This is a genomic window from Paenibacillus roseus (genome assembly GCF_016424485.1).
GTDB classification, from domain to species: domain Bacteria; phylum Bacillota; class Bacilli; order Paenibacillales; family Paenibacillaceae; genus Paenibacillus_D; species Paenibacillus_D roseus.
In genome coordinates, this window is record NZ_JAELUP010000012.1 from 1 (window position 1) to 57,671 (window position 57,671).

Consider the following 57,671-nt stretch of genomic DNA (forward strand, 5'->3'; position numbering starts at 1 on the left):
AGGTTGATAGGCTGGGGGTGGACGCACAGCAATGTGTGGAGCTGACCAGTACTAATCGGTCGAGGGCTTATCCTATAGACTTAGCTAAAGCAAATGATTCACAGACTTTCGCATCCAGTTTTCAGTGTGCAACACTGACGTTTGGTGGCAATGGCGGAAGGGAACCACGCGTACCCATCCCGAACACGACCGTTAAGCCTTCTAGCGCCGATGGTACTTGGACCGCAGGGTCCTGGGAGAGTAGGACGTCGCCAAGCACGAATGGCCCGTTGAACTTTAGGTTCAACGGGTTTTTTGTATAAGTTTGCCCGCAAATGACAGCAGAGCCGTTTACACTTGTAATGACTGGGAATACTATATCTTTCTATACTATGATCGGTAACGGCTTATCATGGATTGTTCAACAGTTGTTTTGTTAGATTAAGAACTTAAATTCTTGCAAGAAAGGGTAACGGTTATGGCGCATACTGAAACTGTAGGGAATACGGTCTGCGAACAGCCAAGGCTGGTTATTGATCTGGATGGTCTGAATACGATGGATGGATGGCTGCGCGAAGCGAAAATACACGATGTCGTGCTTGTTCAGAATGGAGAGTATCTCTGGGAGTGGTACGACCAAGGAACGGATCGTATTGCCGCCGTTTTCTCCTGTACAAAGAGCATTCTGTCGGCACTGATCGGCATGGCAATAGATGATGGACTTCTGTCTCTGGAGCAGACAGTCTCGGAATTTTTTGATGATGTACCTGAACACAAATCGGACATCACAATACAGCACTTGCTTACGATGACTGCCGGAATGGAGTGGCAGAATTTTGACAAGCCGTATTTTCAAATGCGTAAAACCGATCATTGGCTGCATTATATTTTAGACCAGCCTCAGTTGCATAAGCCAGGAAATATTTTTGCCTATAACTCAGGCTGCTCGCATTTGCTCTCGGGTATATTGACGAAGGTAACAGGGGGATCGGCTTTGCATATGGCGCAAGAGCGCTTGTTCGAACCGCTCGGCATGGAGGGGGGCATTACATGGAGCCACTCTGCGGGCATTAGCGAAGGGGGAACCGGTCTTCATATAACGGCAAGGGATCTGGCGAGATTCGGGCAATTGTACCTGCAAGAGGGGAATTGGGAAGGTAAGCAGTTGGTTTCCCGGGAGTGGGTGAAGGAATCCACCCGCATTCATCACAAAGGGCTGACCAATTACAAACCGTCCATATACGGCTGCTACGGTTGGCATTGGTGGTGTTCTTCGCAAGAGCACAACGGCAAAGCGGAATGCTATTTTGCTTTGGGCTATGGAGGTCAGTATCTTTTTGTGATACCGTCCTGCAGGCTCGTCGCTGTCATTCGCAAACAGGTGGACGGCAGGAAAAATGCGATGCGCTGCAAGGAGCTTTTGTTCGAGCATATCCTGAAAATTCAGTCATAAACATGTCAGTATGTCTGCAGTATAAGGAACACAGCTATGTCTGAATGCGCTTAAATAGCAAGTACGGGGATGAATCTGGCTCCGCATTGTGGTATGCTTGATAGATACCCTGGCGGAGAGGAGTGAGCAATCATGAACCGTGACTTTATTCAGGTAAAGACACTTGATGGGGAATTAAAGCTGTCACAGAAAAAAACCGACTATGGGATTACCGTATCAACGAAAGAGCTGGTGTTTCATAAGCCGCATCTTAATTACTACATGAAGTTCGAAGACATCGTCAGCATTGTGCCCTTTGAATTCAAAGGCAAGCGGAAGATCTCATTTGAAACCCGCAGCGATGAGCTGACGGAGTTTGCTAGCTCCTCTGTCAATTCCAATTCATACAAGCTTTACGTGCGGAACGCGACCGTACACAACCGGAGCGGACAATTTCAGACGGGGCGGATGCAGTTTATCCTTCCATTGTCGGACAGCTTGATGAAGGTTGTAGCCGAGTATAGCGGTATGAATCGTATTTAAATACAAGAGACCCTGTGCAGGAGGCGTGGCGCCCGCTCAGGGTCTTGCTTTTTCCATGAAACCTCATTTAACTGTTCGGATAAGGCCCCAATAAGCCGAGTCGATGAGCAAAACCTCGACTAAAGCAAATACGTTAGGAATATTGATGCAATGCCGAAATAAATAAACAGCGACAGAACATCATTGAGTGTTGTGATTAAAGGGCCTGAGGCTACTGCGGGGTCGACCTTGAATTTATTCAGCAGCAGCGGAATAATTGTCCCGGCCATTGTCCCGATAATCAGGGTCAGAATCAGCGATAGGCCTACGACAAGTCCGAGCATCAGACTGCCTTGCCAAATAAAAGCGATAAGGGTTACGAGAATGCCGCAGGTCAGCCCGATAATCAATCCGACAAGCAGCTCGCGCCGGATAAGATGAAGCACTTCCCTGGCTGTCAGCTCGTTATTGATCAGTCCCCGTACAACGACAGCGAGTGATTGGGTACCGGTGTTTCCTGTCATACCAGCAATCATGGGCATGAAATAGGCCAGCGCTACGACTTTTCCCAGCACCTCCTCAAACTGGCTGATAATCGAGCCGGATACGAGTCCAATTAGCAGCAACAGGACAAGCCAGGGCAGGCGACGAAAGGCGGCAACTGAGGCTCTGGTATTAAAATCGATATCGCGTCCGCTTCCCGAGAGCTTCTGAATATCTTCATTGGCTTCGAGAATCACGACATCGATAATATCATCGACGGTAACAATTCCGACTAGCCTGTCCTGATGGTCGACGACAGGGACGGCGAGAAAGTCATAGTTGCGGATAACATCGGCAACCTTCTCCTGGTCCGTGTCCACAGCAACGGAAATAACCCGCGTGTACATAATCTCGTTAATTTTATGTTCAGGCATCGCGAGAATCAAGTCTCGATAGGATACAACGCCGAGCAGTTTTTTATTGCTGTCGATCACATACAAATAACTGATTGCCTCGGAAATCTCGGCAAAGTCACGAATCTTGGCAATCGCTTCCGATACGGTGTAATGCTGTGGAATCCAGACGTATCGGTTGTTCATGATCCGCCCGGCAGTTTCCGGCGGGTAATTCATCAGCTGCCTCACAGCGGCTGATTCGCTTTGTTTCATCGAGGAGAGGAATCTGAACGAATCCTCCTCGCTCAAGGAGCCCAGAAACTGGGCGAGATCATCATTATCCATCCGGTCCATGATCTCGACTGTTCTGGCCGGACCAAGGCGTTGAAACACTTCATATTGTTGTTCATTGTCAAGCTCTTCCACGAGGTCGGTCAGCATAATCGGATCAAGCGCGGCTATCAACTTTTCCTTCAACGGGTCCGTTAATTCTGTGAAGAGGGATGCAACGTCATAAGGCTGCAGTTCCTGCAGCAATATTTCGAGTTCTTCTGAGTGAGCGCCTTCAAGCAGCCGGCGCATCTCCTTCTGAAGCTGTTCTTCTGTCATATTGTGATGGATCATACTCAACTCCAATCTTGCATCATGGCGTAGCCGCTGGTTGTTCCCGGCGGATGCATAAGTTGCTGTAAATTTGGGTGGCATGAAGCTGCTGCAATGGGGATGCAGCAGTTACTGTCACTACTGGCTCTTGCCAGCTACAGCTGCCTGCTTTGCTCGAACAACAGGCGGGATGAAAGCATCCATTCCTCTGCATGAGTTCGGATGGAAGGGGTGCCGTATGCGAGCATCAGCTTGGCGAGCGCGGCCTCAACCGTAATGCCCCGGAGCGGAATTGCACCAGCATCGAGTATCTGCATAGAGGTCGAGTACAAATCATCGGTTTCCTCTTTGAACGGGCTTATGTACAAAGGAATCTGATTTTGCTTGCATTGTTTGATAAAAGCCAGAATCGAATAGCGTCCGTCCCGACCCTCCATTCGCGTGCTGGCTGTAGCCGAGTGGTACAGATCATGGAGTATGGCTTTCGGCTTGGCTCCCTCAGGGAAGGAGAAGTAGCTGTAATCCAGGCCCGGGTAAGGGCGAATATGCAGCACTTCCGAGGAAAAAGCCATGTCGTCAGGCAAAAGGGAAATACGCGGATTGCGGACCAGATCAAGCCCTGGGTTGACCGGGTGTTCTGCAGCGACGAAATGTCCGTCCTGCATATAGCCAAACGGAACCCCGTAAGAGCTCTCATATTCGTGTGTGAACGGAGCGGACTGGCGAATCCGCGTCCCCAGGTGTATCGGCACTTCGCCTTTGGCATTTTCAAAGCAGACATATACGCCCGGCAGCCGGACATCAGTCATAAAACGGATAGCATTGTCCAGGTTTTGAACGCCTTTGCTGCGCGGATCGGAAATCGGATAGTTGCTCGCAATCAGCACAATAGGTATCGGACTATCATGGAATAAATAGCTTAGCGCAGCCGCCGTATAAGCAAGGGTGTCCGTTCCGTGCGTAATTACCACCCCTGAATAGCTGCCGGGAGGATGAGCCTTCATCAATGTATTTAAAGCATTCCAGTCCTCTGGAAGCAGGTTTTCGCTAAGAATATTTATAGGCTGATTAGTTTCCAACTGCGGAGCGCTGCTGCCTGCCAGCTCCATGTAACGTTCAATCAGCTCGTATGAGGCAGATGACTGGACATCGATTTTACGGTCTGTTTTCATGCTGCCGATCGTTCCACCTGTGAACACGACCAAAATTTTATCCACGGATAACTCCCCCAAATCGGATTATTGCTCCTGACTGGAATATTTTACACCAATCTACTGCATTCTATGATGCTGAAGCGAAGCCTTCAAATTTTGATTATGACACAAAAACTGGGGATAGTAAAAGGATAGGTTATGAACGAAGGGGAGGTCGTTAAATTGCTTTACGATTGTATCATTGTCGGTGGAGGAATTGCAGGGCTCCAGGCAGCCATTCAGCTCGGGAGATATGAGCATAAAGTGCTGGTGCTGGACGCAGCGGAAGGGCGCTCTGTCATGTGCAGGTCTTATCGCAATGTACTGGGATGGCCGGAAGGCACAGACGGGCAAGTATTAAGAAGAACTGGAAAACTGCAAGCAGAGCGTCTCGGTATTGCGTTCATGGAGAAGGAAGTCGAGCACGCTTTTCACACGGAAGAGGGCTTCAAGCTGTCAATCAAGAATGAGCAGGGAAATCACTATTATAGCAAGCGGCTGCTGCTGGCTACGGGGGTAAAAGATCGGATCCCAGGTTTTGCCAAGCTGCGGCCTTGCATGGGCAAGAGTGTATTTATTTGCCCGGATTGTGACGGTTATGAGGTAAGAGGCGAACTAGCGGTCGTGATTGGTTCAGGCAAGGCGGGCGCCAACATGGCCATGACATTGCTCTATTGGACGAAGGAATTGATCTATATTGAGCATGAGCCGGGGGAAATCGAGGATTCGGATTTACGCAAGTTAAGGGGAAATGGGATACGCTATATACGCCAGCAAGTAAGTCAGACATTTGTAACCGGGGTCAACTTCACCGGGGTCGAGCTTGCGGACGGACAGCGGATTGACAGCGATAAGGCATTTCTGGCATTCGGCGGCAATCATGTTCGTTCAGAGCTTGCCGTTCAGCTTGGCGCCGAAGTGGCGGAAAACGGGCATATTATCGTTGAACCCCGCTCCCAAAAAACTAGTGTTCCGAATTTGTGGGCCGCGGGAGATGTAACCGTCCATTCCGAACAGCTCGCCATTGCAATGGGGGATGGCTCCAAGGCCGCGATTTGGATACATAAAAGCTTGCTTTAAGCTATTCAATACTGTTATTTTAAAATATACAGAAGCTATATAGCCCGCCCCTATTGCGGATGAGGGCGGGAGTTTCCTTCAATATCATGAATGCTTTTGCTTCCAGGTTACGATTGCTGTCATCAAGCCAATCCCCGAAATGGTGATGAGAGACAGCATGATTTGGGTTTTGCTGAGGACGAACATACTGCCGACGATAACCAACATATCCAGCAGAAATATCAGTATGCCCACATTGATCTTGGTTTTGAGGCTGAACAGATGGGCGAGCAAATCAAGGCCGTCTGTTGTAATATTGGAGAGAAGCAGAATTCCGATCCCTGTCCCGATCATCAGACCGCCGAGCCACGCGCTGAGCAATGGAGAAATGACAACGGGCAGTTCAGGATCCGGTATTAACTCAAGCAGGAGTGAAATGAAGACAACGCCAATCATGTTGAACCAAAACAGTGATCTTTTATAAAACCAAGTAAAGGCATAGATCGGCACACTGAGGGTAAGTATGGCCATCCCGGAGGGAATGGGTGTCATATAGCTTGTCAGCAGACCGATTCCAAGCATCCCTCCCTCAATAATATGATGGGGCAAAATAAACAAATGGATGCCGCTCACAATAATCAGGCTTCCCAAAACGACAGAGCTGAGTCTTTTTAAACGATTTTTTAAGCGATCATAATGGATAAGCTTCACTCCCGACGATACATGGCTTTAGGGGTCATGTCCATTCTATGCTTGGCTATGGGAAGAAATTACGAAAATTCAAAGAAGGGAGATCGGCAGCATGGAATTATGCTTTTTAGGAACGGGCGCAGGAAGACCTGCAAAAAACCGTAATGTAACCTCAATCATCCTTCAATTTGCGCAATCCCCGCATGGCTTATGGTTGTTTGACTGCGGAGAGGGCTCTCAGCATCAGCTGATGCATACGCCATACAAAATCAACCGCATCTCTCATATTTTTATTACGCATTTGCATGGCGATCATATTTTTGGGTTGCCGGGATTGCTAAGCAGCCGCGCTTTTCAGGGGGGGACCCAGCCGGTAGTGCTATTTGGCCCAAAGGGGCTGAAGCAATGGCTGGATACGACACTTTCTATTTCCCAGACGCATCTTGGGCATGAGTTGGAGATTCGAGAGATAGAGGAGGGGGTTATTTTTGAGGATGAGCGTTACAGGGTTGAGGCAAGAATTCTGGAGCATCGTATCGCCTGCTTTGGTTACAGAGTCGTGGAGAAGGCCCAGCCTGGCCGTTTAAAGGTTGAATTGCTAAAAGAGATGGGACTAACCGCCGGGCCGCTGTACGGGCGCCTCAAACGCGGAGAGGACGTCGTTATTGGTGATGGGGCAGTCATTTATGCCAAATATGTCACGGAGCCGCCAGTTCCAGGCCGAATCATTACGATTTTGGGTGATACGAAGCCTTGTGCGGGCGCAGTCGAGCTGGCGCGGAATGCCGATTTGGTCGTCCATGAAGCCACCTTTGAAGCTGCGCTGAAGGAAAAGGCGAAGGAATTTGGCCATTCCACGACAAAGCATGCGGCACTGACCGCCAAGGAAGCCGGGGCAAAACAGCTGTTCCTGACGCACTTCAGCTCGCGGTACAATGATGAAGATACAGAGAAACTTGTGGAAGAAGCTAGGGAAATATTCCCAAACACTGAGGCTGCAAGGGACTTGCATGCGGTTAAGATCAAGGCCGTCAAAACTCAAATATGAAGCTTGATCTTTCAATTTTGTGTATTTTTCTTTATAATAAAATAATTTCATCATAATTTTGTTACAGCACTGGAGGAATACATATGCGGCGAGCGCATAAAAAACAAAGCATAGGCCAGCTCATAAAAAAAATGATTTTTATTACTATCGGAGCTGTCATGATGGGCGTCGCTCTTGAATATTTTCTTGTTCCGAACACGATTCTGGACGGCGGTATCACCGGTATTTCCATCGTGTTGTCGAAGATTACGCCAATCCCGCTGGGGGTGTTCATCTTTATCATCAACGTGCCGTTTCTGCTAATCGGCTACAAGCAAATTGGACAGACGTTTGCATTGTCGACGCTCTACGGCGTAGCTATCATGTCGCTGACAACCGCCTTTTTGCATAACGTTGAGCCGTTTACCCATGAGAAAATACTTGCCGTCCTGTACGGCGGGGTCATGCTCGGGGCTGGCGTAGGGCTTGTCATCCGGTTTGGGGGCGCGCTGGACGGAACCGAGATTGTCGCTATTCTTATTTCCAAAAAGACGCGGATTCCGGTCGGTCAAATAATTATGATGATCAACGTGTTCATTTTTGTCGTAGCAGGTTTTGTATTCGGTCCGGACTCGGCTATGTATTCTATCTTTACCTTTTATATCGCTGCGAAGGTCATGGATATTGTCGTTGAAGGCTTGGAGGAATCCAAGTCGGTTACGATCATATCTTCGGAATATGAGGAAATATCACAGGCGATTATGGACAGGCTGGGGCGCTCCACAACGTATTTTTATGCAAGAGGTGGATATTCCAAAGCGGAAACGCAGGTTGTTTACTGCGTGGTTACCCGTCTGGAACTTGCCAAGCTGAAAACCATTGTAAATGAGATTGATCCGTCCGCTTTTATCTCCATTCAACAAGTGTCCGACGTGCTGGGCGGTAACATGGAGAAGCAGAGCATACACTGATATGATTCTACACAGCAAAAGACGCACAGCGCCAATCCGAAATGGATCGCTGTGCGTCTTTTGTAAAAAGAGAGATCATCCCGGAGGCCGGGATGATCAGGATTTAACCTCGGTGTCTGCAGCTGTCGGAATTAAATCAAGGAAATCTTTCACATAATCATCACATACATGAACTTCTATCATATGATTGTCCTTCATAAACTTAAAGACGCCGTTGTTAAAATCCGTTCCGACTTCTTTGTAAAAAATGCCTTTGTAGAAAACACCGTCGCATACATCCTGAAGCGTATGGTTGAAGCATAGTCTGTAGCCTTCGCTGTCTTTCCGCAAATAAGCGCGGACGCCTTTCTCGAAAAACCCCTCCTGATCCTTCAATTCGCGTGAGACCGATACGATATGAATATCGACAAAGGGAATTTCGTTGAGCAGAACGTTGATAATGGAGCCTTTGGTAATTTCTTTCCAGCGGCTCTGAGCGGTCTGGCCGAGTACCAGTTGGGTAACATGCTTTTGCTTGGCCACCTCGCTGATGACTTTAGCTACCGGACGTTTTTCATTGTACTTGATAATAAACTCCTGGACATTATGTTCCTTGGCCGCTTCTTTCCATTGCTCGATATAGTGAATTTTCTCGATATCCAGCTCATCTTCCGGCAAAGGATCGACAGTCAATACGTGCAGTGGGCAGTTCAGCATATTGGCAATTTTACCGCCTCTGCGAATCAGACGCTCACCGTTTGGTCCATAATAAACACAAACCAGTATGACTTCATCCATTTTTCCATTCGTCACTTTTAATGCTCACCTCATCTAAAAGTTTGTAACAGGTTGTTCACAAAGACTCTCGGAAATTTAGACATTAGCTACAGGGTACATTTTTTGGTTGGCTCTGTCAATCTGTTTGGTGTATAATGTTTTAGTAATCCCAATTAGCCCATCTTTTACCCTTTTGATAAGCTATTGCTTGCCAAAATCGACCGGCTTTGCGCACTTTTGAAAATCGACGCTTTCAATTCATAACTATAATTGGGTTTTTATTACATCATATAACATATATAAAGGTTTTTATTCATTTGGGAAGTGCGCAAAGTTGGAACAAGCCTAAACTAACGTAATAGGGGGTTCCACGTTGTCCTGGTTGCATTTTGCTGTTCTGTCGCCTTTTTTGTTCACCTTGATTGTACCGTTGCTTAACAAGAACATACGCCGAATTCATACGGGATGGTTCGTTCTTGCAATTCCTCTTTTATTATTTATTTACTTCCTGGGACATTTTCCCCTTGATCCCGCCGTGGCGCCCGTCGTCCATTCCTTACCTTGGATTCCGTCCCTTGGCATCCACTTTACGTTATATCTTGATGGATTAGCATTGCTGTTATTGCTCATTATTACGGGTATCGGAACTTTGGTTGTCCTGTATTCCATTTATTATATGTCTATGGAACGGGAAGCGCTGCACAACTTTTATGTTTATCTGCTGATTTTTATGGGCGCGATGCTGGGAATTGTCCTCTCCGATAACTTGCTAGTGCTGTACGGATTTTGGGAAATGACCAGCGTGTCATCATTCCTGCTTATTGCCTACTGGTATCAGCGGAGCAAATCGCGCTATGGCGCACAAAAATCGATGCTGATTACGGTGTCGGGCGGATTCTCCATGTTGTTCGGATTTATTTTGCTTCACAAGATTGCCGGAACATTCAGCATCAGGGAAATAATCGCGATGTCGGGCGATATTGCCGACCATGCCTTGTTCATTCCTGCCATGTTGCTTATTTTGCTTGGGGCGTTCACCAAATCCGCGCAGTTCCCGTTTCATATCTGGCTGCCGGACGCCATGGAAGCGCCGACTCCGATCAGCGCCTACTTGCACTCGGCAACCATGGTTAAGGCCGGTGTCTATCTGGTTGCGCGGCTTACGCCGATTTTCGGCGGCAATATGGAATGGTTCTGGATTATTACGATCTTTGGTCTGATCACGCTGTTCTGGGGCTCCTTTATGGCCATCAGGCAAAATGACTTGAAGGCGCTGCTTGCTTATTCGACAATCAGCCAACTCGGTCTGATTATGTCGCTGCTAGGGATCGGATCGGCTGCGTTGAATGCGAATTTCAGCGACCAGGCATTGCTGTTCTCCGGCGCTGCGTTGGCGGCTGTATTCCACTTGTTCAATCACTCGATCTTCAAGGGTTGTCTGTTTATGGTCATCGGGATTTTGGACCATGAGACGGGAACACGGGATATCCGCAAGCTGGGCGGTCTGATGAGCATTATGCCGATCTCCTTTACGCTTACTGTCATCGGGGGATTGTCAATGGCGGGACTGCCGCCGTTCAGCGGATTTTTGAGCAAGGAGATGTTTTTTACCGGTGTGCTTACCGCAGCGCGGAATATGGATCAATGGGTGTTTCTGCTCCCGGCGGTGGCATGGGTCGCCAGTATTTTGACCTTTGTCTATTGTCTGATTCTGGTATTCAAAACGTTCACAGGTCCGTACCAGCCGCAGCGTCTGGATAAGACGCCGCATGAGGCTCCGGTCGGAATGCTGATTTCTCCAGGGATCTTGGCTGTGCTTGTCGTTGTGTTTTTCTTCTTCCCGAATTTGCTGTCCTTAAGCTTGTTGGAGCCTGCGCTGCACTCGATAATGCCGAATTTGCTACCTCCGGGCGAACGTTTTGACGTCTCTATTTCCGCGTGGCACGGTTTTAATACGGAATTGATCATGACGATCGGGATTATTTTACTAGGTACCATGCTTTATATTTATTTGAAAAACTGGTCGGGAATCTATGATACCCTGCCGCGTAAGTACACCCTTAACAATGCCTATGACAAAGGCCTGACAGGGATGGAGCGAATGTCGCTCAAATTTACGAGTACCTATATGACAGGTTTCCTGCATAACTACCTTTCGTATATTTTTGTAGTCATGATCTGTCTGACCGCAGGCACGTTGCTTGGTCAAGGCGTGTTCACAATCGATTTGTCTACGAATTCAAGTATCGAGCTGTACGAATTCATGCTTGGAATTTCGGTTGTCATTGCGGCGGTGTACATCGTATTCAGCCGTTCGCGAATGACATCGATTATTGCTGTAGGAAGCATCGGATATATGGTATCTCTGTTCTTCGTGATATTCAGGGCGCCGGATCTCGCTTTGACGCAACTGGTCGTCGAGACGATTACAACCGCGCTGTTCCTGCTCTGCTTCTACTATCTCCCGAAGATGAAGAAGGAGCTCAGCCGCTTGCGGTTCAAGATTTCGAATCTTCTCATCTCGCTGGGCGTCGGGATTACTCTGACTTTGATCGGGCTATCGGTGCAAGGGCATAACCTGTTCGATTCGATCGCACGCTACTTTGAGAATTCATACGAGCTGGCAGGGGCGAAAAATATCGTCAACTCACTGCTCGTCGACTTCCGTGCCTTCGATACGATGCTGGAGATCGTGGTTCTGTTCACCGCCGGCATAGCGGTTTACAACCTGATCAAGCTGCGTGAGAACAGGAGGAATAACCGATGAAATTTACAGACGTCATTTTACAGACTTCAACCAAAATACTGGTGTTTATTATTTTGACGTTTTCTATTTATGTCATGTTTGCCGGTCACAATAATCCGGGCGGAGGATTTATCGGCGGACTGATTACAGCCTCCGCGCTCATTCTGCTTTACATCGCATTTGATGTAAAGACGGTCCATGAAATTATACCGATCGACTTCAAGCTTATCGGCGCCGCAGGCGTGCTGATTTCCTTGCTGACCGGGATCGGCTCCCTGGCGCTGGGTTACCCGTTTTTGTCGCAGGCATTCGCTTATCGGGACCTTCCGTTATTCGGCAAAACGGAGCTGGCTACAGCCGTTATATTTGACCTTGGCGTCTATATGGCGGTAGTCGGTACAACGATGACCATCATATTAAGCATAGGCGAGGATGAGTAATTATGGAAACCTTCATTACGATTATTGCAGGCGTACTTTTTACGATCGGAACCTATCTCATTCTAAGCAAAGGGCTTGTGCGCATCATTCTTGGCATATCGCTGTTCACGCATGGAGTACATTTGCTGCTTATGGCGGTGAACGGACTCAAGAAAGGCGGCGCGCCTCTGCTTGGCGAGGCTACGGATGTATATACCGATCCATTGCCCCAGGCCCTTATTCTGACATCTATTGTAATCAGCTTTGCTCTGACCGCGTTTTCCCTCGTGCTGGGTTACCGGACTTATGTAGAGCTTGGAACCGACGATCTGGAACAGTTGAAGGGAGATCCGAATGAATAATCTTGTTATCTTGCCGATTCTTCTCCCGCTATTGACCGGTATCCTGATGTTTTTTATCCCACGCCAAATCCGTTTGCAGCAGGCGATGGCAGTTGCAGGCGCTTTAATTACCCTTGGGACTTCGCTGCTGATCGTAAGCAGCATATCGGACAATGGGATTCAAATATTGAATATGGGCGGCTGGGAAGCCCCCTTTGGCATAACGCTGGTTGCAGACATGCTGGCCGGGCTGTTGGTAACAACCGCTTCCATCGTGACGCTTGTTTGTTTGCTATATGCTTTTTATGCAACCAATCAGGAGCAAAAAAAGTTTTATGTATATCCGCTCATTATGATTTTGCTTTGCGGAGTTAACGGCTCATTTCTGACCGGGGATATTTTCAACCTGTTTGTTTTCTTTGAAGTGATGCTGATTTCCTCTTATGCGCTGATTAGTCTCGGCGGTGGGAAAATTCAATTGCGTGAAACGATCAAATATGTAGTGACGAACATTATTTCTTCGATGCTCTTCGTTATTGCGATCGCTTATCTGTATTCCATCACAGGAACGCTTAATATGGCGCATCTCTCCGAGCGTGTAGCCCTGGCCGGTCAGGACGGCCTGATAACGACGGTAAGCCTGCTGTTCTTGATTGTATTCGGTCTAAAGGCAGCCCTGCTGTTGTTCTTCTGGCTGCCAGGGTCCTACAGCGCTCCGCCAGCTGCTATTGCCGCACTGTTCGCCGCGCTGCTGACCAAGGTCGGGATTTATGCCATTATGCGCATGTTTACGCTAATTTTTTATCATCAGTCGGAACTGACTCATACGATTCTTGTCTGGATGTCGGCGCTTACCATGGTTCTGGGCGCCGTCGGCGCAATTGCTTATTCGGATATTCGCAGGATTCTGGCTTATAATGTAATTGTATCTGTCGGATTTATTGTCTTCGGGGTAGCGGTGGCAAGTGAAGCCGCGCTATCCGGGTCCGTATTTTACCTGATTCACGACATGCTGGCCAAAGCGCTGATCTTCATTCTTGGCGGTGCAATCATCAGCATTGCCGGTACCGACAAGCTGCGTGAAATACCGGGGCTGATCCGATTCCGGCCAACGCTTGGCTGGCTGTTCTTCCTGTCTGTGCTGGCGCTTGCCGGGGTGCCGCCGTTGAGCGGCTTTGTAGGCAAGGTTATGATTTTGCAAGGCGGGGTAGACCAGCGATATTATGTAATGGCCGCAGTCGGCATACTTACGAGCCTGCTTGTCATGTACTCTGCAATGAAAATTTTCATCAACAGCTTTTGGGGAGAGACATTGCTTAGCGAAGGGGAAGAGAAGAGTTCCGGGAAGGGGTATCTGCTGCCTGGCTCCATTCTGGCGGCCTTGCTGATAGGCCTTGGTCTTGGAGCGGAACCGATGATGGAATACGTCGGACAGGCGGTAGAAGTGATGCTCAATCCGACGCTTTATATCGAAGCTGTCTTGCCCTGAGCGGGTTGCAAAATCTGTGTCTATCGAAGACGGCCTAGGTCGTTTACGCCAGTTAAGCTTGCAGGAAGGAAGTGCTGTTGATTGACGCTGCAAATTTTATTGAATCTCGTGATCGGGATGGTATGGATGCTGCTCCACGATGAGTGGAATATGCTTACCTTCACAATCGGTTTTCTGATCGGTTCGATTTTTATATTCGCGCTGCGAAGATTTTTTCCGGGACCGTTTTACGGACTCAAAATATGGTCCATTATCAAACTGCTCATCTTGTTTAATGTTGAGTTGGTCAAATCCAGCCTGATTGTTATCGGGCAAATTACCCGTCCAAAGCTGAATATCCAGCCAGGCATCTTCAAACTGGAGACGAAATTGAAATCAGATTGGGAAATTATAATGCTTACCAATCTGCTTGCGCTGACACCGGGTTCGGCCGTGTTGGAGATTGCTCCGCAAGAGGGAGTCATGTATATCCACGCGATGGATATGGCGGAATTCAGGCATTCGATTGCCAAGACGAAGGATTTGTTTGAAGAGGCCATTATAGAGGTGATGCGCTGATGCTCAACAACCTGATGCTATTGTCGATGTTTTTGCTGTCGGTGTCGATTGTCATTTCCCTGTACCGTGTTATCCGCGGCCCTTCGATGCCGGATCGTATTCTGGCGCTGGATTCGATTGGCTATAGTGTAATCGGTATTGTAGCGGTATTGTGTATTCTGCTGGATACCCATGCCTATCTGGAGACCATTCTGCTGATCGGAATTCTGGCTTTCCTGAGCACCATTGCCCTATGCAAGTTTATCGAAAGGGGTGTCGTCATTGAACGTGAACGCGATCATTGAGATTCTTATCGCTGTCATGGTACTGGCGGGTACGGTGCTGAGTCTGTTAAGCTCCCTGGGGTTTATCCGGTTGCCGGATGTTTACACCCGTGCGCATGCTGCTACAAAGAGTGTCACACTCGGCATATTATTTATTCTGCTAGGCACCTTTCTTTACTTCTGGTTTGTGCATGGTTTGATCAGCATTCGCCTGCTGCTTGGCATTGTATTCGTATTCCTGACGGCTCCGGTGGCGGGTCATCTGATCATTCGCTCAGCCTACCGTTCCGGTGTCAAGTTGTCCGATACCAGTGTCAAGGATGAACTGAGGGAAGATTTGAAGAAGGCAACACAGTTGGAAAAGTACCATAGCCGAGAAGGATAGCTTGCCATGTGAAGCAGCCCTCCCCAGATGAACGGATCATCTTGGGGAGGGCTTTCTTCGCGAAACGAAGTTTTTGCCCGTCAAAGGACGGCAAAGCCGTTTACGCTTGTTTAGAACGGTCAATCTGCCTACGCTTGTCCACAGAGTTCGAAGGCCGCGAACTCAGTATTCAAACGAATCTTGTCCTGCTATAATATATGTAAATAAGAACCGTAACGTATATTTCCGCTTGTTTGGGCCAAAGCTGGAACAAAGGGTTGGTAATTGCTTTACGAATACAACCTGAAGGAAGAGGAATCAACATGCAGGAGTTTATAGGTTGGTTAAAGCAAAAGGATGTCCGGCGATTTTTAATATTGGCCCTGATCTGCCTGCTGATTTTCAGTGTAAGAAGTATGATGAACCTGATTTTGCTGACGTTGCTGTTCACATTTCTCATGGGCAGCCTGCATGTGTTTGTCATGCGCCATCTGGACCGCTTCTATTCGGTGCCTTCCAAGGTCATCTTGCCACTGCTGTATATTTTGCTGCTGTTGCTCATCATTTTCGGCTTTTACAAATTTGTCCCCTCGATTGGAAACCAGATTGTTCAACTGTATAAAATTTTTAAATGGTTTTATTTTAATCCCCCGGATACGGAGTTTACGAAATATATCATGGGATACTTGAATTCCGTTGATTTTCAGAAGCTGATTGCCCCTAGCTTTAATCTGGTTGTTAAAATCAGCCAAGTGGCTTTAAATGTATTTCTGGCTCTTATTCTTAGCCTCTTTTTTTTATTGGAAAAAACGAAAGTTACGCAGTTTTCCGCACAGTTCAAAAAAAGCAAGCTGGGGTGGCTGTTCGAGGAAGTCGGCTATTTCGGCAATAAATTTATCCAGACATTTGGTAAAGTGATTGAAACTCAAATTCTCATTTCCCTGATCAATTCTATTTTAACAACGATCGGACTTTGGGTTATGGGTTTTCCGCATCTCCTGGGGCTCGCGCTTATTGTCTTCCTGCTTGGTCTTATTCCGGTAGCCGGGGTGTTCATCTCTCTGGTCCCGCTTGGAACGATCGCCTATAGCATTGGTGGATTCAATTATCTGTTGTATCTGCTTATTCTCATTGTGGTACTCCATACGATCGAGGCTTATGTACTCAATCCGAAGCTGATGTCATCCAAGACACATTTGCCGATCTTTTACACGTTTATTGTTCTGCTGTTCTCGGAGCATTTCTTCGGCATATGGGGGCTGATTATCGGAATTCCGATCTTCGTCTTTATGCTGGATGTGATTGAGGTCAAACCCGTGGAAAGCTCTGGGCGTCATTAGTCGTATTGTCGTGGCCTTAGTACAGCAAGAGATCGGAGAATACGCTTATGGAAATGGTTCAGGAGTTGGTTTCACATTACGGCTATTTAGCTATTTTTTGTCTGCTGGCGCTTGGGATAATAGGGTTGCCGGTTCCTGATGAGGTGCTCATGACCTTTGTCGGTTATTTAGCCTCGGTTTATGTTTTGAAGCTGCCTTTGGCTTTTGTCGTTGCCTTTAGCGGAGCGTTATGCGGCATGCTGCTCAGCTATACGATCGGGCGCAAAATTGGCAAGCCTCTAATACACCGCTATGGAAAATGGGTCAAACTGACGCCGAAAAGGCTGGAGCGGATCGAAGGCTGGTTTCACCGCTACGGAATGTGGACGATCGTATTCGGCTATTTCATTCCCGGAGTACGGCATGTCACCTGCTACATTTCTGGAATGAGCGGGGTTCGTACGGGTCAGTATGTAATATTTGCAGGGGCGGGGGCATTGCTTTGGAGCACTGTTTTCATCCTGATCGGATATTTTCTCGGTAATATTGATATTTTCTCGTTGTTTAGATAAGGAATTCGGACTGGCGGCAGCGAGCGGACAAACAGCAGCATTCTCTTGAACACAAAGGATGCCGCGAAGCTGCCGGCCATAGCCAGTCCTTCCACATGCGTGGTTTTTTTGATAATCATGTAGACAGCCGAGCTGCCAATGAATTCTATAGCAATAAACTCCTTAATGGATGAGAGGGGGATAACGATCATAATGAAGTCGCCCTTCCCTCTGTTTCTCCGCATCATCATTCCCCCTTTCTCTTACCCAATATCTTTGCTAGCGAAACGGATATCTTCCTGCAACGCAATCCATTAAAGCTATGCGTGCACAGCCTGTTCTCATGTTAGTTAAGTTGGAAATCATTATTTTGACAAAAGGATTGCATGTACGTTCGATTTTGGCTATAATCATCTCATTCGTGACTACAGAACTCAAATGTTATTTGGGTCAGAAAGGGGCGCATCAGCGGCATGGCGGAGATTGATCGCAGAAAGGAAGTATTAAAGGCGGCATCCCAGTCCTTTTCCTTATACGGCTACAAGGCGACGACGATGGATCAGATTGCCAAAATCGCAAGGGTAGGCAAAGGTACGATCTACACCTTTTTTGAGAGCAAGGAAGAACTGTTTCAGGAAATTATGATGCAGATTAATGCGGAAATTCAGGAGCTTGCCCAGCTCATATACCGGGAAGAGAAGTCCTTTCAGGAAAATATGAGAGCGATCTTGCAGGAGGTCCTGACCTATCGCAGCAATCATCCTTTAGTTGCTCAGCTTGTCCATGAAATTCGGGATATCGGAACGCCGGAGGCGATGGAGGGCGTCCGTCAGACGGAAGAAGCGCTTATTCAATACGTTAAGCTCAAGGTGGAGGAATATACGCGGCGTGGTGAATTGAAGCCGAGCGACCCGGAAATTACTGCCTACATGTTGGTGAAGACGTATTTGATGCTGACGAGGGAATGGTCCAGCACACGGGAACCGCTGGCTGATGAGCGCATTCTGGAGCTTGTGGAGTTTTACTTCTTGTATGGGGTCGGGAAGTAAGGGATAAGGGACATCTTGCTCTGGCGAGGATGCCAAGCGAACAGGATTCTCTCAAGAGGTGGGGAAGATGCTGCTGTACGAGAGGAGGCTTGCCTGCCATTATGGGGGCGGGCACTTATCGCACACTGAATTGACCGAAATATCAAATTAGTTCTGTGGTTCTTATTCGGACAACAAGGGATGGTTTCAATGCAGATGCTTAGGGCAGAGTGGAATAAAATTTTTAGCAGGCCAATGACGGTCATTACGATTGTGGGGCTGCTGTTTGTGCCCTTCTTTTACGGGCTGATCTTTCTGTCGGCGTATTGGGACCCTTATGGGAATACAGATCAGCTCCCTGTTGCAGTTGTTAACCAGGATGATGGCGCGGAATACCAAGGCGCGCAACTGGAGGTTGGTAAAAATCTGGTCGATCATTTGAAGGACAATGATACCTTTAAATGGACGTTTACGGATAAAGAGACGGCACTGAAAGGTCTTGAACAGGAAAAATATTACCTTGTAATCGAGATTCCGGCAGACTTCTCTAAGGATGCCGCAACAGTGTTGGACAAGCAGCCGAAGAAAATGCAGCTCAACTATTATACGAATCCCGGCAAGAACTATCCGGGGGCGCAAATCAGCGCGACGGCTATGGTTAAAATTAATGAGCAGATTGACGCCGAGGTAACGAAGGAGTACACACGCTCGTTATTTGACAGTCTGGAAGATGTCTCCTTGAGCTTTCAAAAGGCCAGTGATGCGGCTGGTAAAATTGAAGACGGCTCGCGCGAGGTAGAGGATGGCGCCAAAAAGCTGAACGATAAGCTGGAAGAACTGGCATCCAGCACGATTACGTTCAATAAGGGCGTCGCGGATGCCGCGAGTGGAGCTGGCAAACTGCAAAACGGGCTGCAAGATGCAAGAAGCGGCTCTGTCAAGCTGCACGATGGGCTAAAAGGATTGGAGAACGGAACCCAATCACTTGAGCAGGGGGCGGTCAAGCTGCAAGGCGGATTAGGCCAGCTTGCATCCGCGGGCAATCAACTGCATGCCGGGGCGAAGGAACTAAGCGGCGGTCTTGCCAGTCTGAACAGCGGCCTTCAAACCTCATCGTCGGGAGCGGACAAGCTTAATGAGCAGATGGCGGCCTATAATGCCAAGCTGCAGGAGCTTGGCGCCGCAATGAAGAGGGAAGTGGAGAAGGAGCAGGCAGATCCGACAGTGCTGAAGAAGCTGTCTGCTGCTCTGAATGAGCTGGAGCAGAGCGGAAAACAGCTTCAGGCGGCAATCGGGCAGTTGGCGGCAGGCCAGTTGCAGCTTGCGGCAGGCGCACAACAACTGACAGAGGGCAGCGGCAAGCTGGGAGATAATTTGGGCGCGCTTGCCGCAGGGATCGAGAATGCCAAAGCCGGGGCAGTTGAGTTGACAGCTGGCAGCGGGGCCTTGCAGAAGGGGGCGGCACAACTGGTCCAGGGCGGAAGCAGTCTGTCTGATGGATTGGACAAGCTGGTCCAGGGACAGCATAGTCTGGTGGCCGGGATGGGTAAGATCAGCGATGCTTCCGGCAAGCTGCAATCTGGGTCCCGACAGCTTGCGGACGGCTCCGACAATTTGCATACCGGGGCAAAAAGTCTTAGCGACGGAACGGGCAAGCTTCATAGCGCCCTGAGGGACGGAGCGGAGAAAACCGGGGTACAGGCAGATGAAGGCAACTATGATATGTTTGCTACGCCGACTGAGCTCATCGGGAACAAGCTGCATGATATTACCTCTTACGGGGTGGGGCTTGCTCCGTATATTTTGAGCATTGCGCTCTATGCGGGAACGATGATGTTCGCCTCCGGCTATCCGCTTAAAGAGGCAGCCATTCGACCGCGGAGGGGACTTGCATGGTTCACAAGCAAGCTGAGTGTCGTTGTCTTGGTAAGTCTGCTCTCCTCGATTCTCGCAGATTCCATTCTTATCTGGGGAGTCGGGCTTGAGGTGCAGAACATCTGGCTGTTCTATCTGTTCACCTTTATTACCAGCATGGCCTTCTTCTCCATTGTATTTTTCTTGTATGCGGCACTGAACAATGTAGGGCTATATGTGGCTTTCCTGCTCTTGCTGCTGCAAATCGGGGGAAGCGGAGGGACGTTCCCGAGCCTGCTGACTCCGGGTTTTTTCCAAGCGATTCATCCGTACTTGCCAATGACACATTCGATCAACGGGTTTCGCCAGATTATCTCGATCGGCACCGATTACAGTCTGGTCTGGGAGCAGGCAACGTTCTTAAGCGGGTATATCGCGGTCTTCCTGCTGCTGGCGGCGCTCACCTTTATTTTGCGCACCCGGCATATTGCGAAAACAGGCCATTGGGAGCATACCTCCATTGTGGATGAGAACAGCGCCGACATGGTTCAGAAAAAGAAAAGTGATCTGTAATACAGGCACAGGCTTGCGGAATTAATCCGTAGGCCTGTTTTTGTGCTTGACAGACAAATGTTAGCGGTTTTTCGACACATGGGTTATAATGGACAAGTCTGAAAAATTAGGCTGGTGGAGAATGAGAAATGGAAAATCTTCAGGAGTTTGTCACACAATACGGCTACATTGCAATTTTTCTGCTGCTGTCTTTAGGCATTATCGGTTTGCCTGTTCCGGATGAAGTGCTTATGACCTTTGTCGGCTACTTATGCTCACAGGGCGTGTTAACTTATATATTCGCGGTGGCAGTGGCCTTCGCCGGCGCGATGTTTGGCATGATGCTCAGTTATTTTATTGGGAAAAAGGTTGGCAAGCCGCTTCTATGGCGATATGGGAAATGGCTCTTCCTGACGCCAAAGCGGCTGGCCAGGGTAGAAGGCTGGTATCAAAAATATGGCATGTGGACGGTCGTATTCGGCTATTATGTACCGGGCGTCCGGCACTTGACCTGCTATTTGGCAGGCGTGACGGGAATCAGGCCGCGTACGTATGTCCTGTTTGCCGGGCTAGGGGCAATAATTTGGTGTACGGTTTTCATTACGATTGGCTTTTATATCGGGACCATTCATTACCTGAAGCTGAAATAACAGTGCTGAAAGGGCAACAGTTATCGCTTCGCCATTTCTGATATGGAGGGGAACAAAACTTTGACCCTTTTAATGTTTGCACTCCTATTTGTTGGCAGTGTTATACTCATGATGTCTACCCCTTATGCGATTGTGATTTTGGGCTCGCTGCTGCTTGCTATCGTTATTAATGTGTTAATGAAGCAGAACTTGTTGAGGAAGGATATGGAGGAAATCAAGGAGCTGCTTATGGAAGAGAAAGAAGCGAGGAAGAACCTGGAATTTCAAACAGACAGAAGGCCGCCGGAACTGCCTGAAGCGCTGACGCGGACGGTGAATTGGGGGCCGGTGCAAGCAGACTTTACGCGCGAATACGACCTGAACAGCGGGAAAGTCAGCAATATCAGCATGGTTCCTTTCGTTGAGGAGCAATGTGTCATGTTCCAACTGGAGAGTGGAAGCTGGGAGCTTCCAGGGGGGACGCTGGAGCCAGGTGAGCACTTTATGCAAGGGTTGCGCCGGGAGATTGCCGAGGAGCTGGGGGCAGAACTGAAATCTTATTATGTCATTGGCCAGTTCAGTTGCCGCTCTCTAGCGGATAAGCCCTATCGTCCGCATATTCCTCATCCGGAGTTTGTCAGACTGGTGGGTTATGGCGATGTCGAATTGTTGGGGCCGCCGCTCAATCCGCCAGACGGAGAGCAGGTGGCGGCTGTCGTATTGATGGATATTGAGGAGGCTGTCAGTTGCTTCGAAGAGCAGGGGCGTGATGACTTGGCTGGCCTTTACTGGCTGGCCCACAGCATTCGAGCAACCAAGGCGTAAATGGCTGTTGTCAATCCGGATACCTGAATAAAGGAGGCAGTATGTATGGAACAGGTCATGTTTATCGAAATCGGGATGGGTACGGATCTGCACGGTCAGAATATTACGAAAGCGGCTGTACGTGCGGTGAAAAATGCGATTCATCATAACTCAATGCCCGGTCTTCGCTCGGTACTGCCCGGAGGAACGCTTGATCATATGAAGGTGCATGTGAAGCTGGCGCTGCCCTGCGACAAGGAACTGTTGCGCGGAGGAGGTCAGGGACGCATTGCCTTACGGACAGGTGACCATTGAGGTAATGGACGGGGGAATGCTGACGACTAGTGGTATCGTGTTGCCCGATAAAGATGATAAGAACGATCTGATCTATGTTGTGATTGCCTCTGTCGAGGTCGGATATTAATCAATCTGATGCAGCCTTGGGCTGCGTGCGGATATCGGGGAACTGTGCAGCAATCGATTTTACTTTCACAAGGTCTTCTATTCCTGGCAAAGGAATAGCGGCCTTTTTTTGCGTTCTCTATTTGCAAGCATGGGGAAGGTTGCTTGAACTTCCTGTAATCTACCTAGACAACTTGATTCATGAACTATATGATAAATTTCGGAAAGAGTGTATCGTTCAACGTCTGGGACTACAGAAACAGGAAGGGATGAAAATTGCAATGAAATTGCGTTTAAAATGGAGAGCATCTGCTGCGCTCATGATGGCGTGGCTGTATATATTCTCTACATTGACCGCACCAGTTGCGGAAATGGATCGTGCTTTCGCAGCTGGCGGTGATGCGGTCAATCCGGATGTTGCCGGGGCGATCGGGAAGGTGAGCAGCTATCTGCTCGCACAAAGCAAAATTTATGACTGGCAAGCTATCGGTCTGACACGGGCGGGGAAGCAGGTGCCTGCAAGCTACAAGACAGCTTTGAGGCAGGATATTGCAGAGCTTTACAAGCCGAATGCACCGAAAGCGCCTGTAACCGATTATGCCAGGCTGGCGCTCGCCGCTTCCGCGGTGATCGGGAATGCAACTGACGCGTCAGGTTATAATCTCATTGAAAGTATCTATAATTCGGACATCCGCGAGCTTAATGCCGCAGTCTTTGCACTGATTGCATATGATTCAAAATCGTACACTGTGCCGGAGGATGCGAAGGCCAGCCGGGCCAATCTGTTGAAGCTGATTACAGACAAGCAGCTTGCGGACGGTTCGTTCGGATTGGGTATTGATATGACGGCGATGGCGCTGACCGGAATTGCGACTTACAAGGACCAGCCGGAAATCAAAACGGCTGCCGATAAAATCGTCGCCTGGCTGAAATCATCAGGCCGCGGCGTGGATGCGGAAAGTATCGCTCAAACGATTATCGGTCTGACATCGTATGGTGTAGATCCGACAAGCGCAGATTTTACGAGCAATGGCGTGAATCTGGTGCAGCAGCTTCTGGAGTACCAGAATAGCGACGGCAGCTTTAGTCATCTTATAGGGCAAGCCGCAAACGGTCTGGCTACGGAGCAGGCTCTGCAAGCATTGGTTGCCTATGATCTGTTCACGAAAAACGAAGGCCCGCTCTACCGTTTCCCGGATCAGGGTACCCCTGTTGCGCCTAATGTGTCGCTTACGGTAGAGGGCCCGCAAGGTCCGGTTACTTCGGGTGAAGCGAAAGGATTCAACGCGCTTGCCGCCCTGAAGTCGCTTCTTCAAGAGAAGTCCATTGCTTATACCGTAAAACAATCATCTGGGGGTTCTTATGAAATATCTATAGACAAAATTTCAGAGGGGTTAATGGGGGGAGATGACGGCTGGATGTTTGCCGTCCAGCGCGAAAGCCAGCTGCTTTTCCCTGATGGAAGCATGGCGGATTTCGTGCCGGAATCCAATGACCGGATTATCGTGTACTATGGTGATTACTCGGCTACACGCATTGTCAGCTCTGTAACGACAGACCCGGTTGAACCACAGGATGAACAGCCGTTTACCTTGACTGTCCTTGCCACAGGCAGAGTGTGGGACGCTGCTGCCAATCAGGCAATTATTGAAGAGAAACCGGCAGCAGGCGTAAAAATTCAAATCGGAGATATTTCTCTAACGACTGGCACAGATGGCAAGGCCAAGCTGGAGGAAGGTCTTCCGGCAGGCAGCTATGATATAACGATTACCGGCTACCGGGAGAGTGCAGTTCCAAGCATTGTCCGCAGCACAAGCAAGCTGAAGGTAGCTGGACAGGTGATGACCACCAGCCATTACCGGATTGAAGGCATCGCCGGAGAAATCATCAGCGGTGAAGCGACAGGTAAAAATGTGTATCAGGCTGTTGAGAATTTGCTGAATGCGAATCGTATTTACTTTGAATATGAACAGTATAGTTTTGGGAAGCTTATCACTTCTATTAATAATGAATCATCAAATTCAAATATTGGTTATTGGAATTTTGCTGTGCATCGCGACGGTCATTGGATTTATCCTGACGTCGGGATGGAAGGCTTCCAGCCGTTAGTAGATGATAAAATTGTCGTGTACTTGAGCGGGACTGAAACCCAGCTTGTAAACTCGGCTACCGTCCTCCCTGCCGTTCCGAAATCCGGACAGCCTTTTAAGGTATTGGTTCAAAGCATTACATGGATTTGGGATAATGATAAGAACGCTAATGTGCCTGTAACAGGCCTGGCTGCCGGGGCAGAGGTGCAGATCGGAAACTATAGAGCTGTTACAGATGCAGAAGGCATCGCACAATTCGCAGGGATTGAGGCTGCAGGCAGCTATGAGCTGACGGTGACCGGCTATAATGGCGATAAGGCACCTTTGTTTGTCCGCCATGTTTCTACGATGAAGGTGACCGGCCTTCCGAAGACAACAAATACGTACCGTGTAGAAGGGCCTAAGGGTGCAATTCTTGCTCCGAAAATAACGACAGCATACAGTGCGTTGGAGGGACTGCTGGCAGCTCTTCAAGCAGAGAACATTCGACCCCATGTAAAACATAGTATTTATGGCAGCTACATTGACTCCATTAGTGGCATTGATGCGGGGAGCTATGGTGTATTCAGCGGCTGGAACTATGCGATTCGCAGAGGTGGGGAATGGATTTACCCGCCTGTCGGCATCGGAGAATTCTCCTTGCACAATCAGGATGAAGTCGTAGTTTACTTCGGCGATTTTACTACTCAGCTTCCGGGCAGCATCATTGTAAGCCCGGCACAGCCGCAGGGTGGGGCAACCTTTAACGTGGCCGTCACGAAGCTGCAATGGGATTGGAATGCGTCGGAGTTTATTTCCAGCAAGGCCAGTGGCGTGCTGGTAGAGGCCGGCGGCAAATCAGCCACGACAAACGGGAACGGCATTGCCACTTTTGCAGGGGGTCTGCCTTCAGGCAGCTACACGATGACGATCTCGCAATATACGGATCAATCGCCGGGTATTGTCCGTATGGAGAAATCGCTAACGGTTGTCTCTTACAGTCCTGGTGGCGGGGGCGAGGTTACAGAGACGGTTTCCCTGTCGGTAACCGGACATAGCAAGAAGGGTACCATTATTGGCACAACAAGTACTCGATTGGAGCAGGATGATACAGCATACAGCGTATTGAAGCGGATTCTTGACGAGCACGGAATCAGCCATGCGAAAAGAGGCTCCGGGGATTCCTTGTATGTATCCGGCATTGACGGACTGAGCGAAGGCTTCAGCTCTAAATACCCCCGGAGCGGCTGGAAATATGCCGTGAACGGCTCGTATCCCAATATTAGCGCAGCAGCTTACAAGCTGCGTGCCAATGACTCTGTAGCCTGGTGTTATACACTAAATGGGGAAGACTGTGATTCGACGACTTCCGTTGATGACACGCCATCGTCTTCCGGGGGCGGGAACCAGGGTTCGGGCAGCGGCGGCAATAGCGAGCCGAAGACGGTAAACGAAGGTTTCGCCCTGCTGTCCCTTCCGGCGAATAATGAGCTGCCCCTTGATCGGGTGGGCCAGACCACTGTGGTTCTGAACGCGAAGGAGCGTATGAGCGCTTCCGTAGCAGAGCAGCTTCGCAAAACGCTGGAGAGCAATCAGGTCAAGATGGAGAAGGAATTTACTTCGGGTTCCGAAGCAACATTGTCGGACAGTAAGGATGAAGTGAAACTGACGGTTCCTGCCGGGGCAGTGGCGGAGAAACTGACGATCAAGGTCGAGGAGCTGCAAGCGGAAGGAACGGAGCTGGTGTCGGGCATTTACCGTTTTACACCGGCAGGCACGAAGTTTCGGTCTCCGGTAACGATTCAGGTGAAGGTTCCGGTTCTGACGAATCAGCCGGACCAGCTTGTGCTGGCATGGCTTAATGAAGCAACGGGCCAATGGATTCCGGTTCCGGCCGTTATTGATGCCAAGACGGGCACTTTGACCGGGAAGACGGATCATTTTACAAAATATGCTGTTATTGACCGGAGCAAGGTCCCGGGCGGAATTGCTGGCAAAGTTGATGTATCGAAGGAGATTGACGCAGCAGTAAAACAGGTGTTGGGAAAAGAACAGCTTTCGGATTGGGAAGTCTTGGCACTCGCCCGTGCAGGCAAGAGCGTTCCGGCAGGCTATTTGCAGGATGTTGTCAAGCAAGTGCAGGATGAAGCGGGCACGTTTACCAAAGTGACCGATGCAGAGCGTATCGCGCTAGCTGTGAAGGCTGCCGGGGGCGATCCAACCCGTCTGGGCGGATACAATCTTATTGCCTCCATTTACAATCATGACAGAATGACCAATCAGGGTGCCAATGGCCCTGCGTTTGCACTTATTGCCTTGGACAGCGGTCGTTATGAAGTTCCTGCGACTGCCAAATGGAACCGTGACAAGCTGATCGATTGGCTGCTCGGAGTTCAAAATGCAGACGGCGGCTTCCCGCTTGCGGGCGGCAGCGATTCGGACGTCGATATTACGGCGATGGTTCTGGCGTCATTTGCGCCATATCAGGATCGGGTTAATGTGAAAGCTGCGACAGATAAGGCGTTGAGATGGCTGTCTGCCGCGCAGCATAACAACGGTGAATTCGCGGCGTTTGGGGATGAGAACAGTGAAAGTGCGTCCCAGGTAATCATAGCATTGGCGGCTCTCGGCATTAATCCGAAGGATGCGCGCTTCACAAAATCCGGCCGGGATGTACTGAGCAATCTGCTTGCATACCGCAATGCGGATGGAGGTTTTGCCCATGTGAAGGGTGAAAAATCCAATGGAATGGCTACAGAACAAGCGCTGCTCGCGCTAGTCGCCTATAAGCGCTATGCGGAGGGTGCTGCGCCGCTATACGCCCTCATTCCGGCTGCTGAGGAACCAACAGCCCGATTTGTAGATGATGCTGCGATCTCAGACTGGGCAGCGGCTTCCGTATATGAAGCGCTGGAGAAAGGGATTATGAACGGCGTCAGTGCCAAGGAGCTGAGATTTGCGCCTAGGCAGGCGATGACCAGAGCGGAGTTTGCAGCCCTGCTGATCAAGCTGACCGGACAGACAGCGGACAACAATGCCAAGCAGGTATTCAGCGATGTTCTCCCTGGAAGCTGGTATTACGGTTCTGTCATGAAAGCAAGAGAGCTTGGCTACCTGCAAGGTGTGACGCCTCGCGAATTCAAGCCTGACCAGGCGGTCAGCCGCCAGGAGATGGCCATTATGATTGCCAGAGCATTCGATTTGCAGGCAGGCGCCCAGCCTGTTGTGTTCAAGGACAGCGCAGAGTTGTACAAGAATGCAGCCGTGCAGGTTCAGGCTGTCTATGAGCAAGGCATCATGACCGGCTACAACGGCCGCTTTGAGCCGCGTGCTGCAGTCACTCGCGAGATGGCGGCTGTAGTAGCGGTCAAACTATCCCGTCTGGCAAGCTAGCGGACCAGGGTAGAATAAACGGATTGCCGCAAGCGCGGAATAAAAGAAGGGTTAGTCCATCACCAGCCTCAGGCTGCATGTGGACTAACCCTTTTAACATTTTGGACGAGAGCGAGTTGTTAAGAATGGTGTGAAAGGACGGCAAAGCCGTTTACGCTTGTCGAATAGGCATTGCGTTTGTGGTATAGTGGTTAAATAAAGCTGAATGCCGGAAATCCGGGATGGTCAGGCGAAGTCCGCTGCTTCGAAATCAGGATTTGCGTTTGCCGATTTCTTCTGTGACGATGAATGCCAGATCTTCATTGCCAAACAGCGAGAGCACGCCAAGCAGGGTGTCATCCGGCACAGGACCGGCCTCTTCCTTCGGTACGGTCAGCTTGAGCGATTGCCTGAGAGCGGGATTGGCCTCCTGATTCGGATAGGCTCTTAAGTAGAGCTCTTGCGGATCAAGATCGTGATTGACGCACCATTGCGCAAATACGAGAATCATCATCTGCTCGTCCTGCTGAAAGCTTTGGATGACTTGTTCTTCTACAGATTTGTTGTGAGACATGGTGATGCTCCTTTTGTGTTGGTATCTGATCTGCCCAAACGCATCTATTGGAGATAATGGAAAGGAACGAATGGCTTTGCCCATACAAGAAATAACGGAGCAGCAGCTTCTTGCTCATATGAGTGCAATTCCAGATACGGAAGCAGTGCTCCTATATACCCCGTTCTGTGGAACATGCAAGCTGGCAGAGCGGATGGCGGGTATCGTACAGGAGACTACGGCAGCTCTGCCGATGTATAAGCTGAATATCAATTATGCCCCGGTGCTGCGGGAACAGTGGCAGATTGCCAGCGTTCCGTGTCTCGCAATATTGGATAAGGATGGGCTCAAGCTTAAAGAATACGCTTTGCGCTCGGTTGATCACATATACCGATTGCTAAAGAAGCCAGTGGAAGAAAAGGGTCTTTCTTAATCGAATAAATCACCGATAATATCCATGACGCTTTTTTTCTTTTTATACGGCTTTCTGTATTTCCCATTGTAGTCGCCTTTGTAGGCAGACCCCTGATTATAAGGTGTCTGACGGTAACCCTCGGGGCGGTATTCTTCATGGTTGGGAAGCTGCTGCCTGATTTCCTGTTCCTCATGCCATTTGTTGAACGGTTCGCGGACCTCGCGCACGCCCTGCATGAGCTTTTCCAACTCGCCGCGGTCAAGCCATACACCTTTGCAAGCCGGACAAATATCGATCAGAATGCCGTCTTTTTCAACTTCACGCATTTTCACATTGTCACATACGGGGCAATTCATATGTAGGGTCATCCTCCCATGTGTATATAACTATAAATTCTGTTTCATTGGTTCAATTATATCACAACTATTTTACAAGAGTTAAACGAGGCCCGCAACAGTCAGCCAGAAGGCGAAGTCTTGACATTTGGCGCGGCTTTTACCACAATAGGGATTAACAATAAACAAGTAAAGAGGGGGCAGCTATGACGACAAGCGATAAAGTGGAAGACATGATTGCTGTCATGTCTCGAAGCGGCTGGAGAATTACGGATCAAAGGCGTACACTGGCAAAAATTTTTGCTGACAACGAAGGGTTTCTGTCTCCGAAGGACGTTTATGATCTGATGAAGGATAAGTATCCTGGAGTCAGTTTTGATACCGTATACCGCAATTTGCGCATGCTCAGTGAGATGGGGGCGCTGGAGCAGTTTTATTTTATGGAAGGCGGATTGAAATTCAAGGGAAGTTGTTTCAAGCACCATCACCATCATCTAATTTGTCTAGAGTGCGAGAAGACGATTACCTTTGATTACTGCCCGATGAAGCAGAGTATGGATTTGCCGGAGAGCTTCAAGATTATGAGTCATAGATTTGAGATTTATGGCATTTGCGGCGAATGCCAACAGCAGGCGGAATAATGGATAGATTTTAGGCAATGGAGATTTTGATGCAAGTCGGGTTTACGAGGGTGCCGTTCAGCTGGCAGGAGCTGGGCAGGCGCCTTTTTGCAAGTTTAAATCTGAATTTAATAGAAGAGACCTGTCGACTTTTAAGGCCGGCACTTGGAGAGTGCCGGCCCTTGGTCAGGTTGAGACTGCTATGTTAGTGACAATCGCGTTTGTTTAGAATGAAATAACTCCAAAGCCCATCAGCACGACAATGGCTACGAAAATAACGAGCAAAATCCAGAATGTGCCGGTCTTCTCTCTTCTTTGGGTACGGCCAAGAATCATCTCCATCAGTCCGATCAGAATTACGGCGAGGATACCCTTAAGTACGTACACTAATGGGAAGCTGAAGCCGATCAGCATGCCGACTCCGGAGACGAGCATGATAATGTAGAACAGCCTAAGCACCATCCCGACAATCTTGGCTCCTTTTGCTTTGCCGCCCTTGGCCAAGAGGAACGCGACCACGAACAGAATGAGCAAAAATGCCCATGAGCCTGAATGGGACTCATAGAAAATGTTAGTCAGCTTTTCAGACATCGTTAAACCCCTTTCATAAATATGTATGCTCTGTTATGGCTTAAAACCAAAATTAGTGGTTGACATCGAGGAGAGAGCAGCGGAGGGGCAGAGGAATTCTGGAGAAACGAACGTGGTCGCCTTTAAAGCCCGATTCGGCCTGCAAACCTCCATGAAATCAAGGAGTCGGGCTTTAACAGCGATCGGAAGAATCCTCTGCCACGCAGCGCCCCCTCCCCCTGGAGTTCAACCACTAATTTTTAGGTTTAGCCTCTCTATTATACTTTTATTTTTATTCAATCGCACAATAAAGCAGCTTAATTTGTTATTTTGTCATAATAAAGGGGAAGAGAAACGTACGACGCCAGATTGTTGCTTAGTGACTATGCTTTACTAACAGACAGAGAGCTTGACCGATTAGGCAGGGGAGGATCGCTTTTGTATTAATCCACCCATACTTTGGTATTGGAAAAGAAACTTTTTGTCGCGGTGTAGGCTGCGCCTAAGGCGATTGAATCGGTGGCCGGGCTGGCAAAGCTGATTCGCAACTGCCGCCGGATGAAAGGGAATGTACTTTGCTCGACAATGCGCATGATCGGATTTTTAATCCATTTTTCCGCTACAGCAAGTCGATTCCCGATTACGATAAGTTCCGGATTGAACATGTTGATAATGTTGGATATCCCAATGCCGATATACTCGCCAATTTGATTAAATAAATGAATGACTCTAGCCGATCCCGAATCTGCCATGGCAACTAGCGTATTGATATCAAGGGTTTGGTCCCCGGACTCGTCGACGAGGAACTGCCGTGCTTGCTCGATCAGGGCGTTTTCGGAAGCGTACAGTTCCCAGCATCCTTTGCTGCCGCATTTGCACTTTTTACCGTTGGTTTCAATGACAAAATGCCCCATTTCACCCGAAAAGCCGGAAGCCCCGCGGTAAATTTCCCCGTTCAGCAATATCCCGGTTCCGATCCCGATCCCGACGCTGACAAAGATCAGGTTCGCATCTTCTTTGCCAAAACCAAACTCCTTCTCCCCGATCGCTCCGGCATTCGCTTCGTTCTCAATGGTGACAGGGATTTGGAAGGCATCCGTCAAAATACGATGAAGATCGACATTTTCCCAGCCCAGATTCGGGGCAAGCAATATAGTTCCTTTGTCATCAAGAACTCCGGGAACCCCGATCCCGATTCCGATAATGCCGTAGGTGGTCTTTGGCGCGCGTGCAATCATCGCCTGGATCGCCTCAATTAGCATAGGGATTACTACATCCAGTGAAGTTTGTTCAAAATAGGTTGTTTTCTCATCTATAACCTCTCCCTGAAGATTGGTCAATATCACCAATATAAAATTAACCCCCAAATTTACGCCGATGGCATACCCCGCTTCTTGATTGAACAGAAGCATGACGGGCCGTCTGCCGCCGCTGGATAAGCCATGACCGATTTCAAAAACCAAATCCTCCTCAATCAGTTCATTGATTAAAGAAGATACGGTCCCTTTATGAAGTCCAGTCAATTCAGAAATCTGGGATCGGGACAACGGGGATTTTTTTTTAATCGTTTCAAGGACGATAGATTTATTGATTTTTTTGACAAGATGTTGATCGCCGGTGATATGCATAGACTACCTCACTTTAAATATAAAGATTTGGATTATAAACTTTGTTGATCGATTGTATAAATGGGATAATGGACAACCAAGTAATTGTACTCAATTATAAAATCAAAAATCAGAAATCCATTTTATATTATATTAACAGAATCAAAATAAAATAGAAAGAAATACGGATGGTATAGTAGGTATTTCGTTCGATTATTGGCATTTTTTAGTGAACTATATGCGAATATAGAATCAATATCATTTCAATCCAAGACTTTATACCTAATCGACATATATATTTTTTGAATTTAAAAAGCCACTTGTCAGTTAAAAATCAATGTGCTATATTTAATTCAAGCTAGTGAGATGAGGTAAAAATTACTACAAGATGTATCTGGAACTTCCTAAACTTTATTCATCCAATGTATTAAGTATTGAATGACTAGCAAAGTTGAAGGGAGTTTTCTTATGCTGTACAGAAGAGGAGATTGCTTATGATATTGCAAATGAAAGCGGTTACCAAGAAGTTTTTTGGTGTTAAAGCTTTAGATCAGGTGAGCTTCAATCTTGCCAAAGGAGAGGTTCATGCCCTGCTAGGGGAAAATGGTGCAGGCAAATCCACCCTGATGAAGATCATAGCTGGAATTCACGAGCCGGACGAGGGGGAGATAATTTTAAGAGGTCAATCTGTCCGCATGTCGTCGCCCTCGGTTTCCCAGCAATATGGCATCTCGATTATTCATCAAGAATTAAACCTCAATCCCTATATGACAGTAGCGGAGAATATTTTTATAGGACGGGAACCGCAGAGAATGGGATTTGTTGATTTTGGCAAAATGGAAAACGAGTCGTCGAAGCTGTTGGAGCAGCTGGGATTGGAGATTAGTCCTAAAGCTAAAGTGTCCACATTAAGCATCGGAGAACAGCAAATTGTAGAAATATTGAAAGCGCTTTCTCTCAATGCTGAAATTTTGATTATGGACGAGCCGACAGCTGTGTTGACGGAACGTGAATCGGAAAAGCTGTTTGCTCTCATTCACAAGCTGAAAAGACAAGGCGTAGGCATCATATACATATCCCACCGATTGAACGAACTGAAGCTCTTCTGCGACCGGATGACAGTGCTGCGGGACGGAAAGCATGTAATTACTCGAAATTTTGACAACATCTCCGAGCGGGAGATTGCTAATTTGATGGTAGGTCGGGAACTGAAGGATCTGTTCCCCGACAAGCCGTCACAGTTCGGCAGTGAAATTTTGCGTGTGGAAAGCCTGAGCAGCGAACCGTTTTTTCGAGATATTAAATTTTCGTTGCAAAAAGGAGAAATTCTAGGTTTTGCCGGCCTCATCGGAGCTGGACGTACGGAACTGGCGAGCGCCATTTTCGGAGATAAACCGATTCATCGCGGCAAGGTGTATTACCAAGGTAAAGAAGTGAGCGTGAATTCGCCGATTCAAGCCGTGCGCCTGGGGTTCGGCTTTGCGACGGAGGATCGCAAGCAAACGGGACTGCTGCTGGATATGAGCATAGCTCACAATATGACCTTGCCGAGCTTGGGTAAAATCAATCGCTTCGGCTTTATCCGGCGCAAGACAGAGAAGAAAATTGTACACGAGAAGGTTGAGGAACTGGGGATCAAACTCAATCGGGTCGAACACCCCGTCAAGCATTTGAGCGGAGGCAATCAGCAGAAAGTCGTCCTGGCAAAATGGTTAGTAGCAGAAACGGAATTGTTTTTCCTCGATGAACCGACAAGGGGCATTGACGTAGGCGCCAAAAGTGAAATTTATCATCTTATAGCCAAGCTTGCAGCGCAAGGAAAGGGGGTGATTGTAATCTCTTCCGAATTGCCGGAGCTGCTGGGGATATGCAATCGGATTATCGTCCTTCATCAAGGGCGGGTAACGGGGGAACTTCATCATTCGGAAGCCAGCGAGCATGCAATCATGGCCTTGGCGGCAGGGGTGTAACAAACAAGTTTGAATGATAGAGAGGGGTAGGTCAGATGTCAAATCAACCGGTTAGATCGGTTGCGCAAGACAAGGAACTGGGTAAAATTCAAGCTGGTTCCAAAGGAAAGGATCGTCGTTGGATTAAAACGTTCTGGGAGCAATACAGCGTGGCCTTTGCATTTATAATTTTGGTTGTGCTGGCTGCATTGATTAGCGATAGCTTTCTTTCCTTGGCTAATATCAAGAACGTCCTGCGGCAAATCTCAATTGTCGGGATTTTGTCCATTGGAATGACCTTTGTCATCTTACTCGGAGGCATCGATTTGTCAGTAGGATCGGTATTGGCAGTATCGGGGACGGTAGTGATGGCGGCCCAGGTCAATTACGGTCTGCCCATTCCGGTGTCCATCCTGCTAGGACTGGCTGCTGGCGCATTCATCGGGCTGATTAATGGATTATTAATTACATACGGGAAGATTACGGCCTTTATTACCACCTTGGCCATGATGACCGTCGCCCGTTCTGTTGCGCTATATTATGCAGATGCGGGGGCAATCTCCGGCAGCAGTTCGGCTTACAGCAAGATCGGCAATGCTTATTTGTTAGGAATTCCGGTTCCGGTCATAATCTTCGCGGTTACGGCTCTCCTCGGATATGTCCTTTTAGAGAAAACAGTCTTCGGTCGGCGTATCTATGCGGTCGGAGGCAATTTGCAGGCTGCACGCTTGTCTGCGGTGCCGGTTTTCCGAATTACGATTTTGACTTACGTGATTTGTGGATTAACGGCATCAATCGGAGCCGTCATCGAGACGGCCAGGTTGAATTCCGTCTCTACCTCAAGTTCCGGCTACATGTATGAGTTGGATGCAATCGCAGCCGTTATCATTGGCGGAACGAGTCTGGCTGGAGGTCGGGGACGCCTGGTTGGCACTATATTCGGTATTTTGATTTTAGGTGTACTTAGCAACATCTTAAATCTGGTGAATATTTCTCCTTATATCCAGGGGGTGGTCAAAGGCGCCATCATTTTAACTGCTGTCATGCTGCAAAAACGGGATTAAACGCTTTTCAATTCAATCTACTTCATTTAATCAATTCACTTCACTTAAGGGGGATTTAACATGTTGAAAGTCAAGAAAAATAAGACATGGATGTTAAGTGTAATGGTCATCACAGGAATTCTGATGTTGATGCTGTCGGCTTGCTCAAACAATTCAAACACGTCTGCAACTTCAACTACTTCAACCACCAACCAATCGGAAACGCCGAAGTCAAACGATACAACGTCAGCCCAAAGCTCAGACGAATCAAGTGGCAAGAAATACAAGCTCGGCATCTCCGTACCGTCGGCCGACCACGGCTGGATGGGCGCGTTGGTCGCTAATACGAAGACGGAAGCCGAGAAGCATCCGAACATTGAATATTTCTTGTATACGGCCAAAGATCCGGCCAAGCAAACTTCGGATATCGAGGATCTGATTACCAAGAAAGTCGATGCTATCGTCATGTTGCCGATCGAGTCTGCAGCGCTCACGCCAGTAGCGGATAAAATTGCCAACGCCAACATTCCACTGATCGTTATCGACCGGGCGATTAACTCGGAGAACTACCGGACTTACATCGGCGGGGACAACTATGGTATCGGTCACGGCGACGCGGTTTACCTGGTAGAGCAATTGAAAAAGACGAAAGGAAAGGCGGAAGGGAAGGTCATCGAAATCTCCGGCGTTCCGTCTACAGTTACGGATTTGCGCAGTAAAGGATTCCGCGACTATATCCAAAACTACCCTGGCATTCAAATTATCGCTTCTCAGCCAGGAGACTTTACTCGTGAAAAAGCGCTCAAGGCTACAGAAAATATTTTGCAAGCCAACAAAGAGATCGATGCTGTCTATTCCCAAGATGATGATATGACTGTCGGCATCGTGCAAGCGATTCGTGATGCCGGACGCGAGAATGAGATGTTTATTGTTAGCTCGGGCGGTATGAAGGAAATTTATCAAATGATGAAAGAAAAACAAAAGCCGGAAGTCATCGTATCGTTGACGTACTCCCCGACAATGAGCGGAACGGCTGTGAATCTGGCTACGAAGATTTTGGAAGGCAAAGGACTGGAAGGCTTCTGGGAGAAGAGCGTACCTCACAGCATCGTGCTGGAAGCTACACCGGTTACGCCTGAAAACGTAGATCAATTCTACAATCCGGATGCGAAATACTAATCATTAATTATTAATCATTATAATCTATGAAGAAAGGAAGGAACGCAATGAAATCAGGTGTATTCACTGTATTGTTTGGCCAATCCCCCCTGGAACAAGCACTTGATAAAATCCAGGAGGCGGGATTGCAGGCGGTGGAGCTGGGGACCGGGGGATACCCCGGTAACACCCACTGCAATCCCGGCGTCCTGCTTGACAATCAGCAAGAACTTGTCCGCTTGAAGGAATCGATTGAACAAAGGGGACTTGAGATCAGCGCGCTGAGCTGTCATGGCAATCCTTTGCATCCGAATAAGGAGGTTGCACAGCAGCATCATAACGACTTCGTCCAAACGGTTCGCCTGGCAGAGGCCTTGGGTGTTGAAACAGTGGTAACGTTCTCGGGGTGCCCTGGGGATTCCGAACATGCCAAGTATCCTTCCTGGTCTACCTGCGCCTGGCCGCCGGATTTTCTGGAGGTATCCGCCTGGCAGTGGTCCGAGAAGGTACTGCCTTATTGGCGGGAGCAATCGGACTTCTGCAGGCAGCATGGCGTCAGGGTAGCGATTGAGGCGCATCCGGGCTTTGTCGTTTACAACACGGAAACGGCATTGCGGCTCAGAGCAGAGACGGGAAGCAATATTGGGGTCAACTTCGATCCGTCCCATCTGTACTGGCAAGGAATGGACCCTGTGGAGTGCATTAAACAACTCGGCAGCACCATCTACCACGTCCATGCCAAGGATACGTCTATCGACAAACGCAATACAGCGTTGAATGGCGTTCTCGATTTAAAACCGTATGATCAGGAATTGGATCGTTCCTGGATTTTCAGGACGATCGGCTATGGTCACGGACTTCAGGAATGGCAAGACATTATCAGCGCACTGACCAAAGTCGGTTATGACGGAGTCATCAGCATCGAACATGAAGACGGCTTGATGTCGGTAGACGAAGGCTTCCAGAAAGCTGCCCGCTTTTTGAATCAGGCTTTAATCAGAGAAAAAGCCGGGGAGATGTGGTGGGCATGAAACCGGAAATTCGCTTGGGAATGGTCGGCTATAAATTTATGGGCAAGGCGCATAGCCATGCCTACCGGGATGTCGGGATGTTTTTCGACATGGATGCCAAGGTGACGATGAGAGCGATCTGCGGTCGCGATGAGGAAGCGGTCAAGCAGGCTGCGGAGCGACTTGCATGGGAATCGTACGAAACCGATTATATGGCATTGATCAAACGGGACGACATTGATGTCATCGATGTGAATGCGCCGAGCAATGCCCACAAGGACATTGTGCTGGCTGCGGCCAGGGCGGGCAAGCATGTCCTTTGCGAGAAGCCGCTTGCGCTCAACCTGGAGGACGCAAGGGAGATGCTTCAAGTAGTAAAGGAGGCCGGAGTCAAACACGGCATCTGCTTCAATTACCGCTTCCTGCCATCCATTCAACTGGCTAAGCAAATCATTGAAGAAGGCAGATTAGGGGAAATTCATCATTATCGTGCAGTCTATTTGCAGGATTGGCTGGTCGACCCGGATTTCCCACTGGCCTGGAGGCTGCAGAAAGAAGTGGCGGGCTCCGGCTCGCACGGTGATTTGAATGCCCACTGCATTGATTTGGCCCATTATCTCATTGGAGAATTCGATCAGGTCATTGGCGTGAACCGGACCTTCGTCAAGCAGCGTCCGATTCCTGCATCCATGAACGGGCTTACCGCTCAAGCGTCCTCCGAATACGGAGATGTCACGGTAGACGACGCGACAGTATTTCTGGCGCAATTCGCAAACGGTGCGATCGGCTCGTTCGAAGCGACCCGGTTTGCATCGGGATGGAAAAACGGCAACCTGTTTGAAATTAACGGCAGCAAAGGCTCCATTCGTTTTAACCTGGAACGGCTCAACGAACTGGAGGTATTCTTTCGCGACGACCCACCCCATCTCCAGGGCTACCGCACTATTATGGTAACGGAGGGCGTTCACCCTTATGTCGCCAATTGGTGGCCTCCGGGTCATACGATCGGGTATGAGCACGGCTTCGTGCATCTGGCTTATGAGTTTATGCAAGCAATTGCAAATGATAAGCCGTTTTCTCCTGATTTTGAAGACGGTGTTCGCTGCCAGGAAGTGCTCGAAGCGGTAGACCGCTCAATTGTGGAACGCAGATGGGTATCAGTAGCGGAAGTCTGAGCATTCGATTGTTACTGCACTTGTAAAAGAAAGCGGTAACAATCGAAGCTTTAATCTCAAAGTTGGCTAATGTTCAAATTCCATTTCACTAAGGAGGAAACTATTGCATGAGACGACGGCGTTCTATTGTAAACTCATTGTGGGCATTCATGATGTTGTGCTCTACGATCTTGTTACCGCTCAGCACTTTCGTCAATAACGGAACAGCGCTCGCGCATGATGGTGAAGATCATGGTGTATCGCACAGAATTTTGGCAGTCACGAAGACGACAGGCTTTCGTCACGCGTCGATTGATCAAGGGGCTAAAATTGCGCTTCCCGAGATGGGGAGAAAATACAATTTTACGGTCGACTTTACGGAAAATGTAGCCGATCTGAATGCGGCTAATCTTTCCAAATATGACGTTGTATTTTTTGTCAACACGACTGGTAATTTCAGTGAATGGGGAATGACGAATCAACAGAAGCAGGACCTCATGAACTTTATCAAATCGGGCAAGGGCTTCGTGGGAGCACATGCCGCCACGGATACCGGTTATGATTGGCCGGAATACGGTGAATTGACCGGGGCATACTTCGACAATCATCCATGGACGCAGACGGTTACCTTTAACGTAGAAGACACCAACCATCCGGCGACTTCCCATCTGAATGGTTCCTGGACCGCGCTCGAGGAAGTATACTACTTTAAAGAAAACCCTCGCGATAAAGGCAAGCACATCCTGCTAAGCCTGGATTTGAACAGCAATGGCGTTACGGGAGGTCTTACAGAAGATCGTCCAACCGCTTGGTGCAGCCCGGTATCTGAAGGAAGAATGTTCTACACCGGATTAGGTCATCATCCGGAAACCTGGTTTAATGAAGACTTCCAATTGCATCTGCTTGGCGGCCTCAAATACGCATGGGGAGAGGCTCAAGATACAGATTGCGACCAACCCTCCAAGAAGCCAGGTGTGCAAAAGGTACCGCTTGTAAAGGAAACCATTGCAAGCCCAACCGGTTTGGAAATTTCAAAGAACGGCACAATCTTTGTAATCAGTCTTTTTGGCAAAGTATACACGGTAACCCAAGAAGGGGATGCAAAGGAAATTTTGAATATTCCGACAAATACGGAAGGCGAGCACGGCTTGATGGGGATTGCCCTTGATCCCGACTATGAGACCAACAATTACGTTTATCTATACTATACCAATCCGGTTAAACCTACGCCCGGAAAACTAACCAACCATCTTTCCCGATTCAAGTTCGAGAACGGCACGCTCAAGTCCGAGCAGAAGTTGCTCGATGTCCCGACGGACGTTACCTGCTGTCACCAAGCCGGATATTTGAAATTCGGTCCGGACGGCAAGCTGTATTTAACTATCGGGGACAACTTGACACCTACTCAAGGACCGCAGGTTGGTGCGATTCAAACATCCCAGAACCTCGATGACATGCGGGGTAAAATTCTTCGTATCAACAAAGACGGTTCCGCTCCTAGCGATAACCCGTTCTACACGGGACAAGGCGGCGCCAGGGATTATATTTATGCCTGGGGATTCCGAAACCCTTACCGTATTTCCTTCGATACCACCAAGTCGCATGGTAAATTTATTATTTATGAAGGCGATGTAGGCCCGGATGGTACCTTCGCCAACGGGGCTAACGGAGATTATGACGAATTCAATGCGGTCACTGCTCCGGGTCAAAACTTCGGATGGCCGTATGGTATTGGCGATAAGGTATATAACAAAAGAGACTTCGTCGGAGCCACTCATTATAACCAAATTGACGACGCTGTATTTGCCGAGAAATTCGCACAGACCAAAAAACCGATTGCCTTCTACGCATATCCAAAAGATCCGGTCTGGGGAGAAAACGGAAGAACTGCTTTGGCGGGGCCGGTCTACGATTACACAGGACCTGATGCTATTCCCGGATTGAAGAACAAACTGTTGGTCTACGATTTTGCAAGAAACTGGATTAAAGCTATCACTACTGATGATGACGGTGAAGTTGAGAAGGTGGAGGACTTCCTGTCCGGCTTGTATGCTCCGATTGATATGAAGGTGGGGCCGGACGGAGCCTTGTATGTCGTGGAGTTCGGCAAGTCCTGGGAAGCAGACTCCGAAGATGGTATCACCAAAATATTCTATGGACAACTGCATCGTAATCCGGTTATTAAGGCAAAAGTAAGCGCAACATCTGGAAAAACTCCGCTTACGGTTACATTCGATACAACGGGAACGAAAGATCTGGATGGAGATACTCTCTCCTATGAATGGGAATTCGGTGATGGCGGCACATCCACGGATCCGAACCCATCCCATACGTATACGGCGAGCGGCTCCTATGAAGTCACATTAAAGGTGACAAACGGAGCGGGGAAAGCATCGGTATGGAACACCACGATTGTCGCCGGCAATACGGCTCCTGTCGTGAAAATTACTTACCCGCCTAACGGAAAGTTCTTTACCAACGGGGAAACGATCACGGCAACTGCGCGTGCGAGCGATGAAGAGGACGGGGAAATTGCCTGCGGAGACATTCATTGGTCTGTGAACTTGCTGCACGATGCGCATTACCATCCGTTCGAGAGTCAAACCGGTTGTTCGGCGCCTATTACCTTGTTTGATGACGGTCATGGTCCGGAAGCCAAAATATCTTGGAACATTGCGGCTACTGTAACGGACAAAGGCGCGCCTAATACAGTACCGTTAACTGCTTCCGATTCCGTTACCTTCAGGAATAAACGTGTTCATGCTGCGGATTTTGATGCCACGGGAGGCGGCAGTCCAACTTCCCTTGACAACCAGGGCGTTAAGAAGGAGAACACCTCTGATATTTACGGGGGCCAAAACATCGGTTTTACAGATCCAAATGATTGGTTGATGTTCAAGCATCTTGATATTAAAAATCTCAAAAAATTATATTTCCGGTTAGCTTCTGATTACAGCGGCTTAAATGTTGAGGCGCGGTTGGATAGTCCGACCGGGGAGAAAATCGCAACAGCCAAAGCTAATTCAACAAGAGGCTGGCAGAACTGGACCACAATTAGCAGCGATGTCACCCATACGACTCACGGTGCAGGAGATCAGTCAGATTTCCATGATGTGTACATTGTCTTCCCTGACGGCGGGAACAATCTCAACTGGCTTCAGTTCAGCTTCGATGGGGACGCTGCGCCTACGGAGTCGATTGTTTGCAACAATGACAAATGCAACAGTTCAGAAAACCCAAATACGCCTCCCGACACGACGGGTGCGTATAGCCGGTCAGGATGGACAGCAATCGCAAGTAACGGTTCCAAGCCGAATGAGGGAATCGATGGCAAGCAAGAAACTCGCTGGACAACAGAGAAGGACGCAGAGCCAGGTATGTGGTACCAGATTGATATGGGCAAAGTCCAAAAAGTGAACCGCGTCCTGATCGATCACGGGTCACATTGGCCAACATCGGAAGCAAGCAGTCATCCGGACTATTTCCGGGGATACGATCTGATGGTATCGACGGACGGTCAAACATGGACGACTGTTGCGAGCAAAGACACTAGCTGGAATAAACTGGTTGCGGATGAAACCTTCCAGGCGGTGGATGCACGGTATATCAAAATACTGAATAAAGGCAGCGCTCAAGGCTATTGGCTCTCTATTCATGAAATGTATGCGTTCCCGCCAAGTTCCAAAGCTTCTTGGACATTTACGCACTCTCCGCGAGGAGGCGATGATACAAGCTCTCCTTCAGATGTAAAGCATGTCATCGACGGAATTCTGAGCACACGATGGGATTCAGGCGCTTTCCAAGAACCAGGACAGTGGTTCCAGGTTAACATGGGAGCGGTCAAAACCATCAACGAGGTCATCATTGACGCCTCCGGGCATCCGTCAGATTACCCGCGAGGATACGTAATTGAAGTATCGAAGGACGGACAAAGCTGGAGCAAAGTGGCTGAGAATGCAAATAACACAGTGGTTAAAATCGTCGCTTCCTTCCCTGCCGTTAAAGCGCAATTTGTCAAAATTACGCAAACTGGAAGTGCACCAGCCAACTGGTGGTCGATCAACGAGCTGGATATTAAAGAAACGAATGACCCTGTTGCCGCATTTGAGCCTGTACTAAGCACGGATCTCACCGGAAGAATTCTTGAGGCCGGCGATGAAGTAAAAGTTACGGTAGCTGCTCATGGCGCTACGGATTTGTACGCGTCCAAACTGCTGCTCACTTATGATTCCGATAAACTTGAGTATGTCAGCAGTGCGATTAACGATCAGTTTGGTCGCGAAGGCAACAACGCGCTCTTGTTCGCGAAGAACGTAAATGGCAAGCTTTCCATAGCATTGACTGCCCTTGGGGACACTCCTGGCCGCAGCGGTGATATCGCTTTAGTGGACATTACGTTCAAAGTGAAGGGCGACGGAAACACAACATTAATAAGAGGAAGCGAGTTCTCGGATGCCAACGGCAATCTGGTGACCGTGACCGAGGATAAAACATTTGCAATCAGACTGTCCAGCGCTGACGTCAACCAGGACGGCAAAGTCAATATCACCGACCTCACCCTGGTAGCAAAAGCCTATGGCAAAACCACATTTGACCCTAGACTGGACATTAATCACGACGGCAAAATCAATATCGAGGATATTTCGTTTGTCGCCAGAAAAGTGCTCGAATCTTAATCGTCGGAATACCAGTCCCAGCCCTAACTCTGGGCTGGTATTCCTTTCCTAGGTGCAGAGCGCCCAAGTCAAGGACAGTGGGAGGATAAGGAATGGGAAGAGGTTTATACAAAACGGTGTTGCTCGCTTGTGTGGCCTTGCTGGCAATCGGGAGTTTTTCGACCGGCACTGGCATTGTTTACGGAGCCGTACAACAAGCGGATATCAGACTCGGCGCCATCGCAAGCTCTTATCAGGTGAAGGACGAGATCGCGGTTCCCATTCTCGCATTAGAAACCCGCGAGTTGATGGGCATCGAATTTGTCGTCAAGTACGATCCAGAGGTATTGGCTTATATCCCGGAGAAGCTGGAACTGCCGGGAGGCTTCAAGGCTGCTGACCCGAGCAGCAATATTATTGTGGATGAACAAAACGGTCTATTAAAGTATGCGTTGATCAAAAATCAACTGCCTGGCAATGATCCGATTTCCGAAATTAAGCTTGCTACGTTGCGCTTCGAGGCCTTGAAGCCGACGAATTCGACCTCGCTCTTGTTGAAAAACATCTTGGCGACTACGGGGTACCATCGAATTCAAACGAATGAGCAAGATAGCCGCCAGGTGAAAATCGATCCCAGAAATGATAGTACCAAACCCGTCATCACCGTGGAATCCAGCGCTTCGGTCAGCAGTGCCAATTATGTGTTGAAAGGAACTGTCGTGGATGATGACCCGAATGTAAAGCTGACCATTAATGGAAACGCGGTTACTTTAAATCAGCATGCATTCTCCCTGTCGACAACGTTGTCAGCAGGTAAAAATACGTTTGTTCTGGTTGCTGCGGATACGGCCGGCAATCGACAAGAGCTTACGTTTGTTGTCACTTACACAAGAAGCGGAGGCGGAGGCGGCTCAAACGGCGGTGGATCGGTCTCCAACCCTGATTCTGACCCGGACGACACTTCAGTGAAGTCGGATGCCAGCTCCCAAGCGGTCAAGGCATCAGTTGGCGGGACGGTTCAGTTGAAAGGAGGGGCGAAGGTCGTCATTCCGAAAGGAGCGCTTTCTGAGGACACCACCGTTACGATAAGGAAAATCGCCGATCAGGCTGAGCGCGACAAGCTGCTGCCAAAGGGTCTTCCGTTAGAACTGCAAGGCGATATTTACGAATTCAAGGCTGCCGGCGACAAGCGGTTGCAGCATCCAGCCGTATTCACTCTGCCATTGAACCCAAGCCATATCAAGGCCGGAAGCAAAGCAGCCATTTATTATTATCATGAAGGCCGCAAGCAATGGATCTATTTGGGCGGACAATTAAACGCGCAGGACAGCACCATCTCGGTTCAATCCAAGTACTTCCGGACGCTTGCCGTATTCACCGATCCTTCTCCGATATCTTTCACAGATACGGATCATCACTGGTCTTCCGAGTCGCTGGATCGCCTGGCAGGTATGAAGATAATCAAAGGTTACAACGATCACACGTTCAAACCGGATTCGCAAATTAGCCGAACCGAGTTTACGATGTTGATTGCTTCTGCTCTGGGTCTCCCGGTCCAAAGCAACCCTGATCTGTCCTTCGCCGATGCCGGTCAAATTCCGGTTTGGGCCAAAGGCCATATCCAGGCTGCCTTTGATGCAGGCATTATACAGGGACACTCTGGAGCTGACGGAGCTGCTTATTTCGATGGAGGTGTCTGGATTACACGCGCAGAAATGGCGGTTATGTTAGCCAGAACCTTGCAGGCATCCGGCTCCACGAAGGATGTGCAGTTTGAAGATGCCGGACGCTTGCCGAATTGGGCCAAATCCAGTATCGGGCTTCTGGCAGAGAAGAACATTATCAATGGCTTCAAAGACAATACCTTCCGTCCTAATGCGAACGCAACGCGAGCGCAGGCTGCCACAATGATCTATCGTTTATTGGACGAGCTGGGTATTTAATCCTGAATCATTCTCGTCCATCTCCTGTCCGGGGAGGGACGAGAATGTTATTAAGATGGGGGGAACGAGCGGATGATGAATGCTATGAAAAGACTGGCTACGGTAGCTGTGTTCTGCGTGTCTATCGTGGCGGCCTTGAAATACGGCGCCATTCAACCGATCGCCGCACAGGAGAACACGGTTAAAAAAATCAATTTATATGCAACGGACGGGTACGTGAAGATGCCTGACGGAAGCGACATGTATATCTGGGGATATTCACTCCAGAACGAAAAGGGAACGGCTGTTTATCCGGCGCCTACTTTAGAAGTGACGGAGGGGGATCAGGTTGAAATTACTTTGACGAATATCGGTCCATCCAAATCAGGTATTTTGCCGGTAGCTCATACGATTCATTTCCACGGCTTGAATACGAATCAGAAAAATGACGGCGTTCCGCATACTTCTCTTCCGGTATTCGTCGGAAAGAGCTTTACTTATCAGTTTAAGGCTCAGTATGCTGGCACCTATTTCTATCACTGTCACGTCGACACGGTCGAGCATTTGCAGATGGGGATGACCGGAAGTTTTATCGTGAAAGCCCGTGAAGGGGTCAACCAGGCGTGGACGGAAGGGCCCTCTTACGATAAAGAGGTGGTACTTCATTTGAATGAAATCGACCGGTCGTGGCATAAAGCCGTCGAACAACGGCAAACGTATGACCGAACGGTCTTCAATCCGGATTTCTGGGCGCTGAACGGCGAGTTTAGCGGCAAAAACGCCAAGACCTCCATTACAGCAAAGGCGGGGGAGACGTATTTGATCCGACTCATCAACTCCGGTTACCAAAAGCATACCTTCCATATGAATGGGCGACAGTTTAAAGTCATAGCGTCGGATGGTCGGCCATTGCAAAAGTCGCTCAATAAGCAGTCTCTGACGTTGGCATCGGCGGAGAGATACGATGTCTTGGTCAAATTCGACCAGGCCGGTACCTACACGATCCATGTAGACGGGGAGGAGTCGAAGCCAAGATGATCAGGGAGGTGAGTGGAATGACGCGCGCCGGGACGATCAAGCGTTACGGGCTATTATTGGCAGTCTGTTTCCTGCTTCTGCTCCTGTCGCCCCTGCATACAAATGCGGCTGATGTGAAGAAAATTCAACTATTTGCCACAGACGGCTTGCTGACGCTGCCGGACGGCAAGCAGTTGTACATGTGGGGGTACAGTCTGGAGAACAAGCAGGGAACGGCGGTATTCCCCGGGCCGCTGCTGGAAGTGGAAGAAGGCGATACGCTTGAGGTAACGGTCACCCACATCGGAGCCAAACAAGCCGGTTCGGAATTTCGGGTGTATCCGCTTCGCTTCCAGGGCATCGACAGCCCGAGCGGAGCAGAGCAAGCGTTGGCCCTCGGCCAAAGTCACACCCGTCAAATCCAGGCTGTCCAGGCCGGTTCCTATTACTACTATGCCGGTGACGGGAAGGGCTACGGCGTGCAGATGGGAATGAGCGGACCGTTCGTTGTGAAGGCAAAGGGCGCGCAAAAGCGGGCATGGACAGGAGGGCCGCAATACGACAAGGAGTATGTCTTTCATGTAAATGAGCTTGATCCGGCCTGGCACAAGTCGGCAGCAGACGGCCTCGTCTACGACCCTGGCAAGTTCCACCCCCGCTATTGGACGATTAACGGAAAATCGTTCCCTGATCTGGAGGATGATCCCAGGTCGATGATTCATGGCAAGGTGGGGGAAAAGATTCTGGTTCGGTTGATCAACCCCGGTTACGACGAACACCCGATGCATCTGCACGGTCACCATTTTCAGGTAATCGCGGAGAACGGCGTTCCGCGTGATTTTCCTTTAGAAAAGGATACGGTCAACCTGGACCCTGGGGAAACAAAGGATATTCTGATTGTATTTGACCAAAGCGGGAATTATCCGTTCCATAGCCACCAAATCGTGGATAATACCAATGACGGTGTTTACCCGGGCGGGCTGCATACGATGACACATATCGAAGAGGCTGGCTCATCGGAAGGAAGCACGATGACGCTGGACATCGGCAGCACGCATGCCACGGTGAACGGCGAGCATGTCATGCTGGATGTTGCTCCGTTCCGGCTAAAGGGCGAGACGTATGTTCCGCTTGGCTTTATCGCTGAACAGTTGGGCGGCGTTCTGAAAGCCCGTACGGAAGACCGCAGCCTGACCTACAAGACCGAGCACACCGAGATGGAACTGTGGCCGTTGCAGAAGCAAGCTCTGTTGAACGGCAAGCAGGTGCAGTTGGAGTCGCCAATCTTGCAGAAAAAAGGGAAAACTATGGCTCCCGTCAGTTATATCTCTTCCTTCTTGTGCGCAAGGGTAGGGGCAGACAATTCTTCCAATCAGATTCAGATAGACTATCAATTGGGCCAGGAGTGTCAAAGCAGCGGTCCTGATATTACCCCGCCTACTGTCACTGCCGATCCGCCGGGAGGCACGTATACAAGCGCCCAGACCGTCCAGCTGTCGATCCAAGACGAGGACCCGCAGGCGAAGATTTACTATACGACGGACGGCACGCTCCCTACGGCGCGCTCCCTGTTATACACAGGACCGATTGTCATCGACCGCACCACTACGTTAAAGTGGATCGGGATCGATACGAGCGGCAACGCCAGTGAGGTACAGACGGGGGTCTATACGATCCGGCCAGCCCCGGAAGTATTGGTCGATGTGCTGGACGACAAGTTTACTCCGGCTCATATCAAGGTGACCCGAGGAACGACGGTGACCTGGATCTTGAAAGGGTCGATGATGCATACGGTTACTTCCTATGACGGGGTCATGAACGGCATCATTGAGCCAAACGGAAACAAGCGATTCAGCTACACGTTTAACGACACGGGAGTCACGTCGTACTTTTGTATGGTTCATCCGTATATGACCGGATCGGTGACGGTGGAATAGACAGGAAGGGGGAAGAAGATTGAGAGGATGGAAAGCTCTGAGCTGTCTCATTATGAGCGTGCTCTTTATTGGAATTGCGAATCCGATTTCTGTTATCGGAGCAGCGGTTACATTCGCTGATGCGGGCCTGGAGGCCGCTGTGCGGGACGCGCTGCATAAGCCATCCGGAGCCATTTCCACGGAGGATCTCCAGGGACTGACGCAGCTCCAAGCCGCAGGCCGGGGAATACGCAATATCGCCGGACTCGAATATGCCGTGAACCTTCAATCCTTGAACTTGTCAAATAATGAGATCAGCAATATTGCCAAGCTTGGTTCCCTGACCAGACTGGAAACCTTGATCCTGAACGGCAATCAGATCGCGTCAGCTGATGCGCTAGGTACCTTGATCTCCTTGAAGTCGTTATGGCTGACAAACAATCGGCTAACGAGTGTGAGCGCGCTAAGTACGCTGACCCAGCTTCGGCACTTGTACGCTGCCGGCAATCAGATCGGCAGTTTGACAGGACTTGGTACGCTGACCCGGCTTCAGGAGCTGAATCTGGCATCCAATGCCATCCAGGATGTCTCGCCGCTTCGGACATTGACGGCACTGCAATCGCTCAATCTGGAGGGAAATAAAATTGCCGGTGTTACGGGCCTGGAGCAGCTTGGACAATTGCAGAAGCTGTCGCTTGCCTTCAACCCCGTGAGCCGGCTGGAGCCGATTGCCGGACTCGCTCAGTTGGATTATCTCCATCAGCGAGGATATGCGGTATCGGCTTCATCCCGGCAACTGATGCGGGACCTGGAGAGCCGTGGCGGGATCGTCGATTACGTGCTGGTCATCCCGACAGGGACGTATGTTTATGATGTGAATCAAGATGGTGTCGCTAATCCGAACGACATCAACGATATCATTAATTTTTACTTGAACATCAACAGTATGAAGACCAAACATCCGGAATGGAAACTTCGAGGTAACGAAATCGATCCTGAGCAGCTCAATCAAACCGCGTATCTCTATGATGTCAATCGGGACGGTACGGCGAATGCGAACGACATCAATGATGCGATAAATTTCTATTTGAATGTGAACGGGATGAAAACGAAGCATCCCGAATTTAAAGTGGTTGTGCCATAATTTCTAGGGAGGGAGAGAAACTATGCATCATTTCGGGAAAACAGCAATGTGGTCGTTCGTACTCTTCTTGTTCGCGGTGCATCTGGCATCAGCCGCTTCGCAATCCTTGACGGACCCCAACGGTACTTTGCTCATTGAAGGAACCCGTGAGGGTGATCAAATCAAGTTGTCTTTCTCATACGATAAACTGATTAAGGACTTTACCGGATTTAACCTGGAAATTCAGGCGCCAGACGCGTTGGATGCTGCGAGCGGAAAGTTCCGTTCGGATAACATGGCTATCCAATTCAGCAGTGCAGACAATTATGACACGGTGGATCAACTATACAAACTGATCATCTTAAGTCCTTCGCTTACGTCGAATCCGCAGGGGAAGAGCGGGAAGCTTGGGGAGATTACATTTAAGCTTCAAGAGGGAAAGAACCCCGATGACCTGATCTTCCAGTTCCCGGTCATCCGGGTATATGGCGGGGGCGAGCAATTGATTCTGAAGGAGAACGAGACCTTCTCGCTTGTCGGGCCCGATACAACAAAGCCTGTAGTTGAGGCGCAGCCAGCCGGAGGTACCTACTCTGCTCCGCAAACGGTTACCCTGAAAATAACGGATAACGACCCGTTGGCAGCCATTCACTATACGTTGGACGGCTCGGAGCCGCAGGACTCATCGCCGACATACGCGGAGCCGATCACGATAGCTTCGGACACGGTCCTGAGATTTATCGGGATTGATCGTGCGGGGAATCGGAGTGAAGTCGTCACGGAACGTTACATTATTCAAGTAACGCGCCCGGAAGTGACGGCTGTGACGATCAAGGATGAGCGTACCGTGACGGTGGCATTCAACAAGGCTGTCGCCGGCGAGACAGCGAGCTTGGAAGGCGAGCATTTCCGTGTGTCTCCGCAAAATGATCCGTCGGCGGTTGTCCAGGTGACAGCGATCACTTTGAATCAGGATCAGACTGCAGCGGATATTACGCTGGCATCCGCGCTGAGAAAGGATCAGATCTACCAACTGACCGTCCAGGGCGTCAAGGACCAGTCGAATCAGACGATGGCAGCGCCTTATACGACCTTCATCCAACTGCCATCTGCCGGTGAGCTTGCCCTGTTGATTGAGAAGCAGGCCGAGATCGTTGAGCCGGGGGAAACCTTCACCTTGGTCCTCAAGGCCGAAGCAGAGGGATTTAACGGGTTTGACTTGTATGTAGGTTATAACACTGAACTGGTAGAACTTGTAGGCGAGCCTAAATTGCATCGTGATTTTAGCGGTGAAGGCAATGGTTCTTCTCTTTCCTTCACAAATCAGAACGGCAAGCTGCGGCTGACCGGTACACAAGGCGGAGCCCAGCAACTGAGCGGCAAGAAGGGGCTGGTGGAACTGACCTTCAAAGCCAAGCTGGCCATCGATGGACTGGCGCGCTTTACCATCGATGAGGGTTCGGAGGTTCGTCTTTCCAATGGCGGCGCCATCGAGCTGTCGGAGGAAGTTCGGAGCAGTGTCGCCATCTCCAACCCGGATATTAATGGAGACGGGTTAACTGTGAGTGATCTCGTCCGCGTAGCCAGAGCCAATGGGAAAACATCGGCCGACAGCGGCTATGACGCCAGGCTGGATATGAATAAGGATGGGGTTATCGATGCTGTGGATGTGGCCTATGTAGCCAACAAGCTATTGAAGTAGCCGTCGTCGTCCCGTTCTAGAAGAGGGCATATGCGAGCGAATGTAAGCGAACGTAAGCGGAAAACAACAGAGAATGCTGCTCGGAAGGAGAAAGGATGGAAATGCGAAAAGCGCCTGAAGGGTCGAAAAGCTCGAGAACGCAGAAGATGGAGAAAGGGACAGGAGCTGGGAAAAAAGAAAGCTGGACCAGCGCTGAGCCTCCCCGGCAATCGGGAATATCGTCCAGGGGCAAGTGGCTGATTACCGGCAGCTTAACACTGCTGCTCTTTCTGACCGTCGTCCTCGTGCTTTGGGGTTGGCTAGAATGGCCCCTCAGTCCGGCCACGGCCGAGCAGCAGTCTTCCAGCCCTTATGAGCTGACCGGGACCGGCAAGGAAGTGATAGACAAGCTAAAGGCGCTGATTGATGGCGAGGAGCCGAGCTTTGTTTATTACTACAAACCTGGGTGCAAGCTTTGCCAGCGGATGGAGCCGATTATTTTTTCGGCTGCGGAAGAGAGGGGCCTGACCGTGCATCGCGTCAATCTGGCGAACAACAGAGGGGCGATGCAGCTTCGCAACAGCAAGGGAGTGCCGCTCGTCGATTTCTACAAGGAGCTTCCGGCTGTAGCTTACTACAGTAAGGGTTGGCTAATCGCCTGGACAGAAGGCGAGAAGCCGAAGTCCGTCTACGATGAGTTTTACGATCATCTGAGTTTGGGTGAAGACCATGGAAGCCATGAAGATCACGAAGAGGACCAAGAGCATTCCCATAAGTAGGAATTGAACAAGTTTCCAGGAACTTAACTTTATTGTCGTATTTCAAGAGCATGAAAATGTCACATCGCGAAATTGCACCCAGCGGGAATAAACGCTGGAACAGGCTGCCGAGGGGATGATCGCCCAGAGGCAGCCTGTTTGTGTTGTTCGGGGGTGGGAGAGTCGCGGCCAAGTCGTGCCAAGCCAGCCCGTGCCAGGCATTTCTCGGCGCTGCCCAGCACGGGCTGGCTTGGTTGGGCAGTGTGTGCCCGCAAGTGAGATAAGCCGAATTTTCCGGATTCTCGCGACAAGCAAATGTTTTAATTGTATAAAATTTCCATGATCGTTGTTAACTATTCGCAAGGACTTCCAATTGCTCGTTTCACCGAAGTTCGGTAAGATAGCGATAAGTAGCGGCAGGTCGCCCCAGGCAACCTACCGCTATATGCATGGGAGAGCAGCCTCCACCTGTGCAGAAGAACTTATAGAAGGAATGAATACCATGTGGATCAAGAAGAGCTTGTTTGCCAAGCTATTATTAGGCATGTTAATCGCCTCGATTATACCGTTCTCGCTCTCCAATGTGGTATCGTATCGGACCACCTCGGAAGGCATTCGGCAGAAGACGATCGAGCTGAACCTGAAGACGATGAGTCTTGCGCTCGACAACGTCAAACGCTATATGCATGAGCTGTCGCTTGACATGGTTGCCTATTACCAGGACACCGGGCTTATGGACAATCTGCGCAAGACGGAGGTATCGGCTGCACTGCAATTCCAGATCCGTGAGCAACTCAATCAGCTGTACGGGAGCCGTGCCGAAATTCGTGCTGTCCGTTATATTAACACCCAGATCAATCAGACGATCATGCTGTACAACAATGCGCAGGTCGGCTCGCTCAGCAGCATCGCCGACACATTTGTGCCCAAGCACCACTCGCAATGGGATGATTCGAAGGAATTCGAAGTCGCTGAGCTCGGCAAAGAGCGGGTGCTTGTCATGCACAAGCCGCTTGTTGATTACCCGAAATCGACGGTGCTTGGGCTGACAACACTGTACATCGGAATCGATAAAATCGCTTCTGTGCTTGGGCCACTTGCGGAACCGTCATCTGGCGAGCAGACGTTTCTGTACGTGAAAGATAGCCAGAACCTGCTCTATGCAAGCGGAGGGGAGGATGCGCAGGAGATGGCTGCGGCTTCATTCGTGTATGAAACCGGTTCCTTCGAAGGAACGCTTCATGGGGAGCAGGGCATTTACATTTACTTGAAGGATACCCATAAGGAGCTGCCGCTGACGATTGCCAAGTTTGTGCCCATGGACCTCATCTACAAGTCGGCCAACCAGATGCTTAGCCGCGTGCTGGTTATCCAACTGCTCGGCCTGGGCTTTGTAATTGTATTGACCGCCATTTTGACATTTATCATTATCAAGCCGATCCGGAGGCTTATACGGATGATCCGGCGCGTCGAATCCGGCAATTTCAATATGGAGCCGATGCATCACAATGTTGATGAGCTTGGCGTATTGGAGCATCGATTCCAGACGATGGTCCGCAATCTGGACGAGCTGGTCATCAAGGATTACCGCAACAAGCTGGAGGTGTCAACGGCACGGCTGAAAATGCTGCAAGCCCAGATTAATCCGCATTTTCTGTACAATACGCTGCAGATGATCGGTACATTGGCCCTGCGCAAAGGTGTTGTTGAGGTAAACGACAAAATTACCGAGCTGGGCTCGATTTTGCGCTACAGCATGGACCTGGAGACGGAAAATGTACCGCTAGGGCGCGAAATTCAGCAGATGGAGGATTATTTGTCCTTGCAGAAGAGTCGGTTTAATCATAGGCTGTCCTATACGATTTCCTGCCCGCCAGGGGCGCTGCCGTTACGCGTGCCGAAAATGATTTTACAGCCGCTCGTGGAGAATAGCGTCATTCACGGGTTCGAGAAGGGCAAAGGCAGCGGCGTGCTCCATATTGCAATCGAATGGTCAGAGGAGAAGCTGTATATCCGGGTGATCGACAACGGAAAAGGCTTCGACCCGCAGACCGTGAGGCTGCTGAAGGAGGAGTATGCGAGTACGGAACCTTATCAGAAGCAGCATGGCATCGGTCTGATGAATGTGCTGCACCGGCTGCAGTTGTTGTATGGGACCGGTTTTGAGTGGGACATCAGAAGCATTCCTTACGAATCAACAGCCATATCGCTTGGCATCTCAACCGATCTATTGACAACTGGAGGGGAACCTGATGAAAGTATTGATCGTCGATGATGAAGAGCATGTACGTGAAGCTATTATGCTGATGGTTGATTGGGAAAGCTTTGGCGTGAAGGAAGTGTTGTTTGGCAAGGACGGCGCTGAGGCGCTGAAACTAATCGCCCGGCATGAGCCAGCCGTACTCATCTGCGATATGAATATGCCTGGTGTGGACGGGGCAGAATTGCTGCATACGCTGCGGGAGCAGGATGGAGATACGCAAGTGATCGTCGCCAGCGGGTATGATCATTTCGCCTATACGCGAGCCGCCTTGCTGGCCAAGGGAATCGATTATTTGCTGAAGCCGCTGCGCAAGCGCGATCTGGAGCTTGCGCTGGAGCAGGCGATCACAGCCTGGCAGACCCGCAGGTCCCATCTGGAGAAGGAGATCGAGACCGGCTTCAAGCTGCGCATGGCCGATGCGCTGATGGATGAACATAAGCTGGCCGGCTACTTCAAAGGGGAGACGGCGTTCAGCGAGGATATCCGGCGAGTCTTTGCACGGCGCGGGTTGCCGCTGGAGCGGGTGCGAACCGCATTAATTTTGCCTTGCAATCGGGCACAAGTCTTTATGCGGTTTAAAGGAGATATGGAACTGTTCGTATTTTCGCTGAACAATATTGCCCATGAAATTTTACGCCATTACGGTGCACATTACTTCTGCCGGCTGGATGAGTACCAATGGCTGCTGCTGACCGCTGCGGATGCAAGCTATGCCGGGAGCCCGCATGGCTACTATATCGATAAAGTGATGGCAGCCTGGGAAGCCACGCTCGGCCTGAAGGTGCTGACCGGCCTCAATCAGGGCGAAACCGGCATCGAAGGCTTGCCGCAAGCCATTATCGGCGCGCGCGCAGCGCTGCTCGATCGCGATCTGTTCCAAGAGCGCAGCATAGACAATAAGGAACAGGCCGCGCCGCTAAGGCTGAAGGATCAGCAACTGATGTTTGAGGTGGCGCTGAAGAAGAAGGAGAAGCGGGCGGCAGCCGGCGCAGTACAGGCATTTGCAGCCCGGCTGCGCGAGCGGGGGCGCTTGCGGCTCAAGGAGTTGCAAGGCTACACGCTGGAAGCGAACGCCATGCTTGAGAAGCTTGGCGGGACGGCGATGCCGGAGCTGCAGGCTGAGAACAAGCTGATGCCGCAATGGATCGGTGACTTTGAGGAATGGGAGCGGCTGCTCATCAAGCTGTGGGAGGACATGATTGAAGAGCAGGACGATGTGCGTGGCGGCCGGGGCATCGATGATGTGTACAACTATATCACCGATCATTTCCAGGAAGATATCTCGCTGACGACGCTGGCGGAGAAGTTCAGCTTCAATCCGCACTATATTTCGCGCAAATTCAAGGAAATGTACAATACGTCAGTCATTACTTACTTGACCGCGCTGCGCATGAGTAAGGCTAAAATGCTGCTGGCCCATACGACGATGAACGTTTCGGAGCTGGCCAATATGCTCGGTTATGCGGATGAAAATTATTTTAGCAAAGTATTTAAAAAGCAACTGGGCGTCTCTCCCCTGCAGTACCGCAAGGAACAGGCCGGCAAGTAACCAAGTCACGATTTTACCCTTTTAGGTTAAAAAATTATCTTCTTGGCGCATGGGGAAATCGGTAGACTTATAGCTGTAAGGAAAACTTGTTATGGGGGAATGGGCATGAAAAAGTGGTTTTCAAGTGCAATCGTATTCACAGTCCTTGCTGTATTAGTGGCAGGTTGCGCTGGCGGCAATACGAAGAGCGGCACGAGTGAATCGGTGGATGCAAATAAAGGAGAAAAGAAGCCGGTCATTAAAATTTTGCAAAACAAGATTGAAATTACGGATAAGGTAAAGGCGATGGTGGCGGACTATAACGCTTACAATCCGGATGTTGTTGTCGAGGTGCAGGTCGTAAAGGACTATTTGACCATGCTCAAGACCCGTTTCGCTTCCGGAGATGCGCCGGATATTTTCACAACAGCAGGCTATAACCCGATGGCATCCTGGTCCGACAAGCTGGTTGATTTGTCCAACGAGCCATGGATGGGCAGCGTATCCCCGCTTACGATCGAGGGCATGACGATGAACGGGCAGAAAATGGGCTTCCCGCTGGCATTCGAAGGGTTCGGCGTCGTGTATAACAAGGATCTGTTTGCACAAGCAGGCATCGACACGCCGCCAACGACGTTCTCCGAGCTGAAAGCAGCAGCAGAGAAGCTGAAGGCTGCAGGCATCAAGCCGTATAAAGAGGCGTATCAGGAAGGCTTCCCGCTGTACCATATTTTGAACCTCGGATTCGCCTATGAGCAAGATCCGCTTGCTACCCTGGCGAAGCTGGAAAAGCAAGAGATGAAGCTTGCCGACCTGCCGTTTCTAAACAATGTGTTCGATGTGCTGGATCTGGGCATGAAATATGGCGAAGGCCAGGAATCGCTGGGCGTAAGCTATGACAGCCAGGTATCCGACTTTGCGACAGGCAAAATCGCGATGATCAACAACGGCGTCTGGACAATCGACCCGATCACCAAAGTGAATGCGGACATTAACATCGGCATGTTTGCACTGCCATTGACCGACAATGCAGAAGAAACGAAAATGCCGATTTCTGTACCGGGCTACTACGTAATCAATAAGGATTCCAAGCATGTGGAGGAAAGCAAGAAGTTTTTGAGCTGGCTGCATGAAAACGGTGAGAAGTATTTGGTGGATTCCTTCAAGTTCTTCCCGGCGTTTACGGACATAAAGGCTACAGATGACCTCGGCCCATTGGCAAAAGACATGGCTGCTTACGTCGAGAGCGGCAAAGGGATTACCTGGACGCAAAGCGCTTGGCCGGTAGGCTACCGTGAGGACACGGTGAAACGGATTCAGGCATATATCGGCGGACAAGGGGATCGTGAGCAGACGATTGCTGAATTGCAGAAGGACTGGGACAACCGCGTTAATAAATAATACGCACAACGGGCTCCTATCAAGCATCACTCAGGGGCCCGTTGCCTTTATACTGTACGTGCAAGCTGGAAAGGAGTTGAGAACGATGAAGACAGGCATGAGAAATGCACTGACTTATATCGTGTTTGTAGCACCGGCGGTTCTCTTTTTTATAGCCTTTATTTTATTTCCACTTATCCGCGCCATTATTTACTCCTTTCAGGATTGGGACGGCATTGCAAGCCAGGCTTCCTGGGTAGGCTGGGGGAATTACAAGCGCCTGCTGGACGACACGGACTTCGGAAAATCATTGGCGTTTACGTTCAAATATGTTGCGGTTACGGCGGTGCTGTTTAATCTGTCGGGCTTTCTGCTCGCCCTTGCGCTTAATATGGCGCTTAAATCACGCAATCTGCTGCGGACCGGATTTTTCCTGCCGCATGTTGTGGGTTCAGTTATTATTGGTTTTATTTGGCAATTCATTATTGTGCAGCTTTTTGGGGAAATCGGCAAAGCGACCGGGATCGCACTCTTCCAGAAAAACTGGCTCAGCATGCCGGACATGTCATTCTGGTCGATTGTCATCGTCGCAGTATGGCATTCGGCGGGCTATTTCATGGTTATCTACCTGGCTGCGCTGCAAGGCGTGCCCCGGGATCTGCTTGAAGCTTCCGAGATCGACGGCGCAAGCCGGATGAGGAGGCTGTGGAGCGTGACGCTGCCGCTTATTCGCCCGGCGATGACCGTCTGTTTCTTTCTGGCCATCTCCAGCAGCTTCAAGGCGTTTGACCTGAACTTCTCTTTAACCCGTGGCGGTCCCTTCGGCTCGACGGAGTCGCTGGCCCTGCAGATTTATTCGGATGCATTTGTCAAAAACCTGTTTACGTATGGCGCTGCAAAGGCAGTTATCTTCTTCCTCGTACTGGCCGGGATTACGTTGGTGCAGGTTGGCGTCATGAAGCGTAAGGAGGTGGAAATGTGAAGCAAGAACGTTATGGCATTGGCAAATTTTCGCTGGAAATTAGTATGATCGTGCTTGCCCTGCTTTTCCTGTTTCCGCTTTACATCACCGTCGTGAGCGGTTTCAAAACATACAATGAAATTATGGCGTCTGCTTGGGCGTTTCCGAAATCCTTCAATTTCG

The 57,671-nt window shown here is 49.6% G+C and carries 46 protein-coding genes, 1 rRNA gene and 1 pseudogene (1 of these 48 running past the window's edge); 40 read left to right on the forward strand and 8 right to left on the reverse strand.

What is annotated here, in order from left to right:
* The first annotated feature begins 140 nt into the window (after window positions 1-140).
* The 3 genes from rrf (at window position 141) to JFN88_RS04525 (ending at window position 1,954) form a co-directional block, all read left to right on the forward strand.
* Window positions 141-257 (forward strand): 5S ribosomal RNA (gene rrf, locus JFN88_RS04515).
* A 200-nt stretch (window positions 258-457) separates the two neighbouring features.
* Window positions 458-1,432: a serine hydrolase domain-containing protein gene (locus JFN88_RS04520; RefSeq protein WP_199018139.1), complete on the forward strand. Its 975-nt coding sequence runs from the start codon at window positions 458-460 to the stop codon at window positions 1,430-1,432.
* Between the two features lie 132 nt (window positions 1,433-1,564).
* The gene (locus tag JFN88_RS04525; RefSeq protein WP_199018140.1) at window positions 1,565-1,954 is read left to right on the forward strand and encodes a hypothetical protein; all 390 of its coding nucleotides are present in this window, start codon (window positions 1,565-1,567) and stop codon (window positions 1,952-1,954) included.
* A 119-nt stretch (window positions 1,955-2,073) separates the two neighbouring features.
* On the opposite strand, the gene mgtE is transcribed toward JFN88_RS04525, so the two are convergent.
* Together mgtE and JFN88_RS04535 are read right to left on the reverse strand one after the other, a co-directional pair.
* Complete coding sequence (gene mgtE, locus JFN88_RS04530) at window positions 2,074-3,432, reverse strand: magnesium transporter (protein ID WP_379166027.1); 1,359 nt, start codon at window positions 3,430-3,432, stop codon at window positions 2,074-2,076.
* 137 nt (window positions 3,433-3,569) lie between these two features.
* Window positions 3,570-4,631, reverse strand: coding sequence for an asparaginase (locus JFN88_RS04535; protein WP_199018141.1), 1,062 nt, complete (start codon window positions 4,629-4,631; stop codon window positions 3,570-3,572).
* Window positions 4,632-4,790: 159 nt separating this feature from the next.
* On the opposite strand from JFN88_RS04535, the gene JFN88_RS04540 reads away from it, so the two are divergent.
* Window positions 4,791-5,687, forward strand: a complete 897-nt coding sequence (locus JFN88_RS04540) for an NAD(P)/FAD-dependent oxidoreductase (protein WP_233167404.1) — start codon at window positions 4,791-4,793, stop codon at window positions 5,685-5,687.
* Between the two features lie 84 nt (window positions 5,688-5,771).
* Here the strand turns inward: JFN88_RS04540 and JFN88_RS04545 are convergent, their stop codons facing one another.
* Window positions 5,772-6,377, reverse strand: a complete 606-nt coding sequence (locus JFN88_RS04545) for a YitT family protein (protein ID WP_332908434.1) — start codon at window positions 6,375-6,377, stop codon at window positions 5,772-5,774.
* 91 nt (window positions 6,378-6,468) lie between these two features.
* Between JFN88_RS04545 and rnz the strand changes: the two genes are divergently transcribed.
* Together rnz and JFN88_RS04555 are read left to right on the forward strand one after the other, a co-directional pair.
* Entirely contained in the window at window positions 6,469-7,404 is a 936-nt protein-coding gene (gene rnz / locus JFN88_RS04550; protein ID WP_199018144.1) for a ribonuclease Z, read from the forward strand.
* Between the two features lie 83 nt (window positions 7,405-7,487).
* The gene (locus tag JFN88_RS04555) at window positions 7,488-8,354 is read left to right on the forward strand and encodes a YitT family protein (protein WP_199018145.1); all 867 of its coding nucleotides are present in this window, start codon (window positions 7,488-7,490) and stop codon (window positions 8,352-8,354) included.
* A gap of 96 nt (window positions 8,355-8,450) precedes the next feature.
* Here the strand turns inward: JFN88_RS04555 and JFN88_RS04560 are convergent, their stop codons facing one another.
* Window positions 8,451-9,131, reverse strand: coding sequence for a universal stress protein (locus tag JFN88_RS04560; protein WP_199018212.1), 681 nt, complete (start codon window positions 9,129-9,131; stop codon window positions 8,451-8,453).
* Window positions 9,132-9,483: 352 nt separating this feature from the next.
* Here JFN88_RS04560 and JFN88_RS04565 point away from each other — a divergent pair, with 352 nt between their 5' ends.
* The 15 genes and pseudogenes from JFN88_RS04565 to JFN88_RS04635 all read left to right on the forward strand — a co-directional run bounded on the left by JFN88_RS04565 (window position 9,484) and on the right by JFN88_RS04635 (window position 27,891).
* Entirely contained in the window at window positions 9,484-11,877 is a 2,394-nt protein-coding gene (locus JFN88_RS04565; protein ID WP_199018146.1) for a Na+/H+ antiporter subunit A, read from the forward strand.
* Window positions 11,874-12,296, forward strand: a complete 423-nt coding sequence (locus tag JFN88_RS04570) for a Na(+)/H(+) antiporter subunit B (protein ID WP_199018147.1) — start codon at window positions 11,874-11,876, stop codon at window positions 12,294-12,296. The genes JFN88_RS04565 and JFN88_RS04570 overlap by 4 nt, the downstream gene beginning before the upstream one ends.
* A gap of 2 nt (window positions 12,297-12,298) precedes the next feature.
* Window positions 12,299-12,637, forward strand: a complete 339-nt coding sequence (locus tag JFN88_RS04575) for a Na(+)/H(+) antiporter subunit C (protein WP_199018148.1) — start codon at window positions 12,299-12,301, stop codon at window positions 12,635-12,637.
* Window positions 12,630-14,105, forward strand: a complete 1,476-nt coding sequence (locus JFN88_RS04580; protein ID WP_199018149.1) for a Na+/H+ antiporter subunit D — start codon at window positions 12,630-12,632, stop codon at window positions 14,103-14,105. The genes JFN88_RS04575 and JFN88_RS04580 overlap by 8 nt, the downstream gene beginning before the upstream one ends.
* A gap of 81 nt (window positions 14,106-14,186) precedes the next feature.
* The gene (locus JFN88_RS04585; RefSeq protein WP_199018150.1) at window positions 14,187-14,663 is read left to right on the forward strand and encodes a Na+/H+ antiporter subunit E; all 477 of its coding nucleotides are present in this window, start codon (window positions 14,187-14,189) and stop codon (window positions 14,661-14,663) included.
* The gene (locus JFN88_RS04590) at window positions 14,663-14,947 is read left to right on the forward strand and encodes a Na(+)/H(+) antiporter subunit F1 (RefSeq protein WP_199018151.1); all 285 of its coding nucleotides are present in this window, start codon (window positions 14,663-14,665) and stop codon (window positions 14,945-14,947) included. The genes JFN88_RS04585 and JFN88_RS04590 overlap by 1 nt, the downstream gene beginning before the upstream one ends.
* Complete coding sequence (gene mnhG / locus JFN88_RS04595) at window positions 14,931-15,311, forward strand: monovalent cation/H(+) antiporter subunit G (protein ID WP_332908436.1); 381 nt, start codon at window positions 14,931-14,933, stop codon at window positions 15,309-15,311. The genes JFN88_RS04590 and mnhG overlap by 17 nt, the downstream gene beginning before the upstream one ends.
* Before the next feature lie 302 nt (window positions 15,312-15,613).
* Window positions 15,614-16,630: an AI-2E family transporter gene (locus JFN88_RS04600; RefSeq protein WP_199018153.1), complete on the forward strand. Its 1,017-nt coding sequence runs from the start codon at window positions 15,614-15,616 to the stop codon at window positions 16,628-16,630.
* Between the two features lie 47 nt (window positions 16,631-16,677).
* Complete coding sequence (locus JFN88_RS04605; protein WP_199018154.1) at window positions 16,678-17,181, forward strand: DedA family protein; 504 nt, start codon at window positions 16,678-16,680, stop codon at window positions 17,179-17,181.
* Between the two features lie 452 nt (window positions 17,182-17,633).
* Window positions 17,634-18,209, forward strand: coding sequence for a TetR/AcrR family transcriptional regulator (locus tag JFN88_RS04610; protein ID WP_199018155.1), 576 nt, complete (start codon window positions 17,634-17,636; stop codon window positions 18,207-18,209).
* A gap of 189 nt (window positions 18,210-18,398) precedes the next feature.
* Entirely contained in the window at window positions 18,399-20,615 is a 2,217-nt protein-coding gene (locus tag JFN88_RS04615; RefSeq protein ID WP_199018156.1) for a YhgE/Pip domain-containing protein, read from the forward strand.
* 128 nt (window positions 20,616-20,743) lie between these two features.
* Window positions 20,744-21,244, forward strand: coding sequence for a DedA family protein (locus JFN88_RS04620; RefSeq protein ID WP_199018157.1), 501 nt, complete (start codon window positions 20,744-20,746; stop codon window positions 21,242-21,244).
* A gap of 60 nt (window positions 21,245-21,304) precedes the next feature.
* On the forward strand, window positions 21,305-22,048 hold the full coding sequence (locus JFN88_RS04625) for an NUDIX hydrolase (RefSeq protein WP_233167405.1): 744 nt from the start codon (window positions 21,305-21,307) through the stop codon (window positions 22,046-22,048).
* Window positions 22,049-22,093: 45 nt separating this feature from the next.
* A pseudogene (locus JFN88_RS04630) lies at window positions 22,094-22,451 on the forward strand (Lin0512 family protein).
* A gap of 259 nt (window positions 22,452-22,710) precedes the next feature.
* Window positions 22,711-27,891, forward strand: coding sequence for an S-layer homology domain-containing protein (locus tag JFN88_RS04635; protein WP_199018158.1), 5,181 nt, complete (start codon window positions 22,711-22,713; stop codon window positions 27,889-27,891).
* 250 nt (window positions 27,892-28,141) lie between these two features.
* Here JFN88_RS04635 and yxiS read toward each other — a convergent pair whose 3' ends face one another.
* A complete protein-coding gene (gene yxiS / locus JFN88_RS04640) occupies window positions 28,142-28,444 on the reverse strand; it encodes a protein YxiS (protein ID WP_199018159.1) in 303 nt (100 codons plus the stop codon).
* Between the two features lie 70 nt (window positions 28,445-28,514).
* Here yxiS and JFN88_RS04645 point away from each other — a divergent pair, with 70 nt between their 5' ends.
* A complete protein-coding gene (locus JFN88_RS04645; RefSeq protein WP_199018160.1) occupies window positions 28,515-28,856 on the forward strand; it encodes a thioredoxin domain-containing protein in 342 nt (113 codons plus the stop codon).
* Here JFN88_RS04645 and JFN88_RS04650 read toward each other — a convergent pair.
* Entirely contained in the window at window positions 28,853-29,194 is a 342-nt protein-coding gene (locus tag JFN88_RS04650; RefSeq protein WP_199018161.1) for a TFIIB-type zinc ribbon-containing protein, read from the reverse strand. The two genes, JFN88_RS04645 and JFN88_RS04650, sit on opposite strands and share 4 nt — an antisense overlap.
* Window positions 29,195-29,379: 185 nt before the next feature.
* Between JFN88_RS04650 and JFN88_RS04655 the strand changes: the two genes are divergently transcribed.
* Window positions 29,380-29,814: a Fur family transcriptional regulator gene (locus JFN88_RS04655; RefSeq protein WP_199018162.1), complete on the forward strand. Its 435-nt coding sequence runs from the start codon at window positions 29,380-29,382 to the stop codon at window positions 29,812-29,814.
* Window positions 29,815-30,018: 204 nt separating this feature from the next.
* Here the strand turns inward: JFN88_RS04655 and JFN88_RS04660 are convergent, their stop codons facing one another.
* Both JFN88_RS04660 and JFN88_RS04665 read right to left on the reverse strand, forming a co-directional pair.
* Window positions 30,019-30,384, reverse strand: coding sequence for a DUF1516 family protein (locus JFN88_RS04660; RefSeq protein ID WP_199018163.1), 366 nt, complete (start codon window positions 30,382-30,384; stop codon window positions 30,019-30,021).
* 422 nt (window positions 30,385-30,806) lie between these two features.
* Window positions 30,807-31,991 carry an ROK family transcriptional regulator gene (locus JFN88_RS04665; protein ID WP_199018164.1) on the reverse strand — a complete coding sequence of 395 codons (1,185 nt, stop codon included), beginning with the start codon at window positions 31,989-31,991 and terminating at the stop codon, window positions 30,807-30,809.
* A 473-nt stretch (window positions 31,992-32,464) separates the two neighbouring features.
* Here JFN88_RS04665 and JFN88_RS04670 point away from each other — a divergent pair, with 473 nt between their 5' ends.
* The 17 genes from JFN88_RS04670 to JFN88_RS04750 all read left to right on the forward strand — a co-directional run.
* Entirely contained in the window at window positions 32,465-33,940 is a 1,476-nt protein-coding gene (locus JFN88_RS04670) for a sugar ABC transporter ATP-binding protein (RefSeq protein ID WP_199018165.1), read from the forward strand.
* 35 nt (window positions 33,941-33,975) lie between these two features.
* Entirely contained in the window at window positions 33,976-34,983 is a 1,008-nt protein-coding gene (locus tag JFN88_RS04675) for an ABC transporter permease (protein ID WP_199018166.1), read from the forward strand.
* Window positions 34,984-35,043: 60 nt separating this feature from the next.
* Entirely contained in the window at window positions 35,044-36,141 is a 1,098-nt protein-coding gene (locus JFN88_RS04680; RefSeq protein ID WP_199018167.1) for a substrate-binding domain-containing protein, read from the forward strand.
* Between the two features lie 47 nt (window positions 36,142-36,188).
* Window positions 36,189-37,151: a sugar phosphate isomerase/epimerase family protein gene (locus JFN88_RS04685; RefSeq protein WP_199018168.1), complete on the forward strand. Its 963-nt coding sequence runs from the start codon at window positions 36,189-36,191 to the stop codon at window positions 37,149-37,151.
* Entirely contained in the window at window positions 37,148-38,305 is a 1,158-nt protein-coding gene (locus JFN88_RS04690; protein ID WP_199018169.1) for a Gfo/Idh/MocA family protein, read from the forward strand. The genes JFN88_RS04685 and JFN88_RS04690 overlap by 4 nt, the downstream gene beginning before the upstream one ends.
* A gap of 107 nt (window positions 38,306-38,412) precedes the next feature.
* Window positions 38,413-42,960 (forward strand): ThuA domain-containing protein, encoded by a 4,548-nt coding sequence (locus tag JFN88_RS04695; protein WP_199018170.1) that lies wholly within the window; start codon window positions 38,413-38,415, stop codon window positions 42,958-42,960.
* 92 nt (window positions 42,961-43,052) lie between these two features.
* Window positions 43,053-44,882 carry an S-layer homology domain-containing protein gene (locus tag JFN88_RS04700; RefSeq protein ID WP_199018171.1) on the forward strand — a complete coding sequence of 610 codons (1,830 nt, stop codon included), beginning with the start codon at window positions 43,053-43,055 and terminating at the stop codon, window positions 44,880-44,882.
* Window positions 44,883-44,954: 72 nt separating this feature from the next.
* Window positions 44,955-45,899, forward strand: a complete 945-nt coding sequence (locus tag JFN88_RS04705) for a multicopper oxidase family protein (protein WP_199018172.1) — start codon at window positions 44,955-44,957, stop codon at window positions 45,897-45,899.
* Window positions 45,896-47,815, forward strand: a complete 1,920-nt coding sequence (locus tag JFN88_RS04710; protein WP_199018173.1) for a stalk domain-containing protein — start codon at window positions 45,896-45,898, stop codon at window positions 47,813-47,815. The genes JFN88_RS04705 and JFN88_RS04710 overlap by 4 nt, the downstream gene beginning before the upstream one ends.
* A gap of 19 nt (window positions 47,816-47,834) precedes the next feature.
* The gene (locus tag JFN88_RS04715; protein WP_199018174.1) at window positions 47,835-48,938 is read left to right on the forward strand and encodes a leucine-rich repeat domain-containing protein; all 1,104 of its coding nucleotides are present in this window, start codon (window positions 47,835-47,837) and stop codon (window positions 48,936-48,938) included.
* A 22-nt stretch (window positions 48,939-48,960) separates the two neighbouring features.
* Complete coding sequence (locus tag JFN88_RS04720; protein WP_199018175.1) at window positions 48,961-50,619, forward strand: chitobiase/beta-hexosaminidase C-terminal domain-containing protein; 1,659 nt, start codon at window positions 48,961-48,963, stop codon at window positions 50,617-50,619.
* A gap of 101 nt (window positions 50,620-50,720) precedes the next feature.
* Window positions 50,721-51,377, forward strand: coding sequence for a YbbN family protein (locus tag JFN88_RS04725; RefSeq protein WP_199018176.1), 657 nt, complete (start codon window positions 50,721-50,723; stop codon window positions 51,375-51,377).
* Between the two features lie 481 nt (window positions 51,378-51,858).
* Window positions 51,859-53,631 carry a histidine kinase gene (locus JFN88_RS04730; protein WP_199018177.1) on the forward strand — a complete coding sequence of 591 codons (1,773 nt, stop codon included), beginning with the start codon at window positions 51,859-51,861 and terminating at the stop codon, window positions 53,629-53,631.
* Window positions 53,609-55,168: a response regulator transcription factor gene (locus JFN88_RS04735; protein ID WP_199018178.1), complete on the forward strand. Its 1,560-nt coding sequence runs from the start codon at window positions 53,609-53,611 to the stop codon at window positions 55,166-55,168. Before JFN88_RS04730 ends, JFN88_RS04735 begins: the two co-directional genes overlap by 23 nt.
* Window positions 55,169-55,273: 105 nt before the next feature.
* On the forward strand, window positions 55,274-56,548 hold the full coding sequence (locus JFN88_RS04740) for an ABC transporter substrate-binding protein (RefSeq protein WP_199018179.1): 1,275 nt from the start codon (window positions 55,274-55,276) through the stop codon (window positions 56,546-56,548).
* Window positions 56,549-56,633: 85 nt separating this feature from the next.
* A complete protein-coding gene (locus JFN88_RS04745; protein ID WP_199018180.1) occupies window positions 56,634-57,509 on the forward strand; it encodes a carbohydrate ABC transporter permease in 876 nt (291 codons plus the stop codon).
* Window positions 57,506-57,671 carry the start of a carbohydrate ABC transporter permease gene (locus tag JFN88_RS04750; RefSeq protein ID WP_332908435.1) on the forward strand. It continues 668 nt past the right edge of the window, so only the first 166 of its 834 coding nucleotides appear in the window; its start codon is at window positions 57,506-57,508; the stop codon falls past the right edge of the window. Before JFN88_RS04745 ends, JFN88_RS04750 begins: the two co-directional genes overlap by 4 nt.

Coding starts and splice junctions, on each gene's coding strand:
- JFN88_RS04520 (WP_199018139.1), top strand. CDS start 458: ATGGCGCATACTGAAACTGTAGGGAATACGGTCTGCGAACAGCCAAGG.
- JFN88_RS04525 (WP_199018140.1), top strand. CDS start 1,565: ATGAACCGTGACTTTATTCAGGTAAAGACACTTGATGGGGAATTAAAG.
- rnz (WP_199018144.1), top strand. CDS start 6,469: ATGGAATTATGCTTTTTAGGAACGGGCGCAGGAAGACCTGCAAAAAAC.
- JFN88_RS04555 (WP_199018145.1), top strand. CDS start 7,488: ATGCGGCGAGCGCATAAAAAACAAAGCATAGGCCAGCTCATAAAAAAA.
- JFN88_RS04560 (WP_199018212.1), bottom strand. CDS start 9,131: ATGGATGAAGTCATACTGGTTTGTGTTTATTATGGACCAAACGGTGAG.
- JFN88_RS04570 (WP_199018147.1), top strand. CDS start 11,874: ATGAAATTTACAGACGTCATTTTACAGACTTCAACCAAAATACTGGTG.
- JFN88_RS04575 (WP_199018148.1), top strand. CDS start 12,299: ATGGAAACCTTCATTACGATTATTGCAGGCGTACTTTTTACGATCGGA.
- JFN88_RS04580 (WP_199018149.1), top strand. CDS start 12,630: ATGAATAATCTTGTTATCTTGCCGATTCTTCTCCCGCTATTGACCGGT.
- JFN88_RS04590 (WP_199018151.1), top strand. CDS start 14,663: ATGCTCAACAACCTGATGCTATTGTCGATGTTTTTGCTGTCGGTGTCG.
- JFN88_RS04600 (WP_199018153.1), top strand. CDS start 15,614: ATGCAGGAGTTTATAGGTTGGTTAAAGCAAAAGGATGTCCGGCGATTT.
- JFN88_RS04605 (WP_199018154.1), top strand. CDS start 16,678: ATGGAAATGGTTCAGGAGTTGGTTTCACATTACGGCTATTTAGCTATT.
- JFN88_RS04610 (WP_199018155.1), top strand. CDS start 17,634: ATGGCGGAGATTGATCGCAGAAAGGAAGTATTAAAGGCGGCATCCCAG.
- JFN88_RS04615 (WP_199018156.1), top strand. CDS start 18,399: ATGCAGATGCTTAGGGCAGAGTGGAATAAAATTTTTAGCAGGCCAATG.
- JFN88_RS04620 (WP_199018157.1), top strand. CDS start 20,744: ATGGAAAATCTTCAGGAGTTTGTCACACAATACGGCTACATTGCAATT.
- JFN88_RS04635 (WP_199018158.1), top strand. CDS start 22,711: ATGAAATTGCGTTTAAAATGGAGAGCATCTGCTGCGCTCATGATGGCG.
- yxiS (WP_199018159.1), bottom strand. CDS start 28,444: ATGTCTCACAACAAATCTGTAGAAGAACAAGTCATCCAAAGCTTTCAG.
- JFN88_RS04645 (WP_199018160.1), top strand. CDS start 28,515: ATGGCTTTGCCCATACAAGAAATAACGGAGCAGCAGCTTCTTGCTCAT.
- JFN88_RS04650 (WP_199018161.1), bottom strand. CDS start 29,194: ATGAATTGCCCCGTATGTGACAATGTGAAAATGCGTGAAGTTGAAAAA.
- JFN88_RS04655 (WP_199018162.1), top strand. CDS start 29,380: ATGACGACAAGCGATAAAGTGGAAGACATGATTGCTGTCATGTCTCGA.
- JFN88_RS04660 (WP_199018163.1), bottom strand. CDS start 30,384: ATGTCTGAAAAGCTGACTAACATTTTCTATGAGTCCCATTCAGGCTCA.
- JFN88_RS04665 (WP_199018164.1), bottom strand. CDS start 31,991: ATGCATATCACCGGCGATCAACATCTTGTCAAAAAAATCAATAAATCT.
- JFN88_RS04670 (WP_199018165.1), top strand. CDS start 32,465: ATGATATTGCAAATGAAAGCGGTTACCAAGAAGTTTTTTGGTGTTAAA.
- JFN88_RS04675 (WP_199018166.1), top strand. CDS start 33,976: ATGTCAAATCAACCGGTTAGATCGGTTGCGCAAGACAAGGAACTGGGT.
- JFN88_RS04680 (WP_199018167.1), top strand. CDS start 35,044: ATGTTGAAAGTCAAGAAAAATAAGACATGGATGTTAAGTGTAATGGTC.
- JFN88_RS04685 (WP_199018168.1), top strand. CDS start 36,189: ATGAAATCAGGTGTATTCACTGTATTGTTTGGCCAATCCCCCCTGGAA.
- JFN88_RS04690 (WP_199018169.1), top strand. CDS start 37,148: ATGAAACCGGAAATTCGCTTGGGAATGGTCGGCTATAAATTTATGGGC.
- JFN88_RS04695 (WP_199018170.1), top strand. CDS start 38,413: ATGAGACGACGGCGTTCTATTGTAAACTCATTGTGGGCATTCATGATG.
- JFN88_RS04700 (WP_199018171.1), top strand. CDS start 43,053: ATGGGAAGAGGTTTATACAAAACGGTGTTGCTCGCTTGTGTGGCCTTG.
- JFN88_RS04705 (WP_199018172.1), top strand. CDS start 44,955: ATGATGAATGCTATGAAAAGACTGGCTACGGTAGCTGTGTTCTGCGTG.
- JFN88_RS04710 (WP_199018173.1), top strand. CDS start 45,896: ATGATCAGGGAGGTGAGTGGAATGACGCGCGCCGGGACGATCAAGCGT.
- JFN88_RS04720 (WP_199018175.1), top strand. CDS start 48,961: ATGCATCATTTCGGGAAAACAGCAATGTGGTCGTTCGTACTCTTCTTG.
- JFN88_RS04725 (WP_199018176.1), top strand. CDS start 50,721: ATGCGAAAAGCGCCTGAAGGGTCGAAAAGCTCGAGAACGCAGAAGATG.
- JFN88_RS04730 (WP_199018177.1), top strand. CDS start 51,859: ATGTGGATCAAGAAGAGCTTGTTTGCCAAGCTATTATTAGGCATGTTA.
- JFN88_RS04735 (WP_199018178.1), top strand. CDS start 53,609: ATGAAAGTATTGATCGTCGATGATGAAGAGCATGTACGTGAAGCTATT.
- JFN88_RS04740 (WP_199018179.1), top strand. CDS start 55,274: ATGAAAAAGTGGTTTTCAAGTGCAATCGTATTCACAGTCCTTGCTGTA.
- JFN88_RS04745 (WP_199018180.1), top strand. CDS start 56,634: ATGAAGACAGGCATGAGAAATGCACTGACTTATATCGTGTTTGTAGCA.